The following is a 54,668-nucleotide window of genomic DNA, read 5'->3' on the forward strand; positions in this document are numbered from 1 at the left end:
CTTCGTGGCGCTTTTCGGTCATACGGCCTCCTGATAGTCTCGTTAGCTTGCTTTCAGGCTAACACCGGAGGCCGCTGGCCATTTGGAGAAATGTCAATTTATGACATTTGTAAAGGAAATTGCTTATGCGCCGCGGGTAACGCTCACCACCTTCAGGTGGATGGGCTTGCGGCCTTTCATGGGCCATTCGATGCTGTCGCCGATGCTCAGGCCCAGCATGGCGGCACCGGCCGGGGCCAGGATGGAAACCTTGTGGTCTGCATCGCCCACTTCGTGGGGGTAAACCAGCATCATTTCGTGTTCTTTGCCGGCGTCTTCATCCACAAAGCGCACCAGCGAGTTCATGGTGACCACGCCTTCGGGCATTTCGGCCAGGGGCACGAGGTCTGCCCGGCTGAGTTCGTCTTCCAGGCCGTCGGCGACGTCGGACTTGCCGGCCATGCGCTCGAGCAGGGTGCTCAGGCGGTTGTAATCTTCTTCGGCAACAGTAATAGAGGGTAATTCAGACATAGAAATCTCCGGAAAAATGGTTCAACAATGTTTGGTTTTAAGCGCTGAATCCGGAAGGGGTGTAAGGTGGATTCAGCGAAATCAGAGGCGGATAGCAGCCCTGCCGGTGTTCGCAGAGGAAGACCGCAGTGCCAAAGAGGATGTGTGAATACAGGAAATCTGGCTGTTCACGTTGTTCGAATCAGTCCGTTATAGGATGCTATAGGCTGAATCTAACCCCCAAAGAGCAAAATGGCAACGGTTAAAAGGATGATGGCATGCCGGTAGTTGTACAGGCCCTGTTTCCGGTTTTCGTATTGATCATGTTGGGCCATGTTTTACGGCGGCTGAACTTCCCGGGCGGGGATTTCTGGCCCGAGGCGGAGCGGTTCACCTATTACATCCTTTTCCCGGCCATGCTGGTGTTCAAGCTGGGGCAGGCCAGGTTGCCGGCCTCGGCCTATGCCGACACCGCGTTGCTGATTGTGGCCATGCTACTGGCGATGACGGCCGTGCTGGTGGCGGTTCAGCTGTTCTGGCGCTGGAGCGGGCCGGTATTTTCCTCGGTGTATCAGGGCGCTATTCGCTTTAACTCCTATGTGGGCCTGGCGGCGGGCGGAATGCTGCTGGGGGACGACGGGCTGTCGCTGACGGCCATCGCGGTGGCCATTATGGTGCCGTTGCTGAACCTGCTGTGCATTCTGATGTTCTCGCTGGTGGCGGGGCAGGACAAGGTCAGCGTGGTTCAGGTGTTGCGGGCGATTGTGACCAACCCGCTGATTGTCGGCTCGGTGCTGGGGGTATTTTGGAGCTGGTTCCAGATCGGTTTCCATCCGCTGCTGGCGGGTATTCTGGCACCCCTGAGTAACCTGGCGCTGCCCATGGGGCTGATGACGGTGGGGGCAGGGTTGCAGTTGAGCGCCTTGCGGGGTGCTTCGGCGCCGTTCCTGGTGTCGTCGGGGTTGAAGCTGCTGGCCTTCCCCACCATGGTGGTGGGGCTGGCCTGGGCGCTGGGGCTGAGTGGTTTGTTGGTGCAGGTGGCGGTGTTGCTGGCAGCGTTGCCTACCGCCACCTCGGCCTACATCCTGGCACGCCAGCTGGGCGGTGATGCGCCGCTGATGGCGGGTATCATCAGCGGGCAGACCTTGCTGGCGATGGTCACCATTCCGTTAATGCTGAGCCTGTTCTGGTAGGCATTCCAGTACAGCGTCCGCAATGGATTGCTGGAACTGGATGTAGCCTTCGCTGGTCGATTCGATATCGGTGGCCAGCGGGTCCCAGGTGCTGAAGGTCACGTCCAGGCCTTCGGTGATGGAACGCCACCACTGGCGGTTGAACTGGGGTTCGGTCAGCAGGCACGGCTGGTTGGCCTGGCGCAGTTTGTCCTGCACTTCGGCAATATGCCGGGCGCCGGGGGACAGCTCCGGGTTCAGGGTGAGCACGCCATCCAGCTGCAGTTCATAGTGTTCGGCAAAGCGTTCAAAGGCGCTGTGGTAGGCAAACAGGCTGATGCTGTGAAGCGGTGCCAGGCTGGCTTTGATGTCCCGTTCTGCCGCATTCAGGTCTTGCTCGAACCGGGCCAGGTTGGCGTCCAGTTCTTCTTTCTTCATATCCTCCAGCGTGACCAGCTTGGCGTGGATGTCCCGTGCCATGTTCAGGGCCAGTTGCGGGTCTGTCCAGATGTGCGGGTCTTCGCCGTCTCCGTGGTCGTGCGCATGGCCGTGGTCATCGTGTTCTTCTTCGTGATGCTCGTCTTCGCCTTCCGGCACGTCGGTAAAGGCCACCACCCTGCCGTCGAATTCATGGCCACCGAGCAGGCGGTTGAGGAAGGTTTCCATCTCCGGCCCAACCCAGAAGATGGCGTCGGCCTGTTCCAGGGCACGGCGCTGGGAGGGTTTCATGGTGTAGTTGTGGGGGCTGGAGCCGGCAGGTACCAGGGTTGAAACCTGCACACTGTCGCCGGCTACCGCTTTCACCAGCAGTTCCAGTGGCTTGATGGAGGTAACAACGTTGGCGGCAGAGGTCGGAAAGGCGGTAACGGCCGCGGCCATGCCAAGGGCGAGAGAGAGGGTGCTGCGTTTCATGGTACTGAATCCTGATGATGTCCTGAAACGTTATAATATTACATTAGCGGCAGTTGGTGCAAAGCCGATCATGCGAAACCGCCCCATGGCCGCTATAATGCGCCCTTTATAAATCGGCCACTTATTTTCAGGATGGTTTCATGACAGTACGCACCCGAATTGCCCCGTCGCCCACTGGCGATCCACACGTTGGTACCGCCTACGTGGCCTTGTTCAACCTGTGTTTTGCACGCCAGCACGGTGGCCAGTTCATTCTGCGCATTGAAGACACGGACCAGGCCCGCAGCACGGCGGAATCCGAGCAGGATATCCTCAAGGCCTTGCGCTGGCTGGGCCTGAACTGGGATGAAGGCCCCGATGTGGGCGGCCCCCACGGCCCTTATCGCCAGTCTGAGCGTAAGCACATGTACGGCCAGTATGCAGAAGACCTGGTTACCGCCGGCCATGCCTTCTATTGCTTCCGCACCCCGGAAGAACTGGACGCCATCCGCGAAGAGCGCAAGGCCCAGGGCCTGAACCCGGGTATCAAGGGTGACCTGGAATTGCCGGCAGACGAAGTGAAGCGCCGCCTGGATGCCGGCGAGTCTTACGTTATCCGCATGAAGGTGCCGGATGAAGGTGTGTGCGAGATCCAGGACATGCTCCGGGGCACCATCGAAATTGACTGGGCCCAGGTGGACTGCCAGATCCTGCTGAAATCCGACGGCATGCCTACCTACCACCTGGCCAACGTGGTGGATGACCATTTGATGGGCATTACCCATGTGTTGCGGGGTGAGGAGTGGATCAACTCCGCGCCCAAGCACAAGCTGCTGTACCAGTACTTTGGCTGGGACATGCCGGAGCTTTGCCACCTGCCGCTGCTGCGTAACCCGGACAAGAGCAAGCTGTCGAAGCGCAAGAACCCCACCAGCATCAACTTTTACGAGCGCATGGGCTTTTTGCCGGAGGCGGTCACCAACTATCTGGGCCGAATGGGCTGGTCCATGCCGGACGAGCGCGAGAAGTTCACCCTGGATGAGATGATCGAGAACTTCGATATCCAGCGCGTGTCCCTCGGTGGCCCGGTGTTTGATGTGGAGAAGCTGCGCTGGCTGAACGGCCAGTGGATTCGCGATGAGCTGAGCGACGAGCAGTTCATGGAGCGGATGTATCAGTGGTGGTTCAACCGTGATGACCTGCAAGCGCTGGTGCCGCACATCAAGGGCAGGGCAGAGGTGTTCTCTGACGTTGCCCCCATGGCCCAGTTCATGTTCAGCGGCATGCTGAACCTGAAGCCGGAAGACTTCGCCCACAACAAGCTGGAAGAAGCCCAGGTCAAGCGGGTGCTGCAGTTCACCCTGTGGAAGCTGGAGGCCCAGCGCCACTGGAGCAAGGAAACCATCTTTGCCGACATCAAGGCCCTGGCCAAGGCCATGGACCTGAAGATGGGGGATTTCATGTTCTCGATCTTCGTGGCCATTGCCGGAACGCCCAATTCCTGGTCGGTAATGGACTCCATGGCCCTGCTTGGCCCGGACATGACCCGCGCCCGTTTGCGCACCGCGCTGGACGTAATGGGTGGTTTCTCCAAGAAAGAAACCAAGAAAGTAGAGAAAGAATACGCCGCTCTGGATATTTAATAAGCGGTTTGTGGGTTAATTGAACGATGTGAACAGGGATGTTCAAAAAACTTTAAAAAAAGCGTTTTCAAGTGTTGACGCCCCCGGGGCGGATCCTTAATATACGCATCCGTTGAGGGGCCATAGCTCAGCTGGGAGAGCGCAACACTGGCAGTGTTGAGGTCAGCGGTTCGATCCCGCTTGGCTCCACCAATTTCTAGTCCCCTTCGTCTAGTGGCCTAGGACTCCGCCCTTTCACGGCGGCAACAGGGGTTCGAACCCCCTAGGGGACGCCAATACGGCTTGACGGTTTAGTCCACCGGATAGCCATCAAAAAAACCGCCTTCGGGCGGTTTTTTTGTGTCCGGACCAGGGGTCAGACTCCCCAACGGGGGTCTGACCCCTTATAGCTCGGAGAATGGGGGTCAGACCCCCGTTGGGGAGTCTGACCCCTGGGGGCTGCCCCCTGGTCCCCTAGCGGGCAGCAATCGCTCCCTTGCCCACGCCTTCATAAGCCTTCACCCGAATCTCGTCTTCCGGAAACTCTGCCTTCAGCGTGTCGGCAATATGCGCGGCAATCAGCTCTACGGTGGTGTCGGTATCCAGCATGTACACGCGGCTTTCCGGCAGGGTGAGGGCGAATTCGCCCTGGTTGGCTTCGTATTCGAAGGTGATGTACGCCGCGCCGTCGTCGCCTACAAAGCGGCGGGTTACGTCTTCTTCGGTGCCTACGTAGATATCCTTCCACAGTTTGGCCCAGCGGTTTTCCAGGTCGTAGTCCCGGTGGTCGTTGCGGTCGATGCGGATGGGGGAGCGGTGGCCGTGGGCGATGCGCTGGCAGTTGCCCAGGTGTTTCTTCAGGCCGTGTACGTAGTGGTAGTAAGCGCCTTCAATCACGTCTTCCCGCAGGTTGATTTCCACGGAGGTGACGTTGCCGGGCAGCACTGCCATCAGTTCTTTTTCCAGCAGGGCGGCTACGGCCGAGGGGACTACCCGGTCTGAGGACAGCCACACCACGGCTTCATCCGGTGAGCGGTGTTCGATGCGGCTGCCGTCGGTCAGGTCCCATATAAAGGTGTCCGGGGTTTCTTCGTTCCAGTGCAGGCCTTCATAGCCACGGGGGATCACCAGGCGGTGGTCTACCCGCTCGTCGATCACCCGTTTGATGGTGCGTTTGACCAGGCTGAAATCGAACACCATGCCCTGATCGTCCAGTTCGCCGCCCAGAACCACGTCTGCAATCCAGCTTTCACCCACAAGGCCCCGGCTTGGGTCCAGGTAGGCGAAGTCAATCACGGTGAGGTTGTCGACAAAGAGGTGGTTCATGAATGGTCCGGCTGATTTGGTTGCATGGTGGCGGAATTCTAGCAAAAATCGCGGGATTCAGCAGTTTACTGCAGCTATCCACGCTATTAAGGAATCCGGCATCTTAACCATCAACCCTTGTTCTCACGATCAGCAGTTTCCGGCATTGGTGCTGGCGGCGGGCCATGCCTCCCGAATGGGGCATTACAAACAGTTGTTGCGGGTTCCTGGGCGCGGCACGTTACTGGACAACGCCATTGGCCAGGCCCGGCAGTTGTCGGCGCAGGTTACCGTGGTGGCTGGTGCGGGTTATCCGCTGGTGCGTTTTCGCTGCCACAGGCAGCCGGCAAGCTGGATTGTGTGCGACAACTGGCAGGCCGGGCTGGCGGAATCCCTGAAGGCGGGTGTGGCCGCCCTGGGGCCGCGGGTATTGGGCGTGTTTGTGGTGTTGGGGGATCAGCCGTTATTGGATGTGGGCGGCCTGAAGCAGCTGGCCCGGCAGGCCCGGGATAACCCGGAAAAAGCCCTGGGCGCCAGTTACGGGCGCAGAACGGGAGTGCCGGCGTGGATTCCGAGGGCCCTTTGGCCGCAGGTATTTCAGCTGGAAGGGGATGCCGGAGCGGGTGTTATCCTGAACCGTGCGGGAGCCGGACGGGTAGAGATTGCCGGGGTGCAACAGGATGTCGACACCCCCGGCGACTGGCGTCAGGTACGTGCGGTGTTAAGCACCGAACAGGCCTGACAGCCAGGCGATACCCACACTGAAAATGCCGAGGCTCACGGCCAGGCCCAGCGTGTACATGCGGGAGTTGGCGGAGCGCTGCTGCGAGACGTACAGGTCGATGGTGCGCTGGGCGATGTCTTCCGCGGTTTCCCGGGAGATTTCGTGGGCCTGCTGAATGGCTTCAGACTGCAGGGTTTGCCAGAACTCGGTGTCGATGGTCTGCACATTGGTGATGTGGTCTTTCAGCTCGGCCAGGTGATCGGGGGTAAAGCCGGCGGTTTTCGAGAGTTCTTTCTTCAGGGCCGACAGTTCCCGGCCCAGGTTGATGTTCACCTCGGCGGCTACGTCGTCCCGCAGGTTGCGGGTGCGCTCGTCGACCATCGCGGTGAGAGTGTTCAGGCGTTCTTCCAGCTCCGCCTCCTGCTTGCTCCGGGAGTCGTCCAGGGCCCGTTTCAAGTGGTCGTACTGTTCATCAAACAGGTCACTCAGCAGTTCGTGCAGGCGGTTGTTGATGTGGGTTTTTACGGCGGAACGGGAAATCTGTTCGATCAGATTGCTGGTCAGCGGCACCACATCGGCGCCGGCGTGGCCGTTCAGGTTGATCTCGGATTTCGGCTCGACCTCGGCGGATTCCATCTCGGCTGGCGGCTCCGGCAGGGTGCCGTGCTCTACGTCGTTGGCCAGCTCCTGCAGGGCGAGCTCCAGACGCTCGGTCTGGGGCGGCTTGGTGAGGATGCTGTAGATGCCGAAGTTCCTGGCTTCTTCCGTGAAATCGGAGGATTTCTTGGAGGTGCACATGATAATCGGAATGCCGGCGGTGTCCGGGTTGCCCTTGATGGCCTTGGTGGCCTCTACGCCGTTCATGCCGGGCATCAGGTGATCCATGAAGATCACATCCGGGCGGCCGTTGTTTTTCAGGAAGTCCAGGGCTTCCTCGGCAGAGCTTGCCATGTTCACTTCCATGTCACGACTCTCGAGCAGTTTGCTGAGGGCAAACCGGGCTACCTTGGAGTCGTCCACAAGCAGAGCATTCTTGATTGGCATGTCACTTCCTCAACCTGTTACTGCTGACGCGTGGGTGCTGCGACCGGGTTTTTGATTACCAGCCTTCCAGTTGCGGGCACTGGGTGGCCCGATAGCTTTTTTCCCGATAACACACACCGGGTTCCGTTGAGCGGGCGGTAAATATTTCGCCGGCTGCGGTTGTCAGGCGAACCTGTCCGTAGGGTTCACCGTGGCGGAAAGTGGCTTCGATGGAGCTTCCGTTGGGGTTGCGCAGCAGCCCCTTGCCATGGAATTTTCCTTCCATGTATTGCCCATCGTATTTCTTCCCGTCTGCAAAAATTTCTGTGCCCTGGCCGTGGAATTCACCATTGGAGAATTCGCCTTCATAGGTGCGGCCATCGGGGTAGGTGAGTGCGCCCTGGCCGTGGAACTCGCCATTGCGGAAGCCGCCCACATAAAGCATACCGCCGGTGGTGGTCAGGGAGCCCTGTCCGTGCAGGTTGCCCTGGGCCCAGTTGCCGGTCAGGGTATCGCCGTTGGCCCGGGCCAGGGTGCCCTTGCCGTGGAATTCGTTGCGTTCGAAAAGGCCGTTGTAGCGGCTGCCATCCGGATACCAGGCGGTGCCTTCACCGTGGAACTTGCCATCGATAAAGTGGCCTTGGTAACGCAGGCCGGTATCGTCTTCGTATGTGCCATCGCCGGTTTTAACACCACCCAGCCACTGGCCGTTGCGGAATTCTACGCGGGTGAGTTCTTCGAGCTGGCCAACCAGGGTCATCTGCTGGCCGGCTTTCAGGGCCACCGAATTGGTCCAGGGCTGGTAGCCGGGCTTGGCAATGGTGACGTCGTAACGGCCGGGGTCCAGTTCCAGATCCAGGCGGGTGGCGCCATAGTTGCGGCCGTTAATGGTGACCACATCGCCCACCACGTTGGAGCGCAGTACCAGCTTGCCGGTGGTGGCCGGTTCGGGCTCCGGGGCAGGTTTGGCGGCAGTTTCGGGTTCGGCCTTTGGTGCCGGCGTGGCAGCCGGGGCTGAGATTGCAACTACGGGCTCGGCCATGGCAAGCATTTCCGGCTCTTCGGCCATGGGTTCAACCGAGAAGGGTTCGGCAATCAGGGGCTGTTCGGGTTCCGGGGCCGGCTCGGGTTGAACCTGCGGGGCAGGCTCTGGTTCGGGCTCAGGTTCGGGTTCTGCATCGGCAAACACCGGTTCCGGGGTTTCGGCGGGCTCCGGGCCTGGCTCTGCACTGGCTTTGGTAATGACGGCTTCCACCTCGGGCGCCTGGGCTACAGGCAGGGTGATGTCTTTGCGTACCGAGGCAAATCCGGCGGTAACCAGCAGCATTAGGGCAAGCGCGTTGATGAACAGCAGTGGTCTGAAATCGACCATGATGAAACCTCGTGATCCATACGTTCCGGATGCTTTTGTTATGGTTTCATCTTAACCACTGTGTGCAACGTTATGTAACAGAAACCGCCTGTAGTTGGTCAGAATGCTGGCCAAATCACACTTTGTCCGGAAGCGGGTCATGGTTAACCTGCTCCCACGCCTTCATGTACACATCGGCTTCATATTCATAGGGTGACCGGAACGGGGTCAGAACGAAGTCGAACACCAGGAAAAAGCTGCCGATGGACAGCCAGGCGATGGTCAGGGTGCTCAGGGTGGTGGCCTGTTGTTCCGGGTTGGAGGCAACGAACTCCTGCAGCATGGGGATCAGGCTGTTGGCCATAACCACCGGGTTGAAGCTGGACAGTACAAAGGGCAGCCAGAAGGCGATCACCACGGGGAAGAAACCGTAACACCACAGGGCGCGGCGCAGCAGGTAGAGGGCAACTTCCTTGCGAAACTGCTGTCTGAGTTCCGGTGTTTTGCGGATCTGCTCCAGGTACCGGCGGCGTTCGGCCCACCAGGCGGCTACTTCAGGAGAGTCTATGTGCTTCTGGGTATGGTCTGTCATAAATCGGCAGGCTACCTTGTTGAGTCCGTTCCGTGCATCATATCCGATAGTACGTGTTACCCTGTAATTCTCCAATTGTTCAATACACAGGATCGTTTTAATGGCTGCAGCGACAGACAACGCAATCCATCCGGCTTTCGAGAAAATTCGCAGTCACCGGATTGGCACCCTTAACCTGGAGGTTGAGGAGTATCGCCACAAGAAAACCGGTGCCCGCCATCTTCACCTGGCGGCAGATAACGACGAGAACGTGTTTTTCGTAGCCCTGCGTACCTTCCCGATGGACTCCACCGGTGTTGCGCACATTCTCGAGCATACGGCACTGTGCGGCAGTGAGCGTTATCCCGTTCGCGACCCGTTTTTCATGATGATCCGGCGTTCCCTGAACACCTTTATGAACGCCTTTACCAGCAGCGACTGGACCGCCTACCCGTTCGCCAGCATGAACCGCAAGGACTTCGACAACCTGTTGTCGGTGTACCTGGATTCGGTGTTCTTCTCCAAGCTCGACCCGCTGGACTTTGCCCAGGAAGGCCATCGCCTGGAGTTCGACAAGCCGGACGACCCGTCCAGCGACCTGGTGTACCGGGGCGTGGTCTATAACGAAATGAAGGGGGCCATGAGTGCGCCCACTTCCCAGCTGTGGCAGAACCTGACCAGCCACCTGTTCCCGACGACCACCTACCACTACAACAGTGGCGGTGAGCCGGACCACATCGTAGACCTGAGCTACGATGACCTGGTGAAGTTCTACAAGCACCATTACCACCCGAGCAACGCGATTTTTGCCACCTACGGCAACATTCCCGCCTGTGAGCACCACGAGAAATTCGAAGAGCTGGCCCTGAAGCAGTTCGACAAGCTGGACATCGAGCTGCCGGTGCGGGACGAAAAGCGCATGTTCGCCCCTATGCGGGTGGAGCAGGGCTATGCGGTGAATGATGGCGAAGGCACCGAGAACAAAACCCACATTGTGATGGGCTGGTTGCTGGGCCACAGCTTTGACCTGCAGGAAAACCTGGAAGGCCAGCTGCTGTCTTCCGTCTTGCTGGAAAACAGTGCATCACCGCTGATGCGGGCACTGGAAACCACCGATCTGGGCCACGCGCCATCGCCCATGTGCGGGCTGGAAGATTCCAACCGGGAAATGACCTTTGTGTGCGGTATTGAAGGCAGTGAGCCGGAGCGCCGTGCCGAGCTGGAGCAGCTGGTGGAGTCCACCTTGCAGAAGGTGGTCGACGAAGGCATCAGCCAGGAGCGGCTGGAAGCCATTCTGCACCAGTTGGAACTGCATCAGCGGGAGATCGCTGGCGACAGCTTCCCCTATGGTTTGCAGCTGATCATGCACGCGATTTCACCCATGGTGCACGGCGGGGATCCGGTGGAGCTGCTGGACCTTGAGCCGGTACTGGCTACCCTGCGTGAAAAGATCAAAGACCCGGACTACGTGCCAGGCCTGATTCGTCGCAAACTGTTGGATAACCCGCACCGGGTAACCCTGACCCTGCGCCCGGACGAAAACCTGGAAAGCCAGCATCAGAAGGCGATCCGGGAAACCCTGGCCAGGCGCAAGGCCAGCCTGAGCGAAGAGGAAGTGCAGCAGATTGTCGAGCGGGCACAGGCGCTGGAAGAGCGCCAGCTGCGCAAAGACGACGATTCCATTCTGCCGAAGGTAGGGCTGGACGATGTGCCCCTGCAGATGCCGGAGCCAGTCGGCAGTTACGATGCTGAAATTGGCGCTACGGTGTATGCCCGCGGCACCAACGGCCTGGTGTACCAGCAGGTTGTGCTGCCACTTCCGGCCCTGAGCAAAGACGAACTGCTGCTGTTGCCTTACTACACCACCCTGATTTCCGAACTGGGTTGTGGCGACCTGGATTACCTGCAGATGCAGGATCGTATTTCCGCGGAATCCGGCGGCATTGGCGCATCCTTTACCGCCAAGGGCCGGATTGACGATGTACAGGCTATGTCCGGCTACCTGATCTTCAGCGGCAAGGCACTGGCCCGCAACAGTGCGGCGCTGACCCGTCTGCTGAAAGATGTGTATACCGGTGTGCGGTTTGACGAGCACGATCGCATTCGCGAAATCGTGGCCCAGGCCCGTGCCCGCCGCGAACAGGCGGTCACCGGCAGTGGCCACGCACTGGCTATGGGTGCTGCCGCCCAGGGTCTGAGCGCCGGCGCCTGGCTGACGTTCCGGTTGGGTGGCCTGGAAGGGATTCGGGGCACCAAGGCCCTGGACAAGTCTTTGAAAGACGAACAGGCCCTGAAGGATTTCTGTGCCAGCCTGGCCGCGCTGCATGACAAGATTCGCAACCAGGGTCGCCAGTTCCTGCTGATTGGCGAAGATGGCCAGCTGGCGCCTATGCTGGACGAGCTGAAAGCTTGTTGGCAGAACGACAGCGGTGAAACCAGCGAAAGCTGGAGCATGGAGCCGGTGAACTACAACACCCGCGAAGCCTGGCTGACCTCTACCCAGGTGAACTTCTGCGCCAAGGCCTACAGCACTGTTGCCGTGGACCATCCGGATGCAGCAGCGCTGACGGTACTGGGTGGCTTCCTGCGTAACGGTTACCTGCACCGGGCTATTCGTGAGAAGGGCGGCGCCTACGGTGGTGGTTCCGGGCAGGACAGTGTGAACGGTGTGTTCCGGTTCTTCTCGTACCGCGATCCACGCCTGGCGGAAACCCTGGACGATTTCGATGCGGCGCTCGAGTGGCTGCGCACCGAACAGCATGATCACCAATCCCTGGAAGAAGCTATTCTGGGCGTGATCGGCCAGCTTGACCGGCCCCGTTCTCCGGCCGGCGCTGCCCGCCATGCGTTCCATAATGGCTTGTTTGGCCGGTCACCAGAGCAGCGCGCCCGGTTCCGGGAACGGGTGCTGGGCGTGACAATGGATGAGCTGCGCCGGGTGGCAGACACCTGGCTGAAGCCGGAAAACGCCAGCGTGGCGGTAGTCACCAGCCCGGACAACCGGGAAGTTGCCGAAGGGCTGGGGCTGGCTATCCAGGAGCTTTAACGGTGACGTTTCAACCCGGTGGTTACCATAATCCGGGTTGAAATCTCTTCCACCGAGTAGGCTGTGGTGTTCAGGTAGGGGATGCGTTCCCGCTTGTACATCAGCTCGATTTCTTCGATTTCGTGCATGCACTGCTGGATGGACGAGTACCGGGAATTGGGCCGCCGTTCGTTACGGATGGTGGCCAGGCGGTCCGGGTCGATGGTCAGGCCGAACAGCTTTTCTTTATGGGGCCGCAGGGCCGCCGGCATTTTCTGGTCGTCCAGGTCTTCTTCGGTGATCGGATAGTTGGCGGCTTTGATGCCGTACTGCAGGGCTAGGTATAGGCAGGTAGGCGTTTTGCCGCTGCGGGACGCGCCTACCAGGATCAGGTCTGCTTCGTCGTAGTGGCGGGTGCGGGCGCCGTCGTCGTTATCCAGTGCAAAGTTGACTGCATGGATGCGCCGCTCGTAGCTGCCTTCGTTGTTGATGGAGTGGGACTTGCCCACCGAGTAAGAGGACGACGAACTCAGTTCCTGCTCCAGCGGGCTCAGGAAGGTGCCGAAGATATCGATCATGAAGCCTTCGGCATCGCTGATAATCTCGCGGATGGTGCTGTTCACAATGGTGTCGAACACCAGGGGCCGTTCGCCATCCACTTCAGCGGCCTTGTTGATGCGGATGACCATCTCGCGGGCTTTGTCTTCGTCATCAATATAGGGCACGGTTACCCGTTCGAAATCGATTTTTTCAAACTGTGCCAACAGCGCGTGGCCCAGTGCTTCGGCGGTCAGCCCTGTGCCGTCCGAGATAAAAAAAGCCGTTCTTTTCATGATTTCTTTCCGTTCAGTTTTAGGCTAGTCCCTAGGTAATTCCCGCAGCTTACAGTATCATAGCCGCCATATTCGAGACTCCGCGCCACACAGACTCAAGGGAGACCACGCTTTGGAAGATTACATTATCTGGTTTGACCACCTGGGAATGTCCGATGTTGACCGTGTTGGAGGCAAGAACGCTTCCCTCGGTGAAATGATCAGTAATCTCGCCAATGCAGGTGTTACCGTTCCTGGCGGTTTTGCAACAACTGCACACGCCTACCGGGAATTCCTGGCCACCGATGGCCTGAAAGACCGCATTGATGAAGCCCTGGATGCCCTGGACGTTAACGATGTTAACGAACTGGCCCGGGTTGGCGCACAGATTCGCCAGTGGGTGATCGACACCCCGTTCCCCGACGTTCTTGATAATGCCCTGAAAGAAGCCTACGCGAAACTCCGGGATGGCAATGAGTCCATGGCGGTTGCGGTTCGTTCTTCTGCGACTGCGGAAGACCTGCCGGATGCATCTTTCGCTGGCCAGCAGGAAACCTTCCTGAACGTGGTTGGCCTGGAGCAGGTTCGTGTTTCTGTCAAAGAAGTATTTGCCTCCCTGTTCAACGACCGTGCGATTTCCTACCGGGTTCACCACGGCTTTGACCACAAGCTGGTGGCGCTGTCTGCCGGTATCCAGAAAATGGTGCGCAGTGAAACCGCTTCCAGCGGCGTCATGTTTACCCTGGACACTGAATCCGGTTTCCGTGACGTGGTGTTTATTACCTCTTCCTATGGCCTGGGCGAGACAGTAGTACAGGGCGCGGTAAACCCTGACGAGTTCTATGTACACAAGCCGACCCTGGAAGCGGGCCGTCCGTCTGTGCTGCGCCGTAACCTGGGCAGCAAGGCCATCAAGATGGTTTACCATTCCGAGCCCGGCGAAGGTAAGTTTGTGGAGACCGTGAAGGTAGACCACGACGAGCGCAACAGCTTCTCCATCACCGACGCGGAAGTAGAAGAGCTGGCCAAGCAGGCCATGATCATCGAAAAGCACTACCAGCGCCCGATGGACATCGAGTGGGCCAAAGACGGCGATGACGGCAAGATCTACATCGTTCAGGCCCGCCCTGAAACCGTCAAGAGCCGTGCGTCTGCCAACGTTATGGAGCGCTACCTGCTGAAAGAAACCGGCAAGGTGCTGGTGGAAGGCCGCAGTATCGGCCACAAGATCGGCAGTGGCCCGGTGAAAATTATCACCAGTATTAACGAAATGGACCGTGTGCAGCCCGGCGACGTGCTGGTAACAGACATGACGGACCCGGACTGGGAGCCGGTCATGAAGCGCGCGTCTGCCATTGTGACAGACCGTGGCGGCCGTACCTGCCACGCGGCGATCATTGCCCGTGAACTGGGTATCCCGGCGGTCGTAGGCTGTGGCGATGCCACCGAGCTGCTGAACGATGGCCAGGAAGTGACTGTGTCCTGCGCCGAAGGCGACACCGGCATGATCTACGAGGGTGCGCTGGACTTCGAACTGCGTGAGAACACCGTCGATTCCATGCCCAGCATTCCGTTCAAGATCATGATGAACGTGGGCAACCCGGACCGTGCCTTTGATTTCCAGGCGCTGCCGAACGAAGGTGTGGGCCTGGCCCGCCTCGAGTTCATCATCAACCGGATGATCGGCGTGCACCCGAAAGCACTGCTGAACTACGACAACCTGCCGCGGGATATCAAGCAGACCGTAGACAAGCGCATTGCCGGGTACACCTCGCCGGTGGACTTCTACGTGGACAAGCTGGTTGAGGGTATTTCCACCCTGGCCGCAGCCTTTGCGCCCAAGAAGGTGATTGTTCGCCTGTCTGACTTCAAATCCAACGAGTACGCCAACCTGATTGGCGGTACTTTGTACGAGCCGGACGAAGAGAACCCGATGCTGGGCTTCCGTGGTGCGTCCCGCTATATTTCCGAAACCTTCCGTGACTGTTTCGAGCTGGAATGCCGTGCCCTGAAAAAGGTGCGCAACGAGATGGGCCTCACCAACGTGGAAGTGATGGTTCCGTTTGTGCGCACGGTAGGCGAAGCCGAGCAGGTGGTGAACCTGCTGGCCGAGAACGGCCTGAAGCGCGGCGAGAACGGCCTGCGGGTGATCATGATGTGCGAGCTGCCGGCCAACGCTCTGCTGGCGGATCAGTTCCTGGAGCACTTCGATGGCTTCTCTATCGGTTCCAACGACCTGACCCAGCTGACCCTGGGCCTGGACCGGGATTCCGGCATCATTGCCCACCTGTTCGATGAGCGGAACGATGCGGTGAAGATCCTCCTGTCCAACGCTATCCAGGCCTGCAAGAAAGCCGGCAAGTACATTGGCATCTGTGGTCAGGGCCCGTCGGATCATCCGGACCTGGCCAAGTGGCTGATGGACGAGGGTATCGATACGGTATCCCTGAACCCGGATTCTGTCCTGGATACCTGGTTCTTCCTGGCCGACGAAAAGATTGACTGATTACGAACGCTTCGGAAAAAGGAGAGTAGCAAGGTGAGCAATATTATTACGCCGGATCTGTGCGACGAGTTTCCGGAAGTACAGGTGGTGGAAGCCGGTTTCAACAACTACGGTGGTGTTCGTCAGTTTGGCGGCGAAATCGTAACGGTTAAGTGCTTCGAAGATAACTCCATCGTAAAAGAGCAGGTTGGCCTGCCGGGCAACGGCCGGGTGATGGTGGTTGACGGTGGCGGCTCCAAGCGGAATGCGCTGCTGGGCGATATGCTGGCCGAGAAAGCCGCTGAGAACGGCTGGGCGGGGCTGGTTATCTATGGCTGCATCCGCGATGTAGACGAGATCGGCAAGACCCACCTGGGTGTTCAGGCGCTGGGTACCATTCCGCGCAAGACCGAGAAGCGTGGCATTGGTGACCTGAACATTCCGGTGACCTTCCACGGGGTGACGTTCCACCCGGGGCAGTATGTCTATGCCGATAACAACGGCATCATTGTTTCCGAGAAGCCCCTGGTGTAATTCCGGGGCAGGAAGCAGAACCAAAAACGGCGGCCAGATGGGCCGCCGTTTTTGTTTGCAGGACTGGAACTTGGAGGGCCGGTGATCAGGCCCAGTTGTCGGTCTTGCGGGTAGGTTTGAGCATGGGCACCAGAAGCGCCAGCAGCACGCCGGCAAACACCAGGCCGGCGCCCAGCAGCATGAAGTCGGATTCTTTGCCGGCTTCCAGGCGCTCGTTTTCGGCGGTCAGTACTTCCAGGTCGTTACGCAGTTTCTGGTTGTCTTCCAGCAGCTCCCGGTTGCGGCGCTCCAGGTTGATGGAGTCGGCGGCGATGTTCTTGATGCGCTCCAGTTCTGTCTGCAGTTGCTGGGACCGGCTGGACAGGTTGCTTTCGGCACTCTCCAGTTCGTCGCGCTCTGAGGTAACGGCATTGAGCTGTTCCCGGGCCTGGGCCAGTTCTGTCCGGGCGGTTTCAAGGTCTCGGGTTGCCTGTTGCAGACGGTCTTCTGCGATGGGCTGGTTGCTCAGATACTGGCTGGCTACCCAGCCTTCGTTACCCTTGGAGGTGCGTACCCGGGTGTAGCCGTCTCCGGTTTCGAGCACTTCCATGCGGGTGCCGCTGACTGCGTTCTCGATAATGCGGAACTGGGAGCCGGCGCCGGTGCGGACAGGCAGGTAAACTTTGTCGTCTACCCAAACCGTTCGGGCCTGGGCCACGGCAACCGAGCTGATGATAAGCAGTAAGCTGAGAAATAAACGAAACGGTGTCACGGGCGGGTTTCCCTGAGTTTGACGGTTGTTGCTTTAGTTTGCCTGAAAATCAAGGCGCCAATTTTGTCACAGGATGGCCGTGGTTCAAAAGCGCCCGAGGGTTACAATCCGCTCATGCTGCTCAGGGCAGGGCGACCTTGTAGGGCTTCACTTTCACTTCCTTGTAAACACCAGCATCCACATACGGGTCGGCATCGGCCCAGGCCTGTGCCTGCTCAAGGGATTCAAACTCGGCAATTACCAGGCTGCCGGTAAAGCCGGAATCGCCCGGTTCCGGTGAGTCGATGGCCGGGTGCGGGCCGGCAACCAGCAGGCGGCCCTGGTTTTTGAGGTCTTCAAGCCGGGCCAGGTGGGCCGGGCGCGCCTGTTTGCGCAGGGTCAGGCTGTCCGGGATGTCTTCACTGATAATGGCGTAATACATGGGTGCTCCGGTTATCGTGGGCCGGGGTAACGGCCCGCAGGCCAAGGCTGATACACTGTGGCCACGTTTTATGACAGGAATGCCCGTGACTATACCCCAACACCAGAATCCATGCATCGACCTGCATTGCCACAGCACCGCGTCGGATGGCGCATTGGCTCCCGAGGAGCTGGTTCAGCGCGCGGCAGAGCAGGGCGTTACCCACCTGGCCCTGACTGACCACGATACGATCAACGGCCTGGAGCCGGCGCGACAGGCGGCTGCAGGGCACGGGATGACACTGGTTAACGGCACTGAGCTGTCCTGCGTATGGCGCAGCCAGACCATTCATATCGTCGGGCTGGATTTTGATCACTTGGATGCCGATTTCCTGGCAGCGCTGGCGCGCCAGCATGACAACCGCTGGCAGCGTGCCCGGTTGATCGCTGACAAGCTGTCCAAGCTGAAAGTGGATGGATTACTGGAAAAGGCCACCGCCCATGCCGGTGGGGATGTTCCGGGCCGCCCCCACTTTGCCCGGGTGCTGATTGATGAGGGTGTGGTCTCCCGAATGGATGCCGCCTTCAAGCGCTATCTGGGTACCGGCAAGCCGGGTGATGTGAAAGCCTGCTGGCCGGAACTGGACGAGGTGGTTGGCTGGATTGAGCGGGCCGGGGGGATCTCTGTGCTGGCGCATCCCCGCAAGTACAAGCTGACCGCGACCAAGTTGCGGGAGCTGACGGCGGATTTCCGAAGAGCCGGGGGGCGAGGTATCGAGGTGTCTGTTTCCGGGCAGTCCAGTGGTGATCTGGGCTTTGTGGCGGAACTGGCCAGGCGGGAGAAGCTGCTGGCATCGCAGGGCAGTGATTTCCACTTTCCCGGTGCGCCCTGGTGCGAGCTGGGCAAGATAACAAAAATGCCAGAGGGGCTGGAGCCCGTCTGGCATCATTTCAAGCAGCCGGTCAGCGCCGGGGTTTAATCCGGCGCGTGGAACAGCAGGTACAGATCGGTCAGTGAATCCGGGATGGCTTCTGCCATCCGGCTGGCCAGTTTCTCGTCGTTGCGGACTTTCTGGAAGTCTTCATCGTCGAACAGGCCAGACAGTGTCAGCATGGGCACCATCAGGTCTGCCACTTCTTCTTCATTGGCGGCTTCGAGCCATTCTTCCTCGTGATCCAGGAAGGTGTCTACGAACCCTGCGCACCAGTTTTCCAGTGCGTTCATGGGGTCGCCGTCTTCCGGCTCCGGGAGTTCCAGCGACTGGCCCATATCCAGCAGGTGGGCCATTTCCCTGGAGAGTTCGTTCACGCAGTGAGCGAAGATCTCGGGTACCCCGCCATCGGGCAGGTTATCTGCGCCGGTGGCAAGGCGGAAGATATCTTCCGCCCCGAGGCTGACCGGGCCAACGACGCTGGCGCATACCACCCCGTGCAGTCCGAAGAAGTCCAGGGCGTCGTCACCCCAGGGCTCGGCGAAGAGGATGTCTTCCAGCGCTTCGATGTCCGAATTGGTCAGCATAATCAATTACTCCCGGCCTGCTTTTCAGCTTCGGCCTTTTTAGCTTCTTCGGCCGCTCGCTGACGCTTGCGGACCTCTCTTGGATCATTGTAAGCGCGGCCCGGAGTTACCGGTACGTCTTCTGGCTTGGCCTGGGCTTCGGGAGCTGGCTCTTCCGCCTTCTCGGCCTTTGCTTCCGGCTTTTCTTCGGCCTTCACTTCAGGCTTGGCTTCAGCCTTTTCCTCAGCCTTGGGCTCCCTTCTCGCTTCAGGAGCCTTGGCAGGCTCAGCCGCTTCGGCCGGCTTGCTGGTGGCTTCCGGAGCCGTTTCTGCCTTGTCGGCTTGTTCCGGCTTGTCAGCGTTATCCGCCTTGTCTGCCTTCTCTGCTTTTTCTGCAGCCTTGGGCTTGCGCGGGCGGCCGCCGGAGCGGGGTTTGCGGGCCGGCTTGTCTTCGCTGGCTTGAGGCTTTTCCTCGGCCTTGGCTTCGGTGCTTTCAGTCTGCTCAGCTTTCGCCTCAGCCTTTTCCGCTTCTGGCTTGGTCTCTTCAGCCTTGGGCTCTGCAGGCTTGGTTTCTTCAGCCGCCGGAGCCTTCTCGGGCTGCTTGGCAACCTCTTGCTTCACCTCGGCCTTGGCCACCTCAGCTTTCTTCACCTCGGCAGTATCCTGCTCGACGGCTTTTTCCGGCTGGGTGTCTTTCTGGTGCTTTTCGCTACGCTCGGCTTTACGCTCAGCCGGAGTAGACACCGGAGCCTCGGCCGGAGAACCGTCCCGGTTACGCTGACGACGCGGCTTGCGACGCTTGTCATCGGCTGCCGGCTTGTCGCTGGCCTGCTGGGGCTGCTGGTTGTCAGCCTGGTCGCGGGTTTCCTTCTGGTCCTTCTGGTCCTTCGGATCCCGCTGCGGACGGTTACGGTTCTGGCTGCGGTTCTGGGAATCCCGGCGGTTATCGCGACGGTTGTCGTTTCCGCGGTTATCCGCGCCTTTGTTGTCGGCAGACTTGTCCTGCTGACCCTGGCGACTGCCGCTGCTGCGGGATTGGTCATCGCTCCGGTTGTTGCGGTTACGGCTGCGGTTGTCGTCGCTGCGGTTCTGGGAACCGCCCTGGCGGCGATCGTTGCCGTTGCGGTTACTGCTGCCACCGCCACTGCGCTGATCATCACGGGCTACGCGGGTTTTCCGGCGATCCTGGCGGGCCTGGGGCCGACGGTCGTCAGTACGCTCGCGGGTGGTGCTGCGCTGGTTGGTGGTGCCTTCGCTTTCCGGCTGGTCGCCGCGGAAGAAACAGGCAATCTTCTTGCCCAGTTTGCGGAACAGGCCTTCTTCCTGCTCGCTGGCTTCCTGGCTGGCTGGCGCCGCTGCCGGAGTGGGCGCAGGAGCCGCCGGGCGAATGGCTTTTACAGCGGCCTGTTCGCGTACCGGCTTTTCGGTGCCGGGCATTTCAACAACGGCTTCTTCTTCGCGCTCGTTGTACTGTTGGGCAACCTGGTGGCTGGAAACGTGTTCCGGGGTGGCTTCATCCTGGCGCAGGCGGATGATTTCGAAGTGCGGGGTTTCCATGTTGGGCACCGGGGCAACCACAACAGAGACTCCCTGGCGGGCTTCGATATCGGCCAGCTGCTTGCGCTTCTCGTTGAGCAGGAAGGTGGCCACAGAGACCGGCACCATGGCGCGGACTTCGGCGGTTTTTTCCTTGGAAGACTCTTCGTAGATCAGGCGCATGATGCTCAGGGCCAGGGATTCGATACCCCGGATGGTGCCCTGGCCTTCACAGCGAGGGCACACTTCACTGCGGGTTTCACCCAGAGACGGGCGCAGGCGCTGCCGTGACATTTCCAGCAGGCCGAAGCGGGAGATCTTGCCAACCTGAACGCGGGCCCGGTCGATTTCCAGGGCTTCACGCATTTTATGCTCGACTTCACGCTGGTGCTTGGCCGGGGTCATGTCGATGAAATCGATCACGATCAGGCCGCCCATGTCGCGCAGGCGCAACTGGCGAGCGATCTCTTCGGCCGCTTCCAGGTTGGTCTGCAGGGCAGTCTCCTCGATATCGTGGCCCTTGGTGGCCCGGGATGAGTTGATGTCGATGGATACCAGCGCTTCGGTCGGATCGATTACGATGGAGCCGCCAGACGGCAGTTTTACTTCGCGCTGGAATGCGGTCTCAATCTGGCCTTCAATCTGGTAACGGCTGAACAGTGGGATTTCATCCTTGTACAGCTTGATCTTGTTTTCGAAGGTGGGCATGACGGCGCGAACGAAGCTCAGGACGTCTTCGTACACGCTTTCGGCGTCGATCAGGACTTCGCCGATGTCCTGGCGGAGGTAGTCGCGCACGGCGCGGATGATCACGTTGCTTTCCTGGTGAATCAGGAACGGAGCCTTGCGCTCACCGGCCGCCTGGGTAATGGCTTCCCAGAACTGCACCAGGTAGTCGAGGTCCCACTGGAGCTCTTCGGTGGTACGGCCGATGCCGGCAGTACGCACAATGATGCCCATAGACTTGGGCACCTGGACGCCGTTCATGGCTTCTTTCAGCTGGGCCCGCTCTTCACCTTCGATACGGCGGGAAATGCCGCCGGCACGGGGGTTGTTCGGCATCAGCACCAGGTAGCGGCCGGCCAGGGAGATGAAAGTGGTCAGGGCTGCGCCCTTGTTGCCACGCTCTTCTTTATCGACCTGTACGATGACTTCCTGGCCTTCGGAGACCACATCCTTGATGTTGATCTTGCCTTCGATCTGGCCCGGGGATTTCTTGAAGTATTCCTTGGAGATTTCCTTCAGGGGAAGGAAGCCGTGGCGGTCGGCGCCGAAGTCGACAAAGGCAGCTTCCAGGCTGGGCTCTACGCGGGTGATGCGGCCTTTGTAAATGTTGGATTTTTTCTGTTCGCGGGTGCTGGATTCGATATCCAGGTCAAACAGCCGTTGGCCGTCTACAAGCGCTACGCGCAACTCCTCGGGGTGAGTTGCATTGATCAGCATTCTTTTCATGGAAAGAAAGGGTTCCTGTCGTTTGTTAGTGACAGAAAACCGGAGGGTTCGCATCAGCGAAGCAGGATGTGCGTGCCGCAGGCCCTGTTACAGCAGGGAGGGGCCGGCGGCCAGACGGATCATACCCTTATGGGGTGAGATCCTGTAAGTCTGAGACCACCGCCTGTGATTCGCCTGCCTGTAGGCAGGGAGAGTTCGTTCAGGTTGAGTGTCTGTTGACGCATAATATCCGTTTTCAGGTTCACACAAACTCCTGGGTCTCACGTCGTATTGGTTTGCAGACGGCCCGGGTTCGCGTGGCAATGATTCTTCGCGATGTCGCCCGACGGTTTTCCGTTCGGTTGTTTCAGCTCCCGGTCAGGTGCAGCCTCTCTGGGTCTGGCCTGTGAGTCCGGAAGTTTGTCTCCCGCCGTGCCCGGTAATGATTGGGCTTGCGGCGTTCAATCTCTTAATCAGTGTCGGTATACTGCTGCCGCTCCGGCTTCTGACCAGAGTTCGTCAGGCCGTAGACAAACGGCAGAGCACGCCGGAATATAACAGTAAAGGGCTGATCATTCAATCTTGCATTCATCCACCGCAAAAGGTTTCCCATGGCGCGTAATTCTGGTTCCCGTAACAAGCCGTCCAGGGCTGGCAAACCGGGCCGGCCGGGCTCTTCCCGGGCAGGGCAGGGCAGGGCTGCGGCACCTGCGCCGGCTGCCGCGCCGGCGGAGCGCACGGTGCAGAAGGGGGTGCAATGGATCAGGGTAGATGAGGATATGGCCGGCCAGCGGGTGGATAACTTTCTGATGGCCCGCTTGCGGGGTGTGCCCAAAAGCACGGTGTACCGGATTGTCCGCAAGGGCGAGGTGCGGGTTAATAAAGGGCGCGTGAAGCCGGATACCCGCTTGCAGGCCGGTGATGTGGTACGTATTCCGCCCATGGTGCAGCAGGCGAAAGCGGAGCATCCAAAGCCCGGTGACCGGGTGCAGGGCGTCATGGAAGCCGCCGTGGTGTTCGAAAACGACGATATGCTGGTGGTGAACAAACCCTCCGGTATTGCCGTACACGGCGGCAGCGGTTTGAGCTTCGGGCTGATCGAAGTGCTCCGTTCTTCCCGGCCACAGGCGAAGTTCCTGGAGCTGGTGCACCGGCTTGACCGTGATACCTCCGGGCTGGTGATGGTGGCGAAGAAACGATCGGCCCTGCGTTTTCTGCAGGATGAACTGCGCCACAAGCGGATACGTAAACACTATCATGCGCTGGTGGCGGGCACCTGGCCGGAAAAGCTGGCGCGGGTGGCCGAGCCGCTGTTGCGTTACGAGATGCCTAACGGCGAGCGCCGGGTGAAGGTGAGTGGCGAGGGCAAGGAATCGCTCACGCTGTATCGGTGTTTGCAGCGGTTTGAGGGTTATTCGCTGGTTGAGGCTTCGCCGGTTACCGGCCGTACCCACCAGATTCGCGTGCATTGTGCCTGGGCGGGCCATCCGATTGCCGGAGACGACAAGTATATGGATGACGCCAGCCTGAAGGCGTTCCGGGCCGTGGGCGGTGAGCGGTTGATGCTGCACGCCCGGGCGCTGGAGTTCACATTGCCCGGTTCAGGTGAAGCAATGCGGCTGGAAGCTCCGTATGATACTCCTTTCGGCAAGCTGGTTGATGCGCTTGCCCGTCGCGGTAAAGGTAAGTTCTGATGAATGTAAAAGTAGTGATTTTTGACTGGGACGGAACCCTGATTGATTCCGTAGACCACATTGCTGACAGTCTGCACCAGGCTGCCACTGAGCTTGGGTATCCGGAACTGGAGCGTGAGGCCTATCGGGATATCATCGGCCTGGGCATGATCGAGGCCCTGGAAAAACTGTATCCGGGGCTGACCCGCGACGAAATGCAGCGCATCCGCGATGGTTACGCAGGGTATTTCTTCCAGAAGGTGACCACCCCGCAGAACGTATTTGACGGTATGGCCGATGTGGTTACCGATATCCGGCGTTCCGGACGCGGCTGCTCTGTGGCGACCGGCAAAAGCCGGCGCGGCCTGGCGAGGGCCCTGACCTCCAGTGGCTTGGGCCCGCACTTTGATATCACCCGGTGTGCGGATGAAACCCGCTCCAAGCCGGATCCGCTGATGCTGGAGGAGATCCTGGCGTTCTACGGCTATGAGCCGGAAGAGGCGGTGATGATTGGTGATACCCGCTACGACCTGGATATGGCCCGGCGTATTGGTATGCCGTCCATTGGCGTTGAGTGGGGTGTGCACCAGCGGGATGTGCTGCAGGAATACGACCCCCACGCGGTAGTCACGTCGGTAGACGAGTTGCGGCGGGTTCTGGGGCTTTAACGGTTTTGTTACCGCATTGATCGGTTAAGGGATAGCGGATGAGCGAGTGGGATTCGGACAAGCAGCCCGGCTGGGGCGATGAGCCGGCGCAACCTGAAGAAAAAGGACAGGGTGCGTCTTCCGGTAAGAAAGGCTGGTTTGGCAGGAAGCAGCCGGCTATGCCGCCGGAGTCTGGCCGGGACTGGCGGCTGATCGAGAAGCTGGTGATGTCGTTGCAGGCGGAGCAGCGACGCAGCCGGCGCTGGGGCATCTTTTTCAAGTTTCTGACCTTCGGTTACCTGTTCGCGTTGCTGTTCCTGATCCGGTCTCCTATCGGTGATGGCATGGCGGGTGCCACCGGTGCCCACACGGCATTGGTAGAAGTGAATGGCACCATTGCGGCGGATGAGCTGGCCAGTGCCGACAACCTGGTGGGTGCGCTGCGCTCGGCTTTCGAGGCCGAGAACTCCAGGGCGGTTGTGCTGCGCATCAACAGCCCGGGTGGCAGCCCGGTGCAGTCCGGGTATGTCTATGACGAGATCAAGCGCCTGCGGGAAGAGTACCCGGATAAAAAGCTGTATGCGGTGATTTCCGATATTGGGGCTTCCGGTGCCTATTACATTGCCGCGGCGGCTGATGAAATCTACGCCAACCGGGCAAGCCTGGTGGGTTCTATCGGCGTGGTTGCCGGTGGTTTCGGTTTCACCGGCCTGATGGAGAAGCTGGGTGTTGATCGGCGGCTTTATACCGCTGGCGAAAACAAGGCGTTCCTGGATCCGTTCTCACCCGAGCGTGAAGGCGAGGTTGCCTTCTGGCAGAGCGTGCTTGAAAACACCCACAAGCAGTTCGTGGAAGCTGTTAAGGCTGGCCGGGGTGACCGCCTGGCGGATAACGAAGAATTGTTCTCCGGCCTGGTGTGGAGCGGCGAGCAGGCGCTGGAGCTTGGCTTGATTGACGGGCTGGGTAGCACCTCCTGGGTGGCTCGCCAGCTGGTGGGCGAAGAAAAACTGGTGGATTACAGCCGCAACCGTTCGCCGTTCCAGGAGCTGGTGGACCAGCTTGGTGTTGCGGTGGGTGAGGGCGTGGCCAGCCGCATGCTGGAGTCCCGCCTGGAGATTCGCTGAGCCAGGTTTTTCGGGTGAAGCAGTCCTGATCCGGTTTGATCAGGGCTGCAGCAGCGGTTTAACGCCCAGTTCCCTGAGCAGGTCGATCAGCGCAATCAGCGGCAGGCCGATCAGGCTGTTCGGGTCTCGCCCTTCCATGCTTCGGAACAGGGCAATGCCGAGCCCTTCCATCTTGAAGCTGCCGGCGCAGTCGTAGGGCCGTTCCTTGTTCAGGTAGTTCTCGATTTCTTCAGCTGTCAGTTCCCGGAAGTGGACCTCGAAAGGCTCGCACCGGGTTTTCAGGGTGCCGGTACGGGTGTCGAGTACCGCAAGCCCGGTCAGGAATCTCACGCTGTTGCCGCTGCTGAGGCCTAGTTGTTCCCGGGCCTTCCGGTGGCTGCCGGGTTTGTTCAGTAAGGTGCCGTCCGGTAGTGTGGCCACCTGGTCGGAGCCGATGATGATTGTGTCCGGGTAGTGTTCTGCCAGGGCCCGAGCCTTGCCGGTGGCCAACCGGAGCGCGAGTTGTTCGGCGGATTCGCCGGGAGCCGGCGTTTCATCAATGTCCGGGCTCGCACTGTTAAAGGGTAGCCCCAGCCTTGCCAGCAGCTCTTTGCGGTAAGGGGAGGATGAGGCGAGCAGCAGGGGCGGTTGGTTCATGAATGCCTTCTGGTTCCGGTGTATGGTGCGGTGATTCAGGTGGAAACGCCGGAGGTTATCGTAAAATACCCCTACTTAAACGGGAAGGGGTGGGTTAAAAGCGATTAAGTCTTTGACAGCAGGCGGTCTCGCCCCTAAAATTGCGCGCCTATGTCTGAAGCACCGAATGCTCAACTGCCAAAATCCGTAGACCCTAACCGGTTGGCGGAGCAGAACACGACCCTGGAGGGAGTTATTCCGCTCGCGGGGCTTGTTCGTTTCTCCGAAGCGGTTCCGGGGTTGCCGGAAGGCAGCGAGTGCCACGTTAAGCTTTCCTTTTATATGGATAGCGAACGTCGCCGGTTGGTGTCGGGTGAAGTATCCGCACCGGTGATACTGGAATGCCAGCGTTGCATGAATAATATGCAGACAACGCTGGAATCCCGTTTTGATTTGGGGCTTGTGCTCAACGATGAGCAGGCTCAGAGGTTGCCCAAGGCGTTGGAACCCTTCCCGATGGAAGACTACAACGCAGATTTGTGGGCCATGGTGGAAGATGAACTGTTGCTGGTTCTGCCGCCGTTCCCCCTGCATGAACGCCAGGATTGCCCGGCGAGCAAGGAACTGGAAGCACTGGAACCACAGCAGGCCACCGAGAAGCCCGAGGCAAAGAAACGCGAGGATAACCCGTTCAGTGTTCTGGCGGGCCTCAAGAACACCAAGCACTAACGTTTTCGTAATCAGGTCAGGAGCATAATCATGGCTGTACAGCAAAATCGCAAGACCCGTTCCAAGCGCGGCATGCGCCGTTCACACGATGCCCTGAGCACTGCTGCTCTGAGCACCGACGCAACTACTGGTGAAGTACATCGTCGTCACCACGTATCTCCGGACGGTTTCTACCGCGGCAAGCAGGTTGTTGAAGCTCGCGACGAGTAAGATCGTCGGGAAACTCTTCTGACCTGTGTCGCATGGACCCGTGGTGAGTAAACCAGTCACCATAGCCATTGATGCCATGAGCGGTGATCGTGGCGCTTCAGTGGTGGTCCATGCAGCGCTGGAAGCAGTGCGCGAAAATGAGGCCTTGAGTCTCGTTCTGGTAGGTATCCGGAGCGAGCTCGAGGCCTTGTTGCGTGATGGGCATGCCAGAATCCGCATTGTTGAAGCGGCGGATGTGGTGCGCATGAACGAGCGCCCCTCCCATGCGCTGCGACACAAGAAAAACTCCTCTATGGCCATTGCGCTCTCCCTGGTGCGCGACGGCGAAGCCCAGGGCTGTGTCAGTGCCGGAAATACCGGTGCGCTGATGGCTTTCGGGCGATCAATTATCCGCATGTATCCCGGCATTGAACGGCCGGCCATTGCCAAGCTGGTTCCCTCGTTGCGGGGCCGTTGCCACGTGCTCGACCTTGGCGCCAACGTGGATTCCAGTGCCGAAAACCTCTACCAGTATGCCTTGATGGGGTCGCTGATGGCCACCGCCATCTGTAGCCTGGCCGAACCTCGCGTGGCCCTGCTGAACGTGGGTGAGGAAGAGATCAAGGGCAACGAACAGGTTCGCCTGGCCTCCCATATGCTTGCCCAGTGCGACACTCTGAACTACATAGGGTATGTCGAGGGCAACGACCTTTTCCGTGATGTGGCCGATGTTGTAGTGTGTGACGGCTTTGTGGGCAATATTGCCCTGAAGACCGGTGAAGGTGTTGCGGGGTTGCTGATCGAACTGCTGGAGCAGGCGTTTACCCGTTCGCTCTGGGGGCGTTTTGTGGGGCTCCTTGCCAAACCGATTATCGGCCGGCTTTTGCAGCTGATGGACCCTTCACGGCATAACGGTGCCAGTTTGCTGGGGCTTCAGGGAGTCGTTATCAAGAGCCACGGCAACGCCAACGAGCGTGCGATGCTGGCGGCAATCCGGCAGGCAGTTCGCGAAGTGGAGCTGGAAGTGCCTCGTCGCATCAACGAACGGCTCGATGACCTGATGTTATAGGTCGCCAACGGCTGCTGAGACTAAAGTCTGCCCGCATTTGCGCCCTTATTCGCGGATAATTGGCCTGAGTTGTACTATTGGCTAATCTCCACCCACCCTTCAATGACGATAAGATTCCGCCCATGAAATCAGCGTTTATTTTCCCCGGACAAGGCTCCCAGTCGGTAGGCATGCTTTCTGCTGCTGCCGAGGCGTGGCCTATGATCAGTGAAACCTTTGATGAAGCGTCTAATGTCCTGGGCTATGACTTGTGGCACCTGTGCCAGCATGGGCCGGCTGAAGAGCTGAATCAGACCATGGTAACCCAGCCTGCGTTGCTGACCGCCAGTGTCGCCTTGTGGCGCCAGTGGTGCGTGTCTGAAGGCCCGCGCCCGGACTTCGTGGCTGGCCACAGCCTGGGTGAGTACAGTGCCCTGGTGGCTGCTGAGAGCCTGGACTTCATTGAAGCTGTAAAGCTTGTTCAACTGCGCGGCGAGCTGATGCAGGATGCCGTGCCTGCCGGTGAAGGCAAGATGGCAGCCATCCTGGGCCTGGAAGACGCCGATGTGGTTGCGGCCTGTGAAGAGGCCGCCCAGGGCGACGTGGTTGCAGCAGTGAACTTCAACGCACCCGGCCAGGTGGTGATTGCCGGTTCCGCTGCGGCGGTAGAGCGCGCAATCGAGGTTTGCAAGGCAAAGGGTGCCCGCAAGGCCATGCCGCTGCCGGTCAGCGTGCCTTCCCACTGTTCCCTGATGAAAGGCGCTGCCGAGCAGCTGGCTGAAGCATTGGAAGATGTCCGCTTTAACGATGCTGTCATTCCGGTGGTTCAGAATGTGAATGCAGCCGTGGTTAAAGATGCCGATACGCTCAAGGCAAACCTCCTGAAGCAGTTGTATTCTCCGGTGCTTTGGACAGACTCTGTGCGGGCGTTGGTTGCCGAGGGCGTTAACGTGTCGGTTGAGTGTGGTGCCGGCAAGGTTCTGGCCGGGCTGGCCAAGCGCATTGACCGCCAGTTGGCGGTGAACAGCATCGAAGATCCCGATTCTCTGGCAGCCGCCCTGAAGGCGTTTGGCCAGTCCTGATAAACGGAGTTGTTTATGTCTTTGGAAGGCAAAGTTGCACTGGTAACCGGTGCTACCCGGGGGATTGGCAAGGCCATTGCCCATGAGCTGGCCCGGCAGGGTGCGGAAGTTGTGGGCACGGCTACCAGTGCTGAAGGTGCCGAATCCATTACCGAAGGCCTGAAGTCTGCTGGCTTCAAGGGCTACGGCATTGTGATGAACGTAGCCGACGCCGACAGCATCGAGGCGGGCCTGAAGCAGCTGACCGAACAGTCTGGTGCTCCGCAGATCCTGGTCAACAATGCGGGTATCACCCGTGATAACCTGTTGATGCGCTTGAAAGACGACGACTGGACGTCTGTGCTGGAAACCAACCTTTCCAGCGTTTACCGTACCAGCAAGGCCGTTTTGCGTGGTATGGCCAAGGCCCGCTGGGGCCGGATTATCAATATCAGTTCCGTGGTTGCCGGTATGGGTAACCCGGGGCAGGGCAATTATTGCGCTGCCAAGGCCGGGGTTGAGGGCTTCACCCGCAGCCTGGCCAAAGAAATGTCTAACCGCGGCATTACCGCTAACTGTGTAGCGCCCGGTTTTATTGACACCGATATGACCAAAAAACTGGACGACAAGCAGCGTGACGCTATGCTGGAAATTATTCCGGCAGGGCGTTTGGGCGAGCCGGAAGAAGTAGCTTCTGTGGTGGCTTTCCTGGCCTCTGAGGGCGCAGCTTACGTTACCGGAGAAACCATTCATGTGAATGGCGGCATGTACATGGGTTGAGCCCGTTTCGGGCTGTAGTGCAACCCCTTGTCGCACAACATGTTTAACTGAATCCCTGCTTGTTTGCAGGTAGGGTTTAAACTAAACTGGCAGCCATTGAGTTGCTTGGTTGACACTAAAGTGAGGACATTATGAGTACAGTTGAAGAGCGCGTGAAGAAGATTGTTTGTGAACAGCTGGGCGTTAAAGAGTCCGAAGTTCAGAACACATCTTCTTTTGTAGAGGATCTTGGCGCTGACTCACTGGACACTGTTGAGCTGGTTATGGCCCTGGAAGAGGAATTCGAAACTGAAATTCCTGATGAAGAGGCTGAGAAGCTGGGCTCCGTTCAGGACGCGATCGACTATATTGTCGCGCATACCTGATACTCAGTAGATCAGATAGCCAGGCTAAAAGCCGTCCTTTAGGCTTCTTGAAGGACGGCTTTTTTATTGGCTGAATATCAGCATTTCGGTTAAAAACGACACGGAATATTCAGGTGAGTGGGGTTATGAGCAAGCGACGGGTTGTCATTACAGGCATGGGGATGTTGTCCCCGGTAGGGAACGATGTCAGTACCTCCTGGAACGCAGTGTGTGCCGGGCGCAGTGGCATTGGCCAGATCGACCGGTTCGATGCCAGCGAGTATGGCACGCGTATCGGCGGGGCGGTGAAGGACCTGGATATCGAACCCTGGCTGTCTTCCAAAGAAGCCCGCAAGCTTGACGCCTTCATTCACTATGGCCTGATTGCCGCCCAGCAGGCGGTGGACGACAGTGGCCTGGAACAGTTCGACAAGCTCGACAAGGAGCGGGTGGGCATTGCCATCGGCTCCGGTATTGGCGGCCTGGAGTACATCGAAAAGAACATTATTCAGATGGAAAAGGCCGGCCCCCGCAAGGTATCTCCGTTCTTTGTGCCGGCGTCTGTGATCAATATGATTTCCGGTAATGCGGCTATCCGGTTTGGCTACAAAGGCCCGAACATCGCCATTGTGACCGCCTGCACCACCGGTACCCACAACATTGGCTATGCGGCCCGCACCATCGCCTACGGCGATGCTGACGTGATGCTGGCCGGCGGCGCCGAAATGGCCACCACCCGTTCCGGCATTGCCGCATTCTCTTCCGCCCGTGCCCTGTCGACCCGCAATGATGAGCCGGAAAAGGCCAGCCGCCCCTGGGACAAGGAGCGCGACGGCTTTGTGTTGAGTGATGGCGCTGGCGTGCTGGTCCTGGAAGATCTGGAACATGCAAAAGCCCGTGGCGCGACGATTTACGGCGAAGTGGTCGGCTTTGGCATGAGCGATGACGCCCATCACATTACCGCACCCCCTGCGGACGGCGACGGCGCTGCCCGGTCTATGGCCAATGCCTTGCGGGATGCGGGCCTGAAGCCGGAAGAAGTGGATTACATCAACGCCCACGGCACATCGACCCTGGTAGGGGATGTAGCCGAAGTGGCTGCGGTTAAATCGGTGTTTGGCGGCCATGCGCAAAAGCTGGCCATGAGCAGCACCAAGTCCATGACGGGCCACCTGCTGGGCGCTGCCGGTGCCGTTGAGGCCATTTTCTCGGTGCTGGCCCTGCGCGAAGGCATTCTGCCGCCAACCATCAACCTGGATAACCCGGATGAAGGTTGCGACCTGGACTTCGTGGCCAATCAGAGCCGCAAATCCGATGCCCGGGTAGCGCTGTCCAACTCCTTCGGCTTTGGCGGTACCAACGGTACGTTGATTTTCCGCCGTTACGAAGGCTGAGACCTCTGTGGTAAAGCGCTTCTGGGCAGATGAAACCGGTTTGCCGGCGGCAGACCGGGGCCTGGCCTACGGCGATGGCCTGTTTGAAACCATTCGTGCAGAAGGGAGCTCAGCCCCCTGGCTGGATTACCACCTGGCCCGACTGGTGCGGGATGCTGCCCGGCTGGGAATTGAGGTGCGTCAGGACGAACTGCTCGCGGCCAGCCGCGAAGCCCTTGAGCGTTACGGAAGCCCCGGGAAGGTGTGGGTCCTGAAGTTGATCCTGACCCGTGGTGCGGGTGGGAGAGGCTATCGCCCGGGGGGCGGCATGGAGCCCAACCTGCTGGTTTCCTGTTCCGATGCGCCGCCGATGCCCGATTCTGCCGGCGTGGTGGCGGGGTTCTCATCAGTACTCCTTACGGTCAATCCCTTGCTGGCCGGTATCAAATCCCTCAATCGCCTGGAACAGGTGATGGCAGCCCGGGAGCTCTCCGGCGACTGCTTTGAGGTGCTGATGGCAGATGCCGCAGGGCATATTGTCGAGGGCACCCGAACCAATCTGTTTGTACTCACCGATGAAGGCTGGATAACACCCCCCGCGAATTCCGTAGCCGTGGCCGGTGTTATGCGCCAGCTGGTTATCGAGCGCTTGCAGCAGGCCGGGGAGCCTTTCCGGGAAGCACCCATCACCAGGGAACAGTTGCAGCCGGAAGTTTGCCGGGGCCTGTACCTCACCAACAGCGTGCTCGGGGTAGTGAGGGTTCGCAACCTGGCGGGCCAGGATTTGCCTGCAGAGCGGTGCCTTGCGACAATCTGCCATCTCTCCACAACTTTGGAATAATGCGTGTGTTCAGGAAGTTACTGATTCTGATTGTGGCCCTCGCGGTTCTGGCGGCGGCTGGCGCTGGTTTGTGGCTATGGCAGGGCCTGCAGACCCTGAAGCAACCGGTTGCCCTGGATGAGCCGGTGTTGTTCAGTGTAGAGCAGGGCACCTCCTTTGGCCGGCTGGCGCAGAAGCTGTCGGACGACGGCCTGGTCAGCGATCCGCTCTGGTTAAAGCTATACGGCCGCCTGAACCCGGAACAGACCCGTATCAAAGCCGGTGACTACGAACTTCAACCGGGGATGACGCCACTGGCCATGCTCGACACCATGGTACAGGGCAAGGTGAAACTCTGGTCCGTCCAGTTTATTGAGGGCTGGACCTTCTCTGACATGAGAACCGCCCTGGCCAACTCCAGACGGCTCCGGAAAGAAACCACAGACTGGACTGACGAGCAGGTTATGGAAGCCGTTGGCGCCGAAGGCCAACACCCTGAGGGTTGGTTCTTCCCGGATACCTACATGTTCAGTGGTAGCGAGACCGACCTGGATATCCTCAAACGCGCCTATAAGCGGATGACGGCTGTCCTTGAAGAAGAGTGGGAGAACCGGGAAGAAGGCTTGCCCTATAGCTCCCCCTACGAAGCATTGATCATGGCCTCGATTGTCGAGCGGGAAACCGGTGTAGCCTATGAGCGGCAGCAGGTGGCCGGTGTGTTTGTGCGCCGCTTGCAGAAAGGCATGCGCCTGCAGACCGACCCGACGGTGATCTACGGCATGGGTGACAGCTACGACGGCCGTATCCGTACCCGGGACCTGCGCGCCTACACGCCCTATAACACCTACCGGATTGACGGCCTGCCACCCACGCCCATTGCCTTGCCCGGCCGGGATTCGGTACATGCCGCCTTGCACCCGGACGACGGCGACGCCCTGTACTTCGTAGCCCGTGGTGACGGCAGCCACACGTTCTCCCGCACCCTGGCCGAACACCAGAAAGCGGTCCGGGAGTTCCAGCTGAACCGCAGAGAAGATTACCGATCCTTCCCGGCACCGGATGCCGGCGCAGATGACAACGAGGAAAACTGATGGCTGCCAGAGGCCGCTTTATTACCTTTGAGGGCACCGAGGGGGTTGGTAAATCCACCCAGTTGCAGAACGCGGCAGACACGCTGACATCGCTGGGGATTGATGTGGTGGTTACCCGGGAGCCGGGTGGCACGCCCATGGCGGAAAAGATCCGGGAGCTGTTGCTGGCCCCCAGGGAAGAACCGGTGCATGAAACCACCGAACTGCTGCTGATGTTCGCCGCCCGTGCCCAGCACCTGCACAACCGGATTCTGCCGGCACTGGCCGCAGGCAAGTGGGTGTTGTGTGACCGCTTTACCGATGCCACCTTCGCGTATCAGGGAGGGGGCAGGGGAGTGCCTGAGGAGCGCATAGCGCTGCTGGAAACCCTGGTGCAGGGCGATGTGCGGCCGGACCATGTTGTCCTTCTGGACGCACCGGTAGAAACCGGCATGGCCCGCGCAAAGAAACGGGGCGAACTGGACCGGTTCGAGCAGGAAGAGCTGGCCTTTTTCCAGCGGATTCGAGATACCTACCTGGCCCGGGCGACCGCTGCACCCATGCAATACCATGTTGTGAATGCCGCCTTGCCCCTGGCGCAGGTTTCGGAAAGTGTGACGGCATTGCTGTCGGGCCTTGCCCGCGTTGATAGTTGATTTCGTGCACTTTCTGTCGCGATCTGCTTTAATTGCAACACATTCTCGATTAAAGGCGTGCAGCTTGAATGCTTGACGCAAAGCTTCTGAAACTGCCGGTCAATTCACACCAACACCATCACGAACATCACCAGATTGTGGTGGGCGTGCGTGGCGCTGCCGAACTGAGTGTCGACGGCGTGGGTTCGTTTCTGGATACCTGGAAAGCCTGCCTGGTGCCAACCGAAGCCCGGCACGACTACTGCGGGGACCACGAGAACCACGTGCTGGTGATTAACCTGGACCCGCTGAGCCCTGTCCTGGATTCCCCGGCCCATGCCGACTACGAACGCATGGCCGAGGTCTTCGAGAAGCCCCGCACTATCCAGATGGACAACCGGCTGCAGGGCCTTGTGCAGTTTGCCGCCGGAGAATTCGACCGCTCCCCGGATAACGAGCCCCTGCACCGGCACCTTGCGGCCAGTATCCTGTATTCCATGGCCGACCGGATTGTAGACAGGCAGGCCACCCGTGCCAGCCGGCACAGCATCAGCCCTGACGCCATTCGCCGGTATATCGTCGATAACCTGCACCGGAAGATCACCGTGCAGGACCTGGCCCGGGAAGCCTGCCTGAGTACCAGCCGTTTCCACGAAGTGTTCCGAGAAGTGTCGGGCATTACCCCGCATCAGTTTCTGATACAGACCCGACTCGACCAGGCCGTGCGCCTGTTGTCGTCAACGTCCCTCTCGGTGTCTGAAATCAGTTACCGGACCGGCTTTTCCTCCCAGAGCGCACTCACCAATGCCCTGCGCAAATACAAGGGAACGACCCCGTCCCGGTTACAGATTGGTGACCGGGTAGCCTGATCTGCCCGTAAAACCGACAGTCCCGTAGGATTGTGCAAAACAATCGTAGGATTTTGTAAGCCGGGAATCCGTAGTAATACTAACTTATAGCGTCTGTATTCCCGCCTTGCGGAAGCAGGGTAGGCGATTGTCGCAAACCAGCGGCGGTCGACTATAGTGAAGGAGTATCCGTGCGGGTAAGTCCCGCTCCAGTCAGGAAGATTTCAGGTAAACAAGAAAAACAGTGCAGTCTGCAGGCCACGTGCCGGCGCTGTGCTCTGAGAGCGGACCGAGGTCCGACTCACTTAAACCGGAGGAGCCTTATGGCTATTGGCGTTTGGATCAGTCTATTTGCGTACTTTGCAATCATGATTGCCATTGGCATTTATGCAATGCAGAGATCTACGTCTTCATCTGAAGATTACATGCTCGGTGGGCGGGCACTCAGCCCGAAAGTAGCGGCACTGTCTGCCGGTGCTTCCGATATGAGTGGCTGGTTGCTTCTGGGTCTGCCCGGGGCATTGTATGTATCCGGTCTGGCTTCAGCCTGGATCGGTATCGGCCTGTTTGTGGGTGCATTCTTTAACTGGGTTCTGGTGGCACCCCGCCTGCGGGAACAAACCGTTCACTACGGTAACGCCATCACCATCCCGTCTTTCCTTGCAAACCGGTTCCCGACTCAGGCTCTGTCCCTGAGAACCGTGTCTGCCATTGTTATCGTTATCTTCTTTGCGGTTTACACCGCATCCGGCCTGGTTGCCGGCGGCAAGCTGTTTGAAAGTGCCTTTGCCGGCATCTTCAACTTCGGCGGCCTGAGCGATTATGCAGTAGGTATTGTAATCACCCTCGGCGTGGTTCTGGCTTACACCGTAGTAGGCGGTTTCCTGGCAGTGAGCATGACCGACTTCGTGCAGGGTTGCATCATGATGCTGGCACTGGTGATCATGCCGGCGGTGGTTCTGTTCGGTGAAGGCGGTGGCGGCTTCGCCCAGGCTTCTGAAACCCTGAACAGCGTCGACCCGACCCTGCTGTCCTGGACCGAAGGCCTGACCTTTATCGGTTGGCTGTCAGCGGTTACCTGGGGTCTTGGCTACTTTGGCCAGCCGCATATCATTGTGCGCTTTATGGCTATCCGCTCCCTGAAAGACGTTCCGACCGCCCGTAACATCGGTATGGGCTGGATGGCGATCTCCCTGATCGGTGCCATCTCCCTGGGTATCTTCGGCCGTGCGTACGCCGTTCGTAACGGTATGGACATCGCCGACCCGGAAACCATCTTCATCATCCTGTCTGATCTGCTGTTCCACCCGCTGATCACCGGCTTCCTTTACGCAGCCCTGCTGGCGGCGGTCATGAGCACCATCTCCAGTCAGCTGCTGGTATCGTCTTCCTCACTGACAGAGGATTTCTATCGCCTGTTCCTGCGCAAAGAAGCGACTGACAAAGAGTGCGTAAACGTCGGCCGTGCCTGCGTTGTAGCCGTTGGTCTGGTAGCTGCGGTCATCGCCTCTGACCCGAACTCCCAGGTTCTGGCCCTGGTCAGTAACGCCTGGGCAGGCTTCGGTGCCGCCTTCGGCCCGCTGATCCTGCTGTCCCTGATGTGGTCCCGCACCAACGGCGCCGGTGCCATTGCCGGTATGGTCGTGGGTGCTGCGACTGTAATGATCTGGATCTCCCTGGGCTGGAACGGCAGCTTCATGGGTGGCCCGGGCGTATATGAAATCATCCCTGGTTTCGTTGCCGCCTTCATTGCCATCGTAGTGGTCAGCCTGGCCACCAAGGATTCTGGTGAGTACCAGCATATCCAGCGGTAACAGAATCCACTGATTCACATCAGTGTTCTGACAAGGGCTCCCCAAGGGGAGCCCTTTTTTGTACCTGAAACCCACACATGGTTCTGCGCTGGCCACGGGGTGGGGGAGCCTTTTCTTCCGGGAAAAAGATGTCTGAGCGAAGCGAGTTGTTTTTCCCGGAAGAAAAGGCTCCCCCGCCGCGGGGCCGGCAAAACTCCCGAGCCTGAGTTTAGGGCCGGTAACAGCGGCACCGGATTTCCTGAAAAACAATTATTTGGGTAAACCTGGGGCATAAAAAAACGCCAGCCCGAAGGCTGGCGTTTCAGATCAGAGGTAAAGCTACCTCAGAGGGTCTCAGGCTACGGAAGCCTCAGATGCCTTCTGGGTGTACTCTTCCATCTGGTCGAAGTTGAGATACTTGTAGATCTCTTTGGACATGCTGTTCAGGTCCTTTGCGTACTCCATGTACTCCGCCGGAGTCGGGAGTTTGCCCAGTACCGCGCCCACAGCTGCCAGTTCCGCAGAGGTCAGGTACACGTTGGCACCATCACCCAGACGGTTCGGGAAGTTACGGGTAGAGGTAGACAGAACCGTAGACTTGGCAGCTACACGTGCCTGGTTACCCATGCACAGGGAGCAGCCCGGCATCTCGGTGCGAACACCGGCGGTGCCGTAGGTGTTGAAGTAGCCTTCTTCCATCAGCTGCTGCTGGTCCATCTTGGTGGGCGGAGACATCCACAGACGGGTCTTGAGCGGCTCTTTGTTCTGCTCAAGCAGTTTGCCGGCAGCGCGGAAGTGACCGATGTTGGTCATGCAGGAACCGATGAACACTTCGTCTACCTTGTCGCCAGCCACTTCGGACAGGAACTTGGCATCGTCAGGGTCGTTCGGGCAGCACACGATCGGCTCTTTGATGTCGGCGAGGTCGATTTCGACCACGTGGGCGTATTCTGCATCTGCATCAGCACGCATCAGCTTCGGATTGGCCAGCCACTCTTCCATCTGCTGGGCGCGACGCTCCAGGGTACGTGCATCGCCGTAGCCTTCAGCAATCATCCAGCGCAGCATCACGATGTTGGAGCGCAGGTACTCGGCAACAGACTCTTCAGACAGGTTGATGGTACAACCGGCAGCAGAGCGCTCAGCAGAAGCGTCAGACAATTCGAACGCCTGCTCAACGGTCAGGTGCTCCAGACCTTCGATTTCCAGGATGCGGCCAGAGAACTCGTTGATCTTGCCTTTCTTCTCAACGGTCAACATGCCGTTCTTGATGCCGTACAGCGGAATGGCGTGTACCAGGTCACGCAGGGTGATGCCCGGCTGCATTTCGCCTTTGAAGCGAACCAGAACGGATTCCGGCATATCCAGCGGCATAACACCGGTGGCTGCAGCAAACGCGACCAGGCCAGAACCGGCCGGGAAGGAGATGCCCATCGGGAAACGGGTGTGGGAGTCACCACCGGTACCCACGGTGTCCGGCAGCAGCATGCGGTTCAGCCAGGAGTGGATGATACCGTCGCCCGGACGCAGGGAAACACCGCCACGGGTGCGGATGAAGTCCGGCATGGTGTGCTGCATTTCAACGTCAACCGGCTTCGGATAAGCGGCGGTGTGACAGAAGGACTGCATAACCAGGTCAGCCTGGAAGCCTAGACACGCCAGGTCTTTCAGCTCGTCACGGGTCATCGGGCCAGTGGTGTCCTGGGAACCAACGGTGGTCATGTGCGGCTCACAGTAGGTGCCCGGACGCACGCCCTGGCCTTCTTCCAGGCCGCAGGCCTTGCCGACCATCTTCTGGCCTAGGGTGAAGCCCTTGGTGCCGGCTTCCGGATCTTTCGGCAGGCGGAACAGGTCTGTCGGGCCCATGCCCAGTGCAGTACGCGCCTTGGCGGTCAGGCCACGGCCGATGATCAGCGGGATACGACCGCCGGCCTGAACTTCGTCCAGGATGACGTCAGACTTGAACTTGAACTCGGAGATGGTCTCGCCGGCTTCGTTCAGGATCTTGCCTTCGTACGGGCGGATTTCGATCACGTCGCCCATGTTCATGTTGTCTACAGGTGCTTCGAAAACCAGGGCGCCGGCATCTTCCATGGTGTTGAAGAAGATCGGGGCAACCTTGTTACCGATACACACACCGCCGGCACGCTTGTTCGGCACGCCCGGGATGTCGTCGCCGAAGAACCACAGAACAGAGTTGGTGGCAGACTTACGGGAAGAACCGGTACCGACTACGTCACCTACGAAGGCAACCGGCAGGCCCTTGGACTTGATTTCTTCGATCTGGCTCATCGGGCCAGTTACGCCGGGCTCTTCCGGCTTCAGGCCGTCGCGTTCCATCTTATAGGCGGCGCGGGCGTGCAGCGGGATGTCCGGGCGGGACCAGGCATCCGGAGCCGGAGACAGGTCGTCGGTGTTGGTTTCGCCGGTTACCTTGAACACCACCATCTTGGTGCTTTCGGGAACCTTGTTCTTGTTGGTGAACCACTCGGCGTTGGCCCAGGACTCAACAACAGACTTGGCAACGGCGTTGCCGGCGTCCATCTTTTCTTTAACGTCGTTGAACGCGTCGAACATCAGCAGAGTGTGCTTGAGTTCTTCACCAGCCAGTTCGGCCAGTTCGCTGTCGTCCAGAAGGTCGACCAGGGTAGCGATGTTGTAGCCGCCCTGCATCATGCCCAGCAGCTGGACAGCCTTCTTCTTGTCGATCAGCGGGGAAGCAGCTTCGCCTTTAACGATCGCGGTCAGGAACGCAGCTTTTACGTAAGCGGCTTCGTCCACTCCCGGCGGAACGCGGTTTTCCAGCAGGTCAACCAGGGTGGCTTCTTCACCAGCCGGCGGGTTCTTCAGCAGCTCGATCAGACCAGCAGTCTGCTCGGGGTTCAGGGGCTTGGGCGGGATACCCAGGGCTTCACGTTCAGCAACGTGTTCACGATAGGCTTCTAACACGATATGGACCCTCATCAGTTGGAATGTTCCGCGCTGTGGGCGTGGTGCCCGGCGGGAGTTTTTTGGCGAAAAGGCCGCAGGAGCCTCTGAATAAGGCCTCAAATCACCGATGGGGTTTCAGGATTTATTCAGAGACTCCTTGATCTGGCGCTGCATTCTATAGGAAAGCCCTTATAAAGTTAAGTTGGACAGAGGTCGGAGAGTTCTGTTAGGTGCGTTATACTCCCGCGCTTGTTGAACCGGACCGTTGCCAAAGCCATGAACGAAGCCCTGCAAGAGATACACGATTTCCTGCCCTGCCGAACGCCATCGCGCTGGATCGAGAACGCCCTGGCCAACCAGGACCTGATGCTGATTGACCACGCCCATTGCGAAAAGAAAGCAGCCTCCACCGCCCTGAGCCTGATGTACCGGTATGTGGACAACACCGACCTGCTGAAAAAAATGTCCCGCCTGGCACGGGAAGAGCTACGGCACTTCGAGCAGGTGCTGGCAATCATGAACAAGCGGGGTGTGGCCTACACCCACCTGACGCCGGCCCGCTATGCCGCCGGCCTGCGCGAAGCCGTGCGCAAGGACGATCCAGGCCGCCTGGTGGATGTGCTGATTGTCGGTGCCATCATCGAAGCCCGCTCCTGCGAGCGCTTCGCAGCCCTGGCACCGCACCTGGATGAGAAGCTGGCGGAGTTCTACAACAGCCTGCTGAAATCCGAAGCGCGGCATTACCAGGATTACCTGAAGCTGGCGGTACAGGCCAACAGCGGTCCGGTGGATGAGCGGGTGGCGGAGTTTATGGCCATCGAGCAGCGGCTGATTGAAGAGCCGGATTCGGAGTTCCGGTTTCATAGCGGGCCTTTGGCAAAAAGTTCTTAAAGCTCCTGGCATAAGGTCATCCACCGGGCAATCCCGGCACTTCGGTATTTCTGCTTATGAAGGATGAAGTAGAAATGCCGGTCAAACTGCCGGTGGGGCACTTTCAGGGGCACCAGGCTGCCGCGTTTGAAGGCATCGGCCAGTACCACTTCTGACAGACATCCGATGCCCAGGTCCGCTTCCACGGCGCGCTTGATGGCTTCGGTGTGCTCCAGCTCCAGCAATACGTTCAGGTCTGGCAGCAGGCCGTGCATGCCGCGCTCGAAGCTCTGGCGGGTGCCGGAGCCCTGTTCCCGCAAAATCCAGGTGGCGGCGCGCAGGTCGTCGTCGGTCAGTTCGCCCTTTGCTGCCAGCGGGTGGGTAGGGGAGCAGAAGGCCACCAGCCGGTCTTCCCGCCAGGGGATCACCTCCAGTTCCGATGCTTGTAGCTCGCCTTCAATCAAACCGATGTCCAGCTCAAAGTCCCTGACCCGCTTTGCGATGGTGCTGGTGTTAGCCACTTCCAGCGATACTTTCGGCCGGGTAGGGGTATTCATGTATTGGGCCATCACGCCAACGGCCAGATAGTTACCTATGGTCAGTGTGGCACCCACTTTCAGGGCGCCGACTTCCGAGTGCTTGCTCAGGGCCCGTTCCAGTTCGGTGGCCTGGGCCAGCAGGGACTCGGCCTTGGGCCGGTACAGCCTGCCCAGCTCGTTCAGCTGCAGGCGCTTGCCTACACGGTCGAACAGCTGGATGTCGAACTGGTTTTCCAGTTCCTTAAGGGCACTGCTGGCAGCCGACTGCGACATGGCCAGGGATTCCGCAGCCCGGGTGATGTTCTGGAAGTGGGCGGCGGCAAGGAAGACTTCGAGCTGACGGAAACTGTATTTCATGATTGGTCCGGCACTGTTGCGGCTTTTTTAATGGGTGGGGCCATATTATCGATAAAATCGAACAGGTTTATGAGAACAGCCTGTTTTGTCGATTTCAAGCAAAAGGTTAAACTGGTTACCAATTGATGACTGACCGCAAATAATCTGGCGAGGGCTCCATGAGCAATATGATGAAAGAAACCGTGACCAGTGTGCATCACTGGAACGACACCTTGTTCAGTTTCAAAACCAGCCGGGACCCGGCCTTCCGTTTCAAGAACGGCCACTTTGTGATGATCGGTCTGGAAACCGATGGCAAGCCGCTGATGCGTGCCTACAGCATTGCCAGTGCCAATTACGAGGAAGAACTGGAGTTCTTCTCTATCAAAGTGCCCGATGGCCCGCTGACTTCCCGCCTGCAGCAGATCAAGATAGGTGACGAGATCCTGGTCAGCCGCAAGCCCACCGGCACCCTGGTGCTGGATAACCTGTTGCCGGGCCGCAACCTGTGGCTGATTAGCACCGGTACCGGACTGGCGCCGTTTATGAGCATAATCAAAGACCCGGAAGTGTACGAAGCCTTTGATAAGGTGATCCTTACCCACGGCGTGCGCTACGTGTCTGAGCTGGCGTACCAGCAAGAGATCGACGAATTGCCGGAGAATGAATTCTTTGGCGAGATGGTGTCCGGCAAGCTGCTGTACTACCCGACCGTTACCCGGGAGCCGTTCCGCAACCAGGGCCGCCTGACTGAAGCCATGAAAACCGGCAAGATCACGCGGGATCTGGGCCTGCCGGACTTCGATATCGAGCAGGACCGCTTCATGATTTGCGGCAGCCCGAGCATGCTCAAGGATACCTGCAACATCCTCAACGACATGGGCTTTAAAGAAGCCCGTGGCGGCGACATGGGCCACTATGTTATCGAACGGGCATTTGTAGAGCAGTAATGAAGCCACTGATTTCGCTGTTGCTGACGGCCATGCTGCTGCCCTTGTCCGGGTGCGATGCGGACCGGGACCCGGTGACGGCGGACTCGCTGGCCCTCAAGCCTGCCCAGCTGGACTGGGTGGGCCAGAAAATCTTCGCCAACGAATGCGCCAGCCGGTTTGACTGCCTGGTGCATTGGAATGAAGGCGAAGCCTTTCCGTCTCTGGGTATCGGGCATTTTATCTGGTATCCGGAGGGGGGAGAGGGTCGATTCACAGAAAGTTTTCCCCAGCTTATCCGCTACATGGTGCAACGCCAGGCCAAGGTGCCAGACTGGTTGCGCAACCTCGAGCCCTTCGATGCGCCCTGGCCCGACCGGGCTGCGTTTCTCGCCCTGGAAGATTCTGCCAGGATTGCCGAGTTGAGAGAGTTTCTGGCCGGAACCCAGGGGCTTCAGGCGGAGTTCATTTTTCGACGGGCAGCGGAATCTCTGGGCAAGATCGTGGAGGCCGCTCCGGAGAATCGCCAGGAGCAGGTAAGTGCTCATCTGGAAGCCTTGAGTGCCACTCCCGGCGGCGTATACGCCCTTATGGATTATGTGAACTTCAAGGGAGAGGGGCTGGCAGAAGGTGAGCGTTACCAGGGCCAAGGCTGGGGGCTGTTGCAGGTATTGCTGGAGATGGACGCGGCCGGTGATAAAACGGAACTGCAGTCGTTCCGGGAAGCCGCCGGCCGAGTGCTTACCCGGCGGGCAGAGAATGCCGAGAATCCGATTGAGCGGGAACGCTGGCTGCCAGGCTGGCTGAAGCGGCTGGAAACCTATCGGGAGCCGGCGGGCGGCCCCGAATCATAGCGGGACTTTCTTCAGTTCCGGTTCCTGTCCTGAACGGGCTTCCAGCCACCAAACGTGCGTGTCCCAGTCACCCAGAACAATCCTCCGGGCGGGTTCGCCGTTGGCTTCCAGGTCATGGATGGCCGGGCGGTGAGTGTGGCCGTGGATCATCAGCTGTACGCCATGATGTTCAAGCTCTTTCACCACTTCTTCGGGCGTGACATCCATGATGTCTTCGGCTTTGCCCTGATTCTTGGCCATGGACATCTGGCGCAGCTGTCGCGCCATCTGCTGGCGGTCTTCCAGTGGGCGGGCCAGCATCATTTTCTGCATCTGCGGATTGCGCATGTTGGCCCGGAACTTCTGGTATTCCACATCGGCGGTGCACAGGCTGTCGCCATGCATCAGCAGGGCAGGGGTGCCGTACAGGTCTATCACGGTGGGGTCGTCCAGCAAGGTGGCGCCGGCCCGCTCGCAGTAGTCGTTGCCGATCAGGAAGTCACGGTTGCCGTGCATCAGAAAAATCTCTGTGCCGCTGTCCCGTACTTCACGGAGCGCTGCGGCTACCTGTTCCTGTAGCGGCGTGCGTTCGTCGTCGCCAATCCAGGCTTCAAAGAAGTCGCCCAGAATGTACAGCTGCTCCACACCCATGGCGTGGGTTTTCAGGAACCCGAGAAAAGCGCCCGTGATGTCCGGGCGCGATTCTTCCAGGTGCAGGTCGGAGATAAACAGCGTGGTCACGCGTCCTCCAGAACCTCGGCCTTCTCGATAACCACGTCCTCGAAGGGAACGTCCTGGTGGCCGGCGTTCATGGTGGTGCGAACGGCGCGGATCTGATTCACCGTGTCCATGCCGTCAACAACCTTACCGAACACGCAGTAACCCCAGCCTTCGGCATTCTTGGCAGTGTGGTCCAGGAAGCCGTTGTCCTGCACGTTGATGAAGAACTGGGCAGTTGCGGAGTGCGGGTCCATGGTGCGGGCCATGGCGATGGTGCCGGTTTTGTTGCTCAGGCCGTTGTCGGCTTCGTTCTGGATCGGCTCGCGGGTTTTGCGCGGAGTCATGCCCGGCTCGAAGCCGCCGCCCTGGATCATGAAATTGCTGATTACCCGGTGGAAGATCAGGCCATCGTAGAAACCTTCACGAACATACTGTTCGAAGTTCTTGGCGGTTTCCGGCGCGTTTTGGTAGTCCAGTTCCAGTTTGATATCACCGAGGTTGGTTTTCAGCAGAATCATCAGGGCTTCCTGTAGTTTGAGGTCGGAATGATCAAAGTCGCTATTGTACTGAAGAGTTTCGTTGTGTGCATGAGTCCTGAGACTATTTGTGAGTATAATAGGCGGTTTCACGGAGCCTTCGGATTGCTCCCATGTTTCATCCCCCGTTGACAGAGATTGTATGAGCGCCGAGTCGAAGAAAGCCCACAACTTTATTCAAAGCCTGATCGAAGATGCCATCGCCAAGGGCGAGCACACCGGCACGGTCGTTACCCGTTTTCCGCCGGAGCCCAATGGATATCTGCACGTTGGTCACGCCAAGTCCATTTGCCTGAATTTCGGCATTGCCGAAACCTTCGGTGGCGAATGCAACCTGCGCTTTGATGACACCAACCCGGAAAAAGAAAGCCAGGAGTATATCGACGCCATCAAGCAGGATGTCGAGTGGCTGGGTTACAAATGGGCAGACGAAGTACTCTACGCTTCCGATTACTTTGACCAGCTGTATTTATTCGCGGAAGAGCTGATCCAGAAGGGCAAGGCCTATGTGTGCGCGCTGAATGCCGAACAGATGGCTGAGTACCGGGGTTCCCTGAAAGAGCCTGGCAAGAACAGCCCTTACCGTGACCGTCCGGTGGAAGAGAGCCTGCAGTTGTTCCGGGATATGCGCGACGGCAAGTTCCAGAACGGCGAGCTGGTGTTGCGGGCCAAGATTGACATGGCCTCCCCGAACATCAACATGCGGGACCCGATCCTGTACCGCATTCGCTATGCCGACCACCACCAGACCGGCAGCAAGTGGTGCATCTACCCGATGTACGACTTTACCCACCCGATTTCCGATGCCCTGGAAGGGATTACCCATTCCCTGTGTACCCTGGAGTTTGAAGATCACCGGCCGCTGTACGACTGGGTGCTGGATAACATCACCATTCCGTGCCACCCGCGCCAGATCGAATTTGCCCGGCTCAACCTGAACTACACCATCACCAGCAAGCGCAAGCTGAAGCGGCTGGTGGACGAAAACGTGGTCGACGGCTGGAACGATCCCCGGATGCCGACTATTTCCGGCATGCGTCGCCGCGGTTACACCCCGGAATCCATCCGCAGTTTCTGCGACATGATCGGTGTGAACAAGGCCGGCGGCACCGTGGATGTGGGCATGCTGGAATATGCCATTCGTGAAGACCTGAACGACCGGGCGCCCCGCGCCATGTGCGTGATGCGCCCGCTCAAGGTGACCCTGACCAACTACCCGGCCGACCAGGTTGAAACCCTGACCCTGCCGGTGCATCCGCAGAAGCCGGAGATGGGTGAGCGGGAAGTGACCTGGAGTCAGACCCTGTACATCGACCGGGAAGACTTCGTGATCGAGCCGCCACGCAAGTGGAAGCGGCTGGCCCCGGAGCAGGCGGTGCGCCTGCGCGGTGGTTATGTGATGACCTGCAAAGAGGTTGTGCGTGATGACAGCGGCGAAATTGTCGAGCTGAAGTGCGAATACGATCCCAACACCCTGGGCGTGAACCCCGAAGGCTACAAGCCTAACGGCGTGATTCACTGGGTGTCGGCCAGTGACAGCGTTGAGTCCGACATCAATCTGTACGACCGCCTGTTCAACCACGAGAATCCGGACAGCGACAAGGAAGGCGACTTCCTGGACCACCTGAATCCGGAATCCCTGGTGGTGCTGAAAGGCGCGCGGGTAGAGAAAAGCCTGGCCGAGCCGCGTACCGACCTGCCTTACCAGTTCGAGCGGGAAGGCTATTTCTTCTGCGACCAGGAACTGACCGCCAAGGCCGGCAAGCCGGTGTTCAACCGTACCGTGACCCTGAGGGATTCCTGGGGTAAGGGAGGCAAGTAATGCGCATTTACAACACGCTGACGCAGCAAAAGGAAGACTTCAAAACCATCGAGCCGGGCAAGGTGCGCATGTACGTGTGCGGTATGACGGTTTACGACTACTGCCACCTGGGGCATGCCCGGGTGCTGGTGGCTTTCGATGTGATTACTCGGTACCTGCGCCACCGTGGCTATGACGTGCATTACGTGCGAAACATTACCGATATTGATGACAAGATCCTGCGTCGGGCTGATGAAAACGGCGAGGTCTACACCGACCTGACCGAGCGCATGATCCACGCCATGCATGAGGATGAAGCCCGCCTGGGCGTGCTGGCACCCAGTGACGAGCCCCGGGCGACGGCGTACATCGACGATATCATCGCCATGATCCAGACCCTGATTTCCGGTGGCCACGCCTATGCGGCTGACAACGGCGATGTGTACTTTGCGGTGGATTCGTTCCCGGATTACGGCAAGCTCAGCAAGAAGAAACTGGAAGACCTGCTGGCGGGTGCCCGTGTGGACGTGCAGGAAGCCAAGCGCAGTCCGGCGGACTTTGCCCTGTGGAAAACTGCCAAGCCGGGCGAGGTGAGCTGGCAGTCGCCCTGGGGTGAAGGTCGCCCGGGCTGGCACATCGAGTGCTCTGCCATGTCCACCAAGTGCCTGGGGGATACCTTCGATATCCACGGCGGCGGCCCGGACCTGCTGTTTCCGCACCACGAGAACGAGATTGCCCAGTCCGAGTGCGCCACCGGCCACAAGTTTGTGCACACCTGGATGCATGCCGGCGCCATTCGTGTAAACAAAGAGAAGATGTCCAAGTCTCTGGGCAACTTCTTCACCATTCGCGAGATCCTGGAAAAATACCCGGCGGAAGTGGTGCGCTACTTCCTGGTGTCCAGCCACTACCGCAGCCAGGTGGACTATTCAGAAGACAACCTGGCCGAAGCTGGCCGCACGCTGACCAAGCTGTATCACGCCCTGCGTGGCATCACGCCGGCGAAAGAAGCCGATGTGCCGGAATCCGACCATGATCGTCGGTTTGCCGAGGCCATGGACGACGATTTCAACACTGCCGGCGCCATTGCTGTGCTGCACGCGGTAGCTAATGACATTAATCATCAGCGCCGGGAAGGTGACGAAGAGGCTGCCAAGCGCAGTGCGGCCGTGCTGGTGCGTTTGGGTGCGGTGCTGGGCTTGCTGCAGCAGGACCCGGAAGCGTTCTTCCAGGCGGATACCGGCAGTGAGCTGACGGCGGAAGATATCGAGGCGATGATCCAGGCCCGCGCCGACGCGCGCAAGGGAAAGGATTATGCTGAAGCAGACCGCATTCGCGATGAGCTGCTGGACAAGGGCATTATCCTGGATGACAGCCGGGAAGGAACCACCTGGCGCCGCGCCTGAGATCCGGTTGATACACATAAAGTCGCATTGTGCTGAGTGGGAATGACCTTGTAGGGATTTTCACGTACAATGCGCCGCTCAAATACTAATGCCCCCGCACCTGGTGCGCTAAGGGGGAGTCGGGAAACATAACCCATCGAGGCAAGCAACGATGACAGAACGCGTTCAAGTTGGCGGCATTCAGATCGCCAAGAATCTGTACGATTTCGTAAACAACGAAGCGATCCCGGGTACCGGCGTTGACGCTGAAAAATTCTGGGCCGAGTTCGACAAGATTGTGAACGAGCTGGCTCCGCGCAACCGCGACCTGCTGGTCAAGCGCGACGAGATCCAGGAAAAAATGGACACCTGGAACCGTGACCATAAAGGCCAGAAGCTGGACATGGCCGAGTACAAGGCTTTCCTGAAAGAGATCGGTTACCTGGTTGACGAGCCGGCGGATTTCAAAATTTCTACCGCAAACGTAGACCCGGAAATCGCCACCATGGCCGGCCCGCAGCTGGTTGTGCCGATTATGAACGCCCGTTTTGCCCTGAACGCTGCCAACGCCCGTTGGGGTAGCCTGTACGATGCCCTGTACGGCACTGATGCGATCTCTGAAGAAGGCGGTGCCGAGAAAGGCCGTGGTTACAACCCGGTTCGTGGTGCCAAGGTTATCGAATGGGCCCGCAACCTGCTGGACGGCTCCGCACCCCTGGCTTCCGGCAGCCATAAAGATGCCGCAAAATACTACATCGACGGCGGCAAGCTGGCGGTAAAACTGCAGAACGGCGAAGTGACCGGCCTGAAAGACGAGTCCGGTTTTGTGGGTTACACCGGCGCTGCCGATGCACCTACCGGCGTTCTGCTGGTGAAGAACGGCATGCACTTCGAAATCCAGGTCGATGCCAGCCATCCGATCGGTAAAGACGACGGTGCCAACGTTAAAGACGTTCTGATGGAATCAGCCCTGACCACCATCATGGACTGCGAAGACTCCGTGGCTGCCGTAGACGCGGACGACAAGGTGCTGGCCTACAAAAACTGGCTGGGCCTGATGAAGGGTGACCTGGAAGAGTCCTTCGAGAAAGGCGGCCAGATGATGACCCGTCGCATGAATGGCGACCGCAGCTACACCGGTGCTGACGGCAGCGAAGTTACCCTGAAGGGTCGCAGCCTGCTGTTCGTTCGTAACGTCGGCCACCTGATGACTAACCCGGCTATCCTGCTGAAAGACGGCAGCGAGATTCCGGAAGGCCTGATGGACGGCCTGGTTACGTCCCTGATTGCCATCCACGACCTGAAGGGTGACGGCAAGTTCCAGAACAGCACCAAGGGTTCTGTGTACATTGTTAAGCCCAAGCAGCACGGCCCGGAAGAAGTGGCCTTCACCAACGAATTCTTCGGCCGCGTTGAAGATGCCCTTGGCCTGCCGCGCTTTACCCTGAAAGTCGGCATTATGGACGAAGAGCGTCGCACCACGGTTAACCTGAAAGCCTGTATCCACGCTGCCAAAGAGCGCACCGTGTTTATCAACACCGGCTTCCTGGACCGTACCGGCGACGAGATTCACACCTCCATGGAGCTGGGTCCGTTTATCCGTAAGGGTGAGATGAAACAGGCGGCCTGGATCAGCGCCTACGAGCAGTGGAACGTGGACATCGGCCTGGAAACCGGCCTGTCTGGTGTTGCCCAGATCGGTAAGGGCATGTGGGCCATGCCGGACCTGATGGCTGGCATGCTGGAAGCGAAGATCGGTCATCCGAAAGCGGGTGCCAACACGGCATGGGTTCCGTCTCCGACTGCCGCTATCCTGCACGCCACGCACTACCACCAGGTGAATGTGTTCGACGTACAGAAAGAACTGGCTAACCGCGAGCGTGCGTCCCTGGAGGACATCCTGACGGTGCCGGTGATGGAAGATCCGTCTGCCCTGACTGCCGAAGACATCCAGCAAGAACTGGACAACAACGCCCAGGGCATTCTCGGCTACGTAGTTCGCTGGATCGATTCCGGTGTTGGCTGCTCCAAAGTGCCGGATATCAACGACATCGGCCTGATGGAAGACCGCGCAACCCTGCGTATCTCTTCCCAGCTGCTGACCAACTGGCTGTACCACGGTATCTGCACCGAAGAGCAGATCATGGAAACCATGAAGCGCATGGCTGCCGTGGTCGACAAGCAGAACGCTGGCGATGCCGGGTACCGCAACATGGCGCCGAACTTCGACGACAGCATTGCCTTCCAGGCGGCTGTGGACCTGGTTCTGAAAGGTCGCGAACAGCCGGCCGGCTACACCGAGCCGCTGCTGCACGCCTATCGTCAGAAGGCAAAAGCCAAGTACGGTCAGTAAGACCGGACACAAAAAACCCCGCCTCGGCGGGGTTTTTTATGGGCCTTGCAGGCTACAAGGGGGTCGTACCCCCGGCGGGGGTACGACCCCACCCTTCTGTAAGCGCCGGTCTCCGAAGAATCTAGACCTCCGAATGCAGCACATCCGCCGCATACAAGGTGTTCTCCAGTAGCGTGGCAATGGTCATGGGCCCCACACCACCGGGAACCGGGGTGATGTAAGCGGCCCGCGCGGCTGCCACCTCAAAGTCCACGTCGCCACACAGTTTTCCGTTGGCCATCCGGTTAATGCCTACATCAATCACCGTAGCGCCGGGTTTTACCCATTCGCCCTTGATGATGCCCGGTTTGCCCACGGCGGCGACCAGGATGTCTGCTTCGCTGACAAACTTTTCCAGGTTGTCGGTAAAGCGGTGGCATACGGTGGTGGTGGCGCCTTTGAGCAGCAGTTCCATGCACATGGGGCGGCCGACGATGTTGGAAGCGCCCACAATCACCGCGTGCTGGCCTTTATAGGGTGTGCCAACGGAATCCAGCAGGGTAATCACGCCGGCCGGTGTGCAGGGGCGCAGGGCGGGCTTGCGCTGCATCAGGCGGCCGATGTTGTAGGGGTGAAAGCCGTCCACATCTTTATCCGGCCGGATTTTTACCAGGATCGGGTCTGCGTCCAGGTGTGAGGGCAGGGGAAGCTGTACCAGGATGCCGTCTACCGTCGGGTTTTCGTTAAGCTCGTCTACCAGGGCTTCAAGAGCCTGCTGGGAGGTGTCTGCGGGCAGGTCGTAAGACAGTGAAAGGATACCGGCCTGTTCGCAAGCCTTGCGCTTGTTGCCTACATAAACTTGCGAGGCGGGATCGTTGCCGACCAGGACCACGGCCAGGCCAGGTACACGAAGCCCCTTCTGTTTGCGGGCTTCCACGCCGGCAGCAACCCGCTGCCGGACCTGTGCGGCAATGTCTTTTCCGTTAATCAGTTTGGCGCTCATGTTTCCGTCTTGTCGGTTGGGCATGAATAGTGGTGAAGTGAGGCCGCGCATTGTCTCATGCTTCGGCGTGAACGCCAATGTAGCTTCCCGGAGGGAACTTTTGCCGGGGCAGGCAGTCTTCTGAATCAACGTTATACGCAGGTTTTTTAAAATCCGTGTTGACGGATGCCTCAGGCGCCGGTAATATGCGCGCCAACTTTGCTGAGGCACTTGTTGTTCAGTTAACGGGGTATAGCGCAGTCTGGTAGCGCGCCTGCTTTGGGAGCAGGATGTCGGGAGTTCGAATCTCTCTACCCCGACCATTTTTCTGGATGTTCAGGTGGGCGAACGGTCAAGCGCCCGTAGCTCAGCTGGATAGAGCATAACAAACCCCCAAAAAGTTACCATTTTTCGGTGAGTGAGTGAGTGACGGGGCTTTGGGGGCTGGTAAGGTTACCAAAGGCGCGCAAAGAGTTACCAAGTTTTTGGTAAGTTCGTCCCGTTAGCTCAGCTGGATAGAGCATCGGCCTTAAGCTGGACATCTAATGTCCAAAAGGAGCCCCATCGGAGAAATCCGCTGGGTGGCAGGAGTCAAATTCAGGGAAACCTTCCAGTTCGGCTGATGGCAATCCTGAGCCAAGCCCAGATTCGAAAGAGGCTGGGAAGGTGCAGAGACTAGACGGCTCCCACCTAAACAACTCTAGGGTTGCATGGTGAAGGTATAGTCCAGACCACAAACGCTCTTCGGAGTGGCAGTGAAAACTGTAGTAGGTAAGCTAAGCCGAGGGTCGTAGGTTCGAGTCCTACACGGGACGCCATTTTCTTCTCTCCTCTCCCATCTCTTTCATTGAACGCACTCCAGAACCGCCTCAGATCGTCTCTACGCGTTTTTCTCAGCTATACTAAGGCTTACCACCTGATTTTGATGGAGAGGCGCTATGGAAGCTGTAGGCCAGGAAACCCAGCGTGAATTAGCATTGCGGGTACTGTCTAGCTGGGGTCTCGACATAAAGCAGAGAGATCAGCTACTCGGTAATCGAGAGAATGAAATAGCTGTACTTTCAATTTTCGAATCCCTCCAGTCTATTTTTTCTGAAGACAAGTCCCGCGCTTACGAATGGCCCAAGCGCCCCAACGCTGCATTTGATGGAGTATCAGCCGTCGAGTTAATGCTGGCCGGTGAAATTGAACGGGTTCGCAAGTACCTCAAGTATCACGTTTACAACGCCTAACCTGATCTACCTTTCCATACTGACCAGACTGGTGAATGTCCGGCTAGCGCCGAAAAAACCAGGGCGCTTTGCTGGTTGCCCTAGCTCGGCCTTCCCTGGGGCTTTGCCCCAGACCCCACCCCTCGCCGGGAGGCAGGGGTTGCAGCATCGCTACAACCCCTTTAGAAGGGTGTCTCTGTATGCGGCGTCAAGGGGCCGAGTCCTCGCTGCGCAGCAGCTGCGGGCCGCACCAACCCCTTGACCCCGAATCATTCGACCAAACGGCTAAATCTAAGCTACAGTTGTACAGGATTCCAAGATGGCTTGATCCTTATTTGTCCAGACTGGGAAATTTTTTTGGAAGGGGTGTGCGATGAATTTTAATCGTTGGTTGGCGCTATTGATCATCGGTGTTTTGGCTTGTTCATCTGCAAGCGCGAATACCAAGGAGTTTTTAGAGCAGTGCAAGAGAGCTTTAGCGATTACAGATTTCAGTGATATCGAAGGGCCACAATTTTTGGCAGGTCTTGATATGGGTTATTGTTATGGCTACGTTCGGGGGCTGTCTGATTATGCCACGGGAACTGAACCCATGACTTCAGAGCAGCTTTCAAGTGTCCAATCGTGTAGGCCGGAAGGGGTTGATAACCGACAGTTGGCACAGGTGATAGTGAAATTTTTGGAGAATAATCCGCAATTTCTTCATTTAGAACAAACTACGGTTGCTGCTGTCGCCCTCAATCGAGCGTTTCCCTGCGACTAGGGAGCATTAAAGGTGAGACCGGTTACAAAATTTTTCACCACAATTTTTCGGATCTGCCTTTGGCCTTCAATCTGTTTGCTCCTCAGTAACTTTAAGGGGCATGGTAGCCTAATGCTTCGGTTATATTTATGGATGAGTTCATTGCGTATCTAAAGGAAGTTCGCACGCTTCAAAAAAAGGTTTATCTCTATGATGAACTCTTTTGTCATACGGAATCATTGGAGGTTTTAGGCAAGGCCAACCAGGCTACGTTCAGGATGTTTCAAGAAGCGCTGAACACCGAAATAATAGTCGGGTTGTCGGCATTGTTCGATTCTGAAGGAGATGCGCACGAACCCAATCTCAGCCAACGGTACTTTGTTCAGAATTTCGGAACCCCTCTTACACCTAGGGAGGAGTCTCTCAAAAAAACCACTACTGACCTTCTATGCAAACTGAACGTTAAACCCTATCGAAATAAATATCTGGGTCACAAAAGTCTTCAGCACTTCTTGCATCGGGATGTGACGAGGCATTCACTCGAAACATATAAAGTTATTGAATTGCTCAATGCTAGCTACAGCCTTGTTCAAGAAATCCAAGTCCGAACATTCGATCTAGATCGACATCAACTGGTCGAGCGAAAGCAAAGGTTGCCAGAGAAACAGTCCGGAAAAGCTCTAATCAAGATGCTTTCAAAGTACAACGAGTCACTGAAATAAAACGAGTAAGACGCACCGTTTTCAGCGTCTATGTCTGGGTGGTACGTAATGGTTCAAGTATCTGGCCAAGGAACGTCTTCCTCTCGTAGTGCTTGCTTGGTTTTATAATCGAGTCAATGAATTTCTCTCTTTGCCCCACAATATGGACTTCGGCTTCTGATCTAGTTATCGCAGTGTACAACCAAGATCTCTCAATCATGCGGGAATTACTCAGAGCAATTATGACTCGCGGGAACTGTGACCCCTGCGCTTTGTGCAATGTGATCGCATAACCCAACTCCATGTTATCGAGCTGAGTTTTGTGGATATCAATCACATCGCCAGAATCATCCAGAATTACCTCTCCGAGCTTCGCGTCTTCTTGTTGAACCGACGCAAGACGGCCAAGACTCCCGTTTTGAACGCCAATGTCGTAATCGTTCTTAGTGAATAGAACTGGATCTCGCCTCCTGAAATCAGTTTCGAAAAATTCAGCGTTCAAATCTACAGAAAGGCTTTCGCCTTCAGGATTCACGAGGCTTTGGCATAGCAGATTGATTTTTTCTGTCAGCTTTTTCGTTGGCGCAATGACGCGGCTTTCAACAGGTGCTTGCGAATACAGCTCGCTGCATTTGCGTGCTATCAGCTCTAGGTTTTTATCTGCCTCTCCTTGGTCTTGCAGTTCGTGGAAAAAGATCTTTCCAGTGGAGAAATTTTCAGGTACTTCGCCTTGGCGTATCGCAGCTGAATAAACTGGAATGCCAGTTGTTTCATCTTGACGCTTTACAATATTGAGTTCGGTGTTTGCTGCTGCTTCCGCTGCTAAGATGTCCGCAAACGGTACACCAGGCCCAATGGGAGGCAGCTGATATGGGTCGCCAACCAGCAGTATGCGGGTACTTGGAGAGGTCTTGAGCACGATTTTGTACAGGTAGTTAATGTCCACCATCGAGGCTTCATCGATAACTACCAATGTCGGAACGCCTTCGTCCTTAAGATCCTCCCTCAAAAATTTTGCAATCGTGCTAGTTTCCGTTCCGATACTCTGCTCAAGGCGCATGGCAGCTCGCCCGGAGAGGGCCATGGCTTTGATGTCATACCCAAGGAGTCTGTAGCACCTCAGTGTTGTGCTGAGCACTGTTGTTTTCCCAGTTCCTGCGCCCCCGGTGATACTGCTAATTCCGCAAGCGAGGGACTTTTCGACTGCCTCTAATTGACGCTCGGTCAGAGCATAGGGAAGTTGGCTAGCAACTCTCGTGATGATCTCGTATTCTTCATTCGAGAGTTTTGTGTGATCTTCTTGGAGCTTTTTAACTCTCTTCGCAAGTAAGCGTTCATTCCACGACGTAGTTGACCTACTTCACGTCACGCAGAGGCCTTAATAACTCCGGCGAGACCTTGTACTGTTTGGGGCCGTCCTCGGCCAGAACAATCACACTCTTGCGGTTGATCT

At 58.3% G+C, this 54,668-nt stretch carries 50 protein-coding genes and 3 tRNA genes (1 of these 53 only partly in view); 34 read left to right on the top strand and 19 right to left on the bottom strand.

Features of this window, described 5'->3' with window-relative positions:
- Positions 1–22, bottom strand: the beginning of a protein-coding gene (locus LWH94_RS08640) for a cytochrome P450 (RefSeq protein ID WP_232901913.1). It extends 1,157 nt beyond the left edge of the window; 22 of the gene's 1,179 nt are visible here — the first part of the coding sequence; its start codon is at positions 20–22; the stop codon falls past the left edge of the window.
- A 101-nt stretch (positions 23–123) separates the two neighbouring features.
- Positions 124–510, bottom strand: coding sequence for a nucleoside diphosphate kinase regulator (gene rnk, locus LWH94_RS08645; protein WP_022988098.1), 387 nt, complete (start codon positions 508–510; stop codon positions 124–126).
- Between the two features lie 257 nt (positions 511–767).
- Here rnk and LWH94_RS08650 point away from each other — a divergent pair, with 257 nt between their 5' ends.
- Positions 768–1,682 carry an AEC family transporter gene (locus tag LWH94_RS08650; RefSeq protein WP_232901914.1) on the top strand — a complete coding sequence of 305 codons (915 nt, stop codon included), beginning with the start codon at positions 768–770 and terminating at the stop codon, positions 1,680–1,682.
- Here the strand turns inward: LWH94_RS08650 and LWH94_RS08655 are convergent.
- Complete coding sequence (locus LWH94_RS08655) at positions 1,659–2,573, bottom strand: zinc ABC transporter substrate-binding protein (protein ID WP_232901915.1); 915 nt, start codon at positions 2,571–2,573, stop codon at positions 1,659–1,661. The two genes, LWH94_RS08650 and LWH94_RS08655, sit on opposite strands and share 24 nt — an antisense overlap.
- Before the next feature lie 140 nt (positions 2,574–2,713).
- On the opposite strand from LWH94_RS08655, the gene gltX reads away from it, so the two are divergent.
- The 3 genes from gltX (at position 2,714) to LWH94_RS08670 (ending at position 4,470) form a co-directional block, all read left to right on the top strand.
- A complete protein-coding gene (gene gltX, locus LWH94_RS08660; RefSeq protein ID WP_232901916.1) occupies positions 2,714–4,195 on the top strand; it encodes a glutamate--tRNA ligase in 1,482 nt (493 codons plus the stop codon).
- Between the two features lie 116 nt (positions 4,196–4,311).
- Positions 4,312–4,387, top strand: a tRNA-Ala gene (locus LWH94_RS08665).
- 7 nt (positions 4,388–4,394) lie between these two features.
- Positions 4,395–4,470 (top strand) — tRNA-Glu (locus tag LWH94_RS08670).
- Positions 4,471–4,648: 178 nt separating this feature from the next.
- Here LWH94_RS08670 and LWH94_RS08675 read toward each other — a convergent pair.
- On the bottom strand, positions 4,649–5,500 hold the full coding sequence (locus tag LWH94_RS08675; protein WP_232901917.1) for a 6-carboxytetrahydropterin synthase: 852 nt from the start codon (positions 5,498–5,500) through the stop codon (positions 4,649–4,651).
- A gap of 175 nt (positions 5,501–5,675) precedes the next feature.
- Between LWH94_RS08675 and LWH94_RS08680 the strand changes: the two genes are divergently transcribed.
- Positions 5,676–6,221 carry a nucleotidyltransferase family protein gene (locus LWH94_RS08680; RefSeq protein ID WP_232901918.1) on the top strand — a complete coding sequence of 182 codons (546 nt, stop codon included), beginning with the start codon at positions 5,676–5,678 and terminating at the stop codon, positions 6,219–6,221.
- Here LWH94_RS08680 and LWH94_RS08685 read toward each other — a convergent pair.
- The 3 genes from LWH94_RS08685 to LWH94_RS08695 form a co-directional block, all read right to left on the bottom strand.
- The gene (locus tag LWH94_RS08685) at positions 6,201–7,247 is read right to left on the bottom strand and encodes a response regulator (RefSeq protein WP_232901919.1); all 1,047 of its coding nucleotides are present in this window, start codon (positions 7,245–7,247) and stop codon (positions 6,201–6,203) included. The two genes, LWH94_RS08680 and LWH94_RS08685, sit on opposite strands and share 21 nt — an antisense overlap.
- 55 nt (positions 7,248–7,302) lie before the next feature.
- Entirely contained in the window at positions 7,303–8,598 is a 1,296-nt protein-coding gene (locus LWH94_RS08690) for a PEGA domain-containing protein (RefSeq protein ID WP_232901920.1), read from the bottom strand.
- 115 nt (positions 8,599–8,713) lie between these two features.
- Complete coding sequence (locus LWH94_RS08695) at positions 8,714–9,169, bottom strand: hypothetical protein (RefSeq protein WP_094624247.1); 456 nt, start codon at positions 9,167–9,169, stop codon at positions 8,714–8,716.
- Between the two features lie 100 nt (positions 9,170–9,269).
- Between LWH94_RS08695 and LWH94_RS08700 the strand changes: the two genes are divergently transcribed.
- Positions 9,270–12,194, top strand: a complete 2,925-nt coding sequence (locus LWH94_RS08700) for an insulinase family protein (protein ID WP_232901921.1) — start codon at positions 9,270–9,272, stop codon at positions 12,192–12,194.
- Here LWH94_RS08700 and ppsR read toward each other — a convergent pair.
- A complete protein-coding gene (gene ppsR / locus LWH94_RS08705; RefSeq protein WP_058340102.1) occupies positions 12,191–13,006 on the bottom strand; it encodes a posphoenolpyruvate synthetase regulatory kinase/phosphorylase PpsR in 816 nt (271 codons plus the stop codon). The genes LWH94_RS08700 and ppsR overlap by 4 nt on opposite strands.
- A 112-nt stretch (positions 13,007–13,118) precedes the next feature.
- On the opposite strand from ppsR, the gene ppsA reads away from it, so the two are divergent.
- Both ppsA and rraA read left to right on the top strand, forming a co-directional pair.
- Positions 13,119–15,491, top strand: a complete 2,373-nt coding sequence (gene ppsA, locus LWH94_RS08710; protein WP_232901922.1) for a phosphoenolpyruvate synthase — start codon at positions 13,119–13,121, stop codon at positions 15,489–15,491.
- A gap of 33 nt (positions 15,492–15,524) precedes the next feature.
- Complete coding sequence (gene rraA, locus LWH94_RS08715) at positions 15,525–16,004, top strand: ribonuclease E activity regulator RraA (protein WP_022988086.1); 480 nt, start codon at positions 15,525–15,527, stop codon at positions 16,002–16,004.
- Between the two features lie 85 nt (positions 16,005–16,089).
- On the opposite strand, the gene LWH94_RS08720 is transcribed toward rraA, so the two are convergent.
- Both LWH94_RS08720 and LWH94_RS08725 read right to left on the bottom strand, forming a co-directional pair.
- Positions 16,090–16,755: a TIGR04211 family SH3 domain-containing protein gene (locus tag LWH94_RS08720; RefSeq protein ID WP_199456899.1), complete on the bottom strand. Its 666-nt coding sequence runs from the start codon at positions 16,753–16,755 to the stop codon at positions 16,090–16,092.
- A gap of 121 nt (positions 16,756–16,876) precedes the next feature.
- Positions 16,877–17,176 carry a YciI family protein gene (locus LWH94_RS08725; protein ID WP_022988084.1) on the bottom strand — a complete coding sequence of 100 codons (300 nt, stop codon included), beginning with the start codon at positions 17,174–17,176 and terminating at the stop codon, positions 16,877–16,879.
- A gap of 85 nt (positions 17,177–17,261) precedes the next feature.
- On the opposite strand from LWH94_RS08725, the gene LWH94_RS08730 reads away from it, so the two are divergent.
- Positions 17,262–18,134 carry a PHP domain-containing protein gene (locus tag LWH94_RS08730; RefSeq protein ID WP_232901923.1) on the top strand — a complete coding sequence of 291 codons (873 nt, stop codon included), beginning with the start codon at positions 17,262–17,264 and terminating at the stop codon, positions 18,132–18,134.
- On the opposite strand, the gene LWH94_RS08735 is transcribed toward LWH94_RS08730, so the two are convergent.
- Positions 18,131–18,673, bottom strand: a complete 543-nt coding sequence (locus LWH94_RS08735; RefSeq protein ID WP_232901924.1) for a YecA/YgfB family protein — start codon at positions 18,671–18,673, stop codon at positions 18,131–18,133. The genes LWH94_RS08730 and LWH94_RS08735 overlap by 4 nt on opposite strands.
- A gap of 2 nt (positions 18,674–18,675) precedes the next feature.
- Entirely contained in the window at positions 18,676–21,639 is a 2,964-nt protein-coding gene (gene rne / locus LWH94_RS08740) for a ribonuclease E (protein ID WP_232901925.1), read from the bottom strand.
- Between the two features lie 590 nt (positions 21,640–22,229).
- On the opposite strand from rne, the gene rluC reads away from it, so the two are divergent.
- Genes rluC through LWH94_RS08755 form a run of 3 tightly spaced genes read left to right on the top strand, consistent with a single transcriptional unit; the run spans position 22,230 to position 25,062 of the window.
- Complete coding sequence (gene rluC, locus LWH94_RS08745; RefSeq protein WP_269802532.1) at positions 22,230–23,312, top strand: 23S rRNA pseudouridine(955/2504/2580) synthase RluC; 1,083 nt, start codon at positions 22,230–22,232, stop codon at positions 23,310–23,312.
- The gene (locus tag LWH94_RS08750) at positions 23,312–23,959 is read left to right on the top strand and encodes an HAD family hydrolase (RefSeq protein WP_058340096.1); all 648 of its coding nucleotides are present in this window, start codon (positions 23,312–23,314) and stop codon (positions 23,957–23,959) included. Before rluC ends, LWH94_RS08750 begins: the two co-directional genes overlap by 1 nt.
- Before the next feature lie 38 nt (positions 23,960–23,997).
- On the top strand, positions 23,998–25,062 hold the full coding sequence (locus LWH94_RS08755) for a S49 family peptidase (protein ID WP_058340095.1): 1,065 nt from the start codon (positions 23,998–24,000) through the stop codon (positions 25,060–25,062).
- 39 nt (positions 25,063–25,101) lie between these two features.
- On the opposite strand, the gene LWH94_RS08760 is transcribed toward LWH94_RS08755, so the two are convergent.
- Positions 25,102–25,698 (bottom strand): Maf family protein, encoded by a 597-nt coding sequence (locus LWH94_RS08760; RefSeq protein WP_232901926.1) that lies wholly within the window; start codon positions 25,696–25,698, stop codon positions 25,102–25,104.
- 150 nt (positions 25,699–25,848) lie between these two features.
- Between LWH94_RS08760 and LWH94_RS08765 the strand changes: the two genes are divergently transcribed.
- The 12 genes from LWH94_RS08765 to putP all read left to right on the top strand — a co-directional run bounded on the left by LWH94_RS08765 (position 25,849) and on the right by putP (position 36,388).
- Positions 25,849–26,406: a YceD family protein gene (locus LWH94_RS08765; RefSeq protein ID WP_094624237.1), complete on the top strand. Its 558-nt coding sequence runs from the start codon at positions 25,849–25,851 to the stop codon at positions 26,404–26,406.
- Between the two features lie 30 nt (positions 26,407–26,436).
- A complete protein-coding gene (gene rpmF, locus LWH94_RS08770; protein WP_022988074.1) occupies positions 26,437–26,616 on the top strand; it encodes a 50S ribosomal protein L32 in 180 nt (59 codons plus the stop codon).
- Between the two features lie 43 nt (positions 26,617–26,659).
- Positions 26,660–27,664: a phosphate acyltransferase PlsX gene (plsX, locus tag LWH94_RS08775; RefSeq protein WP_201785312.1), complete on the top strand. Its 1,005-nt coding sequence runs from the start codon at positions 26,660–26,662 to the stop codon at positions 27,662–27,664.
- Positions 27,665–27,786: 122 nt separating this feature from the next.
- Positions 27,787–28,725 carry an ACP S-malonyltransferase gene (gene fabD, locus LWH94_RS08780; protein ID WP_094624236.1) on the top strand — a complete coding sequence of 313 codons (939 nt, stop codon included), beginning with the start codon at positions 27,787–27,789 and terminating at the stop codon, positions 28,723–28,725.
- Positions 28,726–28,740: 15 nt separating this feature from the next.
- Positions 28,741–29,484: a 3-oxoacyl-ACP reductase FabG gene (gene fabG, locus LWH94_RS08785; protein WP_022988071.1), complete on the top strand. Its 744-nt coding sequence runs from the start codon at positions 28,741–28,743 to the stop codon at positions 29,482–29,484.
- Positions 29,485–29,615: 131 nt separating this feature from the next.
- The gene (acpP, locus tag LWH94_RS08790; protein ID WP_022988070.1) at positions 29,616–29,849 is read left to right on the top strand and encodes an acyl carrier protein; all 234 of its coding nucleotides are present in this window, start codon (positions 29,616–29,618) and stop codon (positions 29,847–29,849) included.
- A gap of 125 nt (positions 29,850–29,974) precedes the next feature.
- The gene (gene fabF / locus LWH94_RS08795) at positions 29,975–31,222 is read left to right on the top strand and encodes a beta-ketoacyl-ACP synthase II (protein WP_232901927.1); all 1,248 of its coding nucleotides are present in this window, start codon (positions 29,975–29,977) and stop codon (positions 31,220–31,222) included.
- A gap of 7 nt (positions 31,223–31,229) precedes the next feature.
- Positions 31,230–32,042, top strand: a complete 813-nt coding sequence (pabC, locus tag LWH94_RS08800; RefSeq protein WP_232901928.1) for an aminodeoxychorismate lyase — start codon at positions 31,230–31,232, stop codon at positions 32,040–32,042.
- Positions 32,042–33,112: an endolytic transglycosylase MltG gene (gene mltG / locus LWH94_RS08805; RefSeq protein ID WP_232901929.1), complete on the top strand. Its 1,071-nt coding sequence runs from the start codon at positions 32,042–32,044 to the stop codon at positions 33,110–33,112. Before pabC ends, mltG begins: the two co-directional genes overlap by 1 nt.
- Positions 33,112–33,747, top strand: a complete 636-nt coding sequence (gene tmk / locus LWH94_RS08810) for a dTMP kinase (protein WP_232901930.1) — start codon at positions 33,112–33,114, stop codon at positions 33,745–33,747. The genes mltG and tmk overlap by 1 nt, the downstream gene beginning before the upstream one ends.
- A 68-nt stretch (positions 33,748–33,815) precedes the next feature.
- Complete coding sequence (locus LWH94_RS08815; protein WP_232901931.1) at positions 33,816–34,595, top strand: AraC family transcriptional regulator; 780 nt, start codon at positions 33,816–33,818, stop codon at positions 34,593–34,595.
- Positions 34,596–34,897: 302 nt separating this feature from the next.
- Entirely contained in the window at positions 34,898–36,388 is a 1,491-nt protein-coding gene (gene putP, locus LWH94_RS08820) for a sodium/proline symporter PutP (RefSeq protein ID WP_232901932.1), read from the top strand.
- A 333-nt stretch (positions 36,389–36,721) separates the two neighbouring features.
- Here putP and acnB read toward each other — a convergent pair whose 3' ends face one another.
- A complete protein-coding gene (gene acnB / locus LWH94_RS08825; RefSeq protein ID WP_232901947.1) occupies positions 36,722–39,316 on the bottom strand; it encodes a bifunctional aconitate hydratase 2/2-methylisocitrate dehydratase in 2,595 nt (864 codons plus the stop codon).
- A 258-nt stretch (positions 39,317–39,574) separates the two neighbouring features.
- On the opposite strand from acnB, the gene LWH94_RS08830 reads away from it, so the two are divergent.
- Positions 39,575–40,189, top strand: coding sequence for a tRNA-(ms[2]io[6]A)-hydroxylase (locus LWH94_RS08830; protein ID WP_232901933.1), 615 nt, complete (start codon positions 39,575–39,577; stop codon positions 40,187–40,189).
- Here the strand turns inward: LWH94_RS08830 and LWH94_RS08835 are convergent.
- Positions 40,186–41,064: a LysR family transcriptional regulator gene (locus LWH94_RS08835; RefSeq protein ID WP_232901934.1), complete on the bottom strand. Its 879-nt coding sequence runs from the start codon at positions 41,062–41,064 to the stop codon at positions 40,186–40,188. The two genes, LWH94_RS08830 and LWH94_RS08835, sit on opposite strands and share 4 nt — an antisense overlap.
- Before the next feature lie 158 nt (positions 41,065–41,222).
- On the opposite strand from LWH94_RS08835, the gene LWH94_RS08840 reads away from it, so the two are divergent.
- Both LWH94_RS08840 and LWH94_RS08845 read left to right on the top strand, forming a co-directional pair.
- A complete protein-coding gene (locus tag LWH94_RS08840) occupies positions 41,223–41,993 on the top strand; it encodes a ferredoxin--NADP reductase (protein WP_232901935.1) in 771 nt (256 codons plus the stop codon).
- Positions 41,993–42,826 carry a hypothetical protein gene (locus LWH94_RS08845; RefSeq protein WP_442914978.1) on the top strand — a complete coding sequence of 278 codons (834 nt, stop codon included), beginning with the start codon at positions 41,993–41,995 and terminating at the stop codon, positions 42,824–42,826. The genes LWH94_RS08840 and LWH94_RS08845 overlap by 1 nt, the downstream gene beginning before the upstream one ends.
- On the opposite strand, the gene LWH94_RS08850 is transcribed toward LWH94_RS08845, so the two are convergent.
- Positions 42,821–43,546 (bottom strand): UDP-2,3-diacylglucosamine diphosphatase, encoded by a 726-nt coding sequence (locus LWH94_RS08850; protein ID WP_199455938.1) that lies wholly within the window; start codon positions 43,544–43,546, stop codon positions 42,821–42,823. The two genes, LWH94_RS08845 and LWH94_RS08850, sit on opposite strands and share 6 nt — an antisense overlap.
- Positions 43,543–44,043, bottom strand: coding sequence for a peptidylprolyl isomerase (locus tag LWH94_RS08855; RefSeq protein WP_232901936.1), 501 nt, complete (start codon positions 44,041–44,043; stop codon positions 43,543–43,545). Before LWH94_RS08855 ends, LWH94_RS08850 begins: the two co-directional genes overlap by 4 nt.
- A 160-nt stretch (positions 44,044–44,203) precedes the next feature.
- On the opposite strand from LWH94_RS08855, the gene LWH94_RS08860 reads away from it, so the two are divergent.
- The 3 genes from LWH94_RS08860 (at position 44,204) to LWH94_RS08870 (ending at position 49,600) form a co-directional block, all read left to right on the top strand.
- Positions 44,204–45,883: a glutamine--tRNA ligase/YqeY domain fusion protein gene (locus LWH94_RS08860; RefSeq protein ID WP_232901937.1), complete on the top strand. Its 1,680-nt coding sequence runs from the start codon at positions 44,204–44,206 to the stop codon at positions 45,881–45,883.
- A complete protein-coding gene (gene cysS, locus LWH94_RS08865) occupies positions 45,883–47,268 on the top strand; it encodes a cysteine--tRNA ligase (protein ID WP_232901938.1) in 1,386 nt (461 codons plus the stop codon). Before LWH94_RS08860 ends, cysS begins: the two co-directional genes overlap by 1 nt.
- A 151-nt stretch (positions 47,269–47,419) precedes the next feature.
- The gene (locus tag LWH94_RS08870; protein ID WP_232901939.1) at positions 47,420–49,600 is read left to right on the top strand and encodes a malate synthase G; all 2,181 of its coding nucleotides are present in this window, start codon (positions 47,420–47,422) and stop codon (positions 49,598–49,600) included.
- Between the two features lie 121 nt (positions 49,601–49,721).
- On the opposite strand, the gene folD is transcribed toward LWH94_RS08870, so the two are convergent.
- Positions 49,722–50,582 carry a bifunctional methylenetetrahydrofolate dehydrogenase/methenyltetrahydrofolate cyclohydrolase FolD gene (gene folD / locus LWH94_RS08875; protein ID WP_232901940.1) on the bottom strand — a complete coding sequence of 287 codons (861 nt, stop codon included), beginning with the start codon at positions 50,580–50,582 and terminating at the stop codon, positions 49,722–49,724.
- Positions 50,583–50,807: 225 nt separating this feature from the next.
- On the opposite strand from folD, the gene LWH94_RS08880 reads away from it, so the two are divergent.
- The 4 genes from LWH94_RS08880 to LWH94_RS08895 all read left to right on the top strand — a co-directional run bounded on the left by LWH94_RS08880 (position 50,808) and on the right by LWH94_RS08895 (position 53,236).
- Positions 50,808–50,884, top strand: a tRNA-Pro gene (locus tag LWH94_RS08880).
- A gap of 615 nt (positions 50,885–51,499) precedes the next feature.
- Positions 51,500–51,793: an MbcA/ParS/Xre antitoxin family protein gene (locus LWH94_RS08885; protein ID WP_232901941.1), complete on the top strand. Its 294-nt coding sequence runs from the start codon at positions 51,500–51,502 to the stop codon at positions 51,791–51,793.
- Between the two features lie 352 nt (positions 51,794–52,145).
- Positions 52,146–52,535, top strand: coding sequence for a Rap1a/Tai family immunity protein (locus LWH94_RS08890; RefSeq protein WP_232901942.1), 390 nt, complete (start codon positions 52,146–52,148; stop codon positions 52,533–52,535).
- Between the two features lie 128 nt (positions 52,536–52,663).
- The gene (locus tag LWH94_RS08895) at positions 52,664–53,236 is read left to right on the top strand and encodes an AbiU2 domain-containing protein (RefSeq protein WP_232901943.1); all 573 of its coding nucleotides are present in this window, start codon (positions 52,664–52,666) and stop codon (positions 53,234–53,236) included.
- Positions 53,237–53,264: 28 nt separating this feature from the next.
- On the opposite strand, the gene LWH94_RS08900 is transcribed toward LWH94_RS08895, so the two are convergent.
- Entirely contained in the window at positions 53,265–54,479 is a 1,215-nt protein-coding gene (locus LWH94_RS08900; RefSeq protein WP_332875483.1) for an ATP-dependent DNA helicase, read from the bottom strand.
- Positions 54,480–54,668: the final 189 nt, after the last annotated feature.

The sequence above is a fragment of the Marinobacter sp. G11 genome (assembly GCF_021282325.1).
Taxonomy (GTDB): Bacteria; Pseudomonadota; Gammaproteobacteria; order Pseudomonadales; family Oleiphilaceae; genus Marinobacter; species Marinobacter vinifirmus.

Excerpts from the sequence above, each read along its gene's own strand:
- rnk (WP_022988098.1), bottom strand. The coding sequence starts at position 510 with ATGTCTGAATTACCCTCTATTACTGTTGCCGAAGAAGATTACAACCGC.
- LWH94_RS08650 (WP_232901914.1), top strand. The coding sequence starts at position 768 with ATGCCGGTAGTTGTACAGGCCCTGTTTCCGGTTTTCGTATTGATCATG.
- LWH94_RS08655 (WP_232901915.1), bottom strand. The coding sequence starts at position 2,573 with ATGAAACGCAGCACCCTCTCTCTCGCCCTTGGCATGGCCGCGGCCGTT.
- gltX (WP_232901916.1), top strand. The coding sequence starts at position 2,714 with ATGACAGTACGCACCCGAATTGCCCCGTCGCCCACTGGCGATCCACAC.
- LWH94_RS08675 (WP_232901917.1), bottom strand. The coding sequence starts at position 5,500 with ATGAACCACCTCTTTGTCGACAACCTCACCGTGATTGACTTCGCCTAC.
- LWH94_RS08680 (WP_232901918.1), top strand. The coding sequence starts at position 5,676 with ATGGGGCATTACAAACAGTTGTTGCGGGTTCCTGGGCGCGGCACGTTA.
- LWH94_RS08685 (WP_232901919.1), bottom strand. The coding sequence starts at position 7,247 with ATGCCAATCAAGAATGCTCTGCTTGTGGACGACTCCAAGGTAGCCCGG.
- LWH94_RS08690 (WP_232901920.1), bottom strand. The coding sequence starts at position 8,598 with ATGGTCGATTTCAGACCACTGCTGTTCATCAACGCGCTTGCCCTAATG.
- LWH94_RS08695 (WP_094624247.1), bottom strand. The coding sequence starts at position 9,169 with ATGACAGACCATACCCAGAAGCACATAGACTCTCCTGAAGTAGCCGCC.
- LWH94_RS08700 (WP_232901921.1), top strand. The coding sequence starts at position 9,270 with ATGGCTGCAGCGACAGACAACGCAATCCATCCGGCTTTCGAGAAAATT.
- ppsR (WP_058340102.1), bottom strand. The coding sequence starts at position 13,006 with ATGAAAAGAACGGCTTTTTTTATCTCGGACGGCACAGGGCTGACCGCC.
- LWH94_RS08725 (WP_022988084.1), bottom strand. The coding sequence starts at position 17,176 with ATGTATTACGCCATTATCAGTGAAGACATCCCGGACAGCCTGACCCTG.
- LWH94_RS08735 (WP_232901924.1), bottom strand. The coding sequence starts at position 18,673 with ATGCTGACCAATTCGGACATCGAAGCGCTGGAAGACATCCTCTTCGCC.
- rne (WP_232901925.1), bottom strand. The coding sequence starts at position 21,639 with ATGAAAAGAATGCTGATCAATGCAACTCACCCCGAGGAGTTGCGCGTA.
- rluC (WP_269802532.1), top strand. The coding sequence starts at position 22,230 with ATGGCGCGTAATTCTGGTTCCCGTAACAAGCCGTCCAGGGCTGGCAAA.
- LWH94_RS08750 (WP_058340096.1), top strand. The coding sequence starts at position 23,312 with ATGAATGTAAAAGTAGTGATTTTTGACTGGGACGGAACCCTGATTGAT.
- LWH94_RS08755 (WP_058340095.1), top strand. The coding sequence starts at position 23,998 with ATGAGCGAGTGGGATTCGGACAAGCAGCCCGGCTGGGGCGATGAGCCG.
- LWH94_RS08760 (WP_232901926.1), bottom strand. The coding sequence starts at position 25,698 with ATGAACCAACCGCCCCTGCTGCTCGCCTCATCCTCCCCTTACCGCAAA.
- LWH94_RS08765 (WP_094624237.1), top strand. The coding sequence starts at position 25,849 with ATGTCTGAAGCACCGAATGCTCAACTGCCAAAATCCGTAGACCCTAAC.
- rpmF (WP_022988074.1), top strand. The coding sequence starts at position 26,437 with ATGGCTGTACAGCAAAATCGCAAGACCCGTTCCAAGCGCGGCATGCGC.
- fabD (WP_094624236.1), top strand. The coding sequence starts at position 27,787 with ATGAAATCAGCGTTTATTTTCCCCGGACAAGGCTCCCAGTCGGTAGGC.
- fabG (WP_022988071.1), top strand. The coding sequence starts at position 28,741 with ATGTCTTTGGAAGGCAAAGTTGCACTGGTAACCGGTGCTACCCGGGGG.
- acpP (WP_022988070.1), top strand. The coding sequence starts at position 29,616 with ATGAGTACAGTTGAAGAGCGCGTGAAGAAGATTGTTTGTGAACAGCTG.
- fabF (WP_232901927.1), top strand. The coding sequence starts at position 29,975 with ATGAGCAAGCGACGGGTTGTCATTACAGGCATGGGGATGTTGTCCCCG.
- mltG (WP_232901929.1), top strand. The coding sequence starts at position 32,042 with ATGCGTGTGTTCAGGAAGTTACTGATTCTGATTGTGGCCCTCGCGGTT.
- tmk (WP_232901930.1), top strand. The coding sequence starts at position 33,112 with ATGGCTGCCAGAGGCCGCTTTATTACCTTTGAGGGCACCGAGGGGGTT.
- LWH94_RS08815 (WP_232901931.1), top strand. The coding sequence starts at position 33,816 with ATGCTTGACGCAAAGCTTCTGAAACTGCCGGTCAATTCACACCAACAC.
- putP (WP_232901932.1), top strand. The coding sequence starts at position 34,898 with ATGGCTATTGGCGTTTGGATCAGTCTATTTGCGTACTTTGCAATCATG.
- LWH94_RS08830 (WP_232901933.1), top strand. The coding sequence starts at position 39,575 with ATGAACGAAGCCCTGCAAGAGATACACGATTTCCTGCCCTGCCGAACG.
- LWH94_RS08835 (WP_232901934.1), bottom strand. The coding sequence starts at position 41,064 with ATGAAATACAGTTTCCGTCAGCTCGAAGTCTTCCTTGCCGCCGCCCAC.
- LWH94_RS08840 (WP_232901935.1), top strand. The coding sequence starts at position 41,223 with ATGAGCAATATGATGAAAGAAACCGTGACCAGTGTGCATCACTGGAAC.
- LWH94_RS08845 (WP_442914978.1), top strand. The coding sequence starts at position 41,993 with ATGAAGCCACTGATTTCGCTGTTGCTGACGGCCATGCTGCTGCCCTTG.
- LWH94_RS08855 (WP_232901936.1), bottom strand. The coding sequence starts at position 44,043 with ATGATTCTGCTGAAAACCAACCTCGGTGATATCAAACTGGAACTGGAC.
- LWH94_RS08860 (WP_232901937.1), top strand. The coding sequence starts at position 44,204 with ATGAGCGCCGAGTCGAAGAAAGCCCACAACTTTATTCAAAGCCTGATC.
- cysS (WP_232901938.1), top strand. The coding sequence starts at position 45,883 with ATGCGCATTTACAACACGCTGACGCAGCAAAAGGAAGACTTCAAAACC.
- LWH94_RS08870 (WP_232901939.1), top strand. The coding sequence starts at position 47,420 with ATGACAGAACGCGTTCAAGTTGGCGGCATTCAGATCGCCAAGAATCTG.
- folD (WP_232901940.1), bottom strand. The coding sequence starts at position 50,582 with ATGAGCGCCAAACTGATTAACGGAAAAGACATTGCCGCACAGGTCCGG.
- LWH94_RS08885 (WP_232901941.1), top strand. The coding sequence starts at position 51,500 with ATGGAAGCTGTAGGCCAGGAAACCCAGCGTGAATTAGCATTGCGGGTA.
- LWH94_RS08890 (WP_232901942.1), top strand. The coding sequence starts at position 52,146 with ATGAATTTTAATCGTTGGTTGGCGCTATTGATCATCGGTGTTTTGGCT.
- LWH94_RS08895 (WP_232901943.1), top strand. The coding sequence starts at position 52,664 with ATGGATGAGTTCATTGCGTATCTAAAGGAAGTTCGCACGCTTCAAAAA.